Source organism: Actinoplanes sp. NBRC 103695 (assembly GCF_030269485.1).
Taxonomy (GTDB): Bacteria; Actinomycetota; Actinomycetes; order Mycobacteriales; family Micromonosporaceae; genus Actinoplanes.
In genome coordinates this window covers 1-57144 of the sequence record NZ_BSTL01000041.1, presented here as the reverse complement: position 1 = coordinate 57144, position 57144 = coordinate 1, and the positions used below count along the sequence as shown (strand labels likewise).

51 protein-coding genes (1 of these 51 only partly in view) are annotated in these 57144 nt (G+C 71.2%); 28 read left to right on the top strand and 23 right to left on the bottom strand.

Annotation, left to right across the window (positions count from 1 at the left end; translation table 11 throughout):
• On the bottom strand, positions 1-175 hold the 5' end (the start) of the coding sequence (locus QSK31_RS43485) for an OsmC family protein (RefSeq protein WP_285690870.1). It extends 254 nt beyond the left edge of the window; only the first 175 of its 429 coding nucleotides appear in the window; it begins with the start codon at positions 173-175; the stop codon falls past the left edge of the window.
• 67 nt (positions 176-242) lie between these two features.
• Between QSK31_RS43485 and QSK31_RS43480 the strand changes: the two genes are divergently transcribed.
• The 4 genes from QSK31_RS43480 to QSK31_RS43465 all read left to right on the top strand — a co-directional run bounded on the left by QSK31_RS43480 (position 243) and on the right by QSK31_RS43465 (position 4010).
• The gene (locus tag QSK31_RS43480) at positions 243-995 is read left to right on the top strand and encodes a hypothetical protein (protein ID WP_285690868.1); all 753 of its coding nucleotides are present in this window, start codon (positions 243-245) and stop codon (positions 993-995) included.
• Between the two features lie 34 nt (positions 996-1029).
• On the top strand, positions 1030-2289 hold the full coding sequence (serS, locus tag QSK31_RS43475; protein WP_285690867.1) for a serine--tRNA ligase: 1260 nt from the start codon (positions 1030-1032) through the stop codon (positions 2287-2289).
• A 108-nt stretch (positions 2290-2397) separates the two neighbouring features.
• Positions 2398-3210 (top strand): HAD family hydrolase, encoded by an 813-nt coding sequence (locus QSK31_RS43470; RefSeq protein WP_285690865.1) that lies wholly within the window; start codon positions 2398-2400, stop codon positions 3208-3210.
• Positions 3210-4010, top strand: a complete 801-nt coding sequence (locus QSK31_RS43465; RefSeq protein ID WP_285690864.1) for an HAD family hydrolase — start codon at positions 3210-3212, stop codon at positions 4008-4010. Before QSK31_RS43470 ends, QSK31_RS43465 begins: the two co-directional genes overlap by 1 nt.
• On the opposite strand, the gene QSK31_RS43460 is transcribed toward QSK31_RS43465, so the two are convergent.
• Together QSK31_RS43460 and ddaH are read right to left on the bottom strand one after the other, a co-directional pair.
• On the bottom strand, positions 4007-4558 hold the full coding sequence (locus tag QSK31_RS43460; protein WP_285690863.1) for a bacterial proteasome activator family protein: 552 nt from the start codon (positions 4556-4558) through the stop codon (positions 4007-4009). The genes QSK31_RS43465 and QSK31_RS43460 overlap by 4 nt on opposite strands.
• 23 nt (positions 4559-4581) lie before the next feature.
• A complete protein-coding gene (gene ddaH / locus QSK31_RS43455) occupies positions 4582-5409 on the bottom strand; it encodes a dimethylargininase (protein WP_285690862.1) in 828 nt (275 codons plus the stop codon).
• 67 nt (positions 5410-5476) lie between these two features.
• On the opposite strand from ddaH, the gene QSK31_RS43450 reads away from it, so the two are divergent.
• The 3 genes from QSK31_RS43450 to QSK31_RS43440 all read left to right on the top strand — a co-directional run bounded on the left by QSK31_RS43450 (position 5477) and on the right by QSK31_RS43440 (position 9482).
• Entirely contained in the window at positions 5477-5935 is a 459-nt protein-coding gene (locus QSK31_RS43450; RefSeq protein WP_285690861.1) for an Lrp/AsnC family transcriptional regulator, read from the top strand.
• A gap of 134 nt (positions 5936-6069) precedes the next feature.
• Positions 6070-7791 carry a beta-propeller domain-containing protein gene (locus tag QSK31_RS43445; protein WP_285690859.1) on the top strand — a complete coding sequence of 574 codons (1722 nt, stop codon included), beginning with the start codon at positions 6070-6072 and terminating at the stop codon, positions 7789-7791.
• 8 nt (positions 7792-7799) lie between these two features.
• Complete coding sequence (locus QSK31_RS43440) at positions 7800-9482, top strand: beta-propeller domain-containing protein (RefSeq protein WP_285690856.1); 1683 nt, start codon at positions 7800-7802, stop codon at positions 9480-9482.
• On the opposite strand, the gene QSK31_RS43435 is transcribed toward QSK31_RS43440, so the two are convergent.
• The 3 genes from QSK31_RS43435 to mobA all read right to left on the bottom strand — a co-directional run bounded on the left by QSK31_RS43435 (position 9479) and on the right by mobA (position 11490).
• Positions 9479-10549 carry a T3SS (YopN, CesT) and YbjN peptide-binding chaperone 1 gene (locus QSK31_RS43435; protein ID WP_285690854.1) on the bottom strand — a complete coding sequence of 357 codons (1071 nt, stop codon included), beginning with the start codon at positions 10547-10549 and terminating at the stop codon, positions 9479-9481. The genes QSK31_RS43440 and QSK31_RS43435 overlap by 4 nt on opposite strands.
• A gap of 9 nt (positions 10550-10558) precedes the next feature.
• On the bottom strand, positions 10559-10819 hold the full coding sequence (locus QSK31_RS43430; protein WP_285690852.1) for a DUF6457 domain-containing protein: 261 nt from the start codon (positions 10817-10819) through the stop codon (positions 10559-10561).
• 71 nt (positions 10820-10890) lie between these two features.
• On the bottom strand, positions 10891-11490 hold the full coding sequence (gene mobA / locus QSK31_RS43425; RefSeq protein ID WP_285690851.1) for a molybdenum cofactor guanylyltransferase: 600 nt from the start codon (positions 11488-11490) through the stop codon (positions 10891-10893).
• Positions 11491-11584: 94 nt separating this feature from the next.
• On the opposite strand from mobA, the gene fdhD reads away from it, so the two are divergent.
• On the top strand, positions 11585-12412 hold the full coding sequence (fdhD, locus tag QSK31_RS43420) for a formate dehydrogenase accessory sulfurtransferase FdhD (RefSeq protein ID WP_285690850.1): 828 nt from the start codon (positions 11585-11587) through the stop codon (positions 12410-12412).
• Between the two features lie 40 nt (positions 12413-12452).
• Positions 12453-14072: an alkaline phosphatase D family protein gene (locus QSK31_RS43415; RefSeq protein WP_285690849.1), complete on the top strand. Its 1620-nt coding sequence runs from the start codon at positions 12453-12455 to the stop codon at positions 14070-14072.
• A gap of 5 nt (positions 14073-14077) precedes the next feature.
• On the opposite strand, the gene QSK31_RS43410 is transcribed toward QSK31_RS43415, so the two are convergent.
• Positions 14078-15001, bottom strand: a complete 924-nt coding sequence (locus QSK31_RS43410; RefSeq protein WP_285690848.1) for a DUF4192 domain-containing protein — start codon at positions 14999-15001, stop codon at positions 14078-14080.
• Positions 15002-15070: 69 nt separating this feature from the next.
• Positions 15071-15574, bottom strand: coding sequence for a GNAT family N-acetyltransferase (locus QSK31_RS43405; protein ID WP_285690847.1), 504 nt, complete (start codon positions 15572-15574; stop codon positions 15071-15073).
• A gap of 56 nt (positions 15575-15630) precedes the next feature.
• On the opposite strand from QSK31_RS43405, the gene QSK31_RS43400 reads away from it, so the two are divergent.
• Positions 15631-16512 carry a fructosamine kinase family protein gene (locus tag QSK31_RS43400; protein WP_285690846.1) on the top strand — a complete coding sequence of 294 codons (882 nt, stop codon included), beginning with the start codon at positions 15631-15633 and terminating at the stop codon, positions 16510-16512.
• A gap of 281 nt (positions 16513-16793) precedes the next feature.
• Positions 16794-17822, top strand: coding sequence for a GTP 3',8-cyclase MoaA (moaA, locus tag QSK31_RS43395; protein WP_285690875.1), 1029 nt, complete (start codon positions 16794-16796; stop codon positions 17820-17822).
• Here moaA and QSK31_RS43390 read toward each other — a convergent pair.
• Complete coding sequence (locus tag QSK31_RS43390) at positions 17786-17965, bottom strand: hypothetical protein (RefSeq protein ID WP_285690845.1); 180 nt, start codon at positions 17963-17965, stop codon at positions 17786-17788. The genes moaA and QSK31_RS43390 overlap by 37 nt on opposite strands.
• Positions 17966-18084: 119 nt before the next feature.
• Between QSK31_RS43390 and QSK31_RS43385 the strand changes: the two genes are divergently transcribed.
• The 3 genes from QSK31_RS43385 to QSK31_RS43375 all read left to right on the top strand — a co-directional run bounded on the left by QSK31_RS43385 (position 18085) and on the right by QSK31_RS43375 (position 23190).
• Positions 18085-18327, top strand: coding sequence for a MoaD/ThiS family protein (locus tag QSK31_RS43385; RefSeq protein ID WP_285690844.1), 243 nt, complete (start codon positions 18085-18087; stop codon positions 18325-18327).
• Positions 18328-18602: 275 nt separating this feature from the next.
• A complete protein-coding gene (locus QSK31_RS43380) occupies positions 18603-19967 on the top strand; it encodes a metallophosphoesterase (RefSeq protein WP_502873106.1) in 1365 nt (454 codons plus the stop codon).
• 70 nt (positions 19968-20037) lie between these two features.
• On the top strand, positions 20038-23190 hold the full coding sequence (locus QSK31_RS43375) for a UvrD-helicase domain-containing protein (RefSeq protein ID WP_285690842.1): 3153 nt from the start codon (positions 20038-20040) through the stop codon (positions 23188-23190).
• On the opposite strand, the gene QSK31_RS43370 is transcribed toward QSK31_RS43375, so the two are convergent.
• Positions 23183-23605 (bottom strand): prepilin peptidase, encoded by a 423-nt coding sequence (locus tag QSK31_RS43370; protein WP_285690841.1) that lies wholly within the window; start codon positions 23603-23605, stop codon positions 23183-23185. The genes QSK31_RS43375 and QSK31_RS43370 overlap by 8 nt on opposite strands.
• Positions 23606-23800: 195 nt before the next feature.
• Between QSK31_RS43370 and QSK31_RS43365 the strand changes: the two genes are divergently transcribed.
• The 4 genes from QSK31_RS43365 (at position 23801) to QSK31_RS43350 (ending at position 27793) form a co-directional block, all read left to right on the top strand.
• Positions 23801-24487 (top strand): LppU/SCO3897 family protein, encoded by a 687-nt coding sequence (locus tag QSK31_RS43365; protein ID WP_285690840.1) that lies wholly within the window; start codon positions 23801-23803, stop codon positions 24485-24487.
• 124 nt (positions 24488-24611) lie between these two features.
• Positions 24612-25814 carry an ATP-binding protein gene (locus QSK31_RS43360; protein WP_285690839.1) on the top strand — a complete coding sequence of 401 codons (1203 nt, stop codon included), beginning with the start codon at positions 24612-24614 and terminating at the stop codon, positions 25812-25814.
• Positions 25815-25835: 21 nt separating this feature from the next.
• Positions 25836-26375 carry a DoxX family protein gene (locus QSK31_RS43355; RefSeq protein WP_285690838.1) on the top strand — a complete coding sequence of 180 codons (540 nt, stop codon included), beginning with the start codon at positions 25836-25838 and terminating at the stop codon, positions 26373-26375.
• Between the two features lie 98 nt (positions 26376-26473).
• Complete coding sequence (locus tag QSK31_RS43350) at positions 26474-27793, top strand: glycosyltransferase 87 family protein (RefSeq protein WP_285690837.1); 1320 nt, start codon at positions 26474-26476, stop codon at positions 27791-27793.
• 282 nt (positions 27794-28075) lie between these two features.
• Here the strand turns inward: QSK31_RS43350 and QSK31_RS43345 are convergent, their stop codons facing one another.
• From QSK31_RS43345 to moaC, 4 genes are all read right to left on the bottom strand, one after another.
• Positions 28076-28507, bottom strand: coding sequence for a molybdenum cofactor biosynthesis protein MoaE (locus tag QSK31_RS43345; protein ID WP_285690835.1), 432 nt, complete (start codon positions 28505-28507; stop codon positions 28076-28078).
• Positions 28504-29718 carry a molybdopterin molybdotransferase MoeA gene (locus QSK31_RS43340; protein ID WP_285690834.1) on the bottom strand — a complete coding sequence of 405 codons (1215 nt, stop codon included), beginning with the start codon at positions 29716-29718 and terminating at the stop codon, positions 28504-28506. Before QSK31_RS43340 ends, QSK31_RS43345 begins: the two co-directional genes overlap by 4 nt.
• A 68-nt stretch (positions 29719-29786) precedes the next feature.
• Complete coding sequence (locus tag QSK31_RS43335) at positions 29787-30281, bottom strand: MogA/MoaB family molybdenum cofactor biosynthesis protein (protein WP_285690833.1); 495 nt, start codon at positions 30279-30281, stop codon at positions 29787-29789.
• The gene (gene moaC, locus QSK31_RS43330) at positions 30254-30745 is read right to left on the bottom strand and encodes a cyclic pyranopterin monophosphate synthase MoaC (protein ID WP_285690832.1); all 492 of its coding nucleotides are present in this window, start codon (positions 30743-30745) and stop codon (positions 30254-30256) included. The genes QSK31_RS43335 and moaC overlap by 28 nt, the downstream gene beginning before the upstream one ends.
• A 525-nt stretch (positions 30746-31270) precedes the next feature.
• Here moaC and QSK31_RS43325 point away from each other — a divergent pair.
• From QSK31_RS43325 to QSK31_RS43315, 3 genes are read left to right on the top strand one after another with little or no spacing between them, the layout of a single operon-like run.
• On the top strand, positions 31271-33805 hold the full coding sequence (locus tag QSK31_RS43325; RefSeq protein ID WP_285690830.1) for a putative bifunctional diguanylate cyclase/phosphodiesterase: 2535 nt from the start codon (positions 31271-31273) through the stop codon (positions 33803-33805).
• Positions 33806-33857: 52 nt separating this feature from the next.
• Positions 33858-35072: a glycosyltransferase 87 family protein gene (locus tag QSK31_RS43320; RefSeq protein ID WP_285690874.1), complete on the top strand. Its 1215-nt coding sequence runs from the start codon at positions 33858-33860 to the stop codon at positions 35070-35072.
• Positions 35073-35519 carry a TFIIB-type zinc ribbon-containing protein gene (locus tag QSK31_RS43315; RefSeq protein WP_285690829.1) on the top strand — a complete coding sequence of 149 codons (447 nt, stop codon included), beginning with the start codon at positions 35073-35075 and terminating at the stop codon, positions 35517-35519.
• A gap of 9 nt (positions 35520-35528) precedes the next feature.
• Here QSK31_RS43315 and QSK31_RS43310 read toward each other — a convergent pair whose 3' ends face one another.
• Positions 35529-36749 carry an SUKH-3 domain-containing protein gene (locus tag QSK31_RS43310; RefSeq protein WP_285690828.1) on the bottom strand — a complete coding sequence of 407 codons (1221 nt, stop codon included), beginning with the start codon at positions 36747-36749 and terminating at the stop codon, positions 35529-35531.
• Positions 36750-36857: 108 nt separating this feature from the next.
• On the opposite strand from QSK31_RS43310, the gene QSK31_RS43305 reads away from it, so the two are divergent.
• Genes QSK31_RS43305 through QSK31_RS43290 form a run of 4 tightly spaced genes read left to right on the top strand, consistent with a single transcriptional unit; the run spans position 36858 to position 41760 of the window.
• On the top strand, positions 36858-37229 hold the full coding sequence (locus QSK31_RS43305; protein WP_285690826.1) for a YbaB/EbfC family nucleoid-associated protein: 372 nt from the start codon (positions 36858-36860) through the stop codon (positions 37227-37229).
• Positions 37222-37554, top strand: coding sequence for a hypothetical protein (locus QSK31_RS43300; protein ID WP_285690825.1), 333 nt, complete (start codon positions 37222-37224; stop codon positions 37552-37554). Before QSK31_RS43305 ends, QSK31_RS43300 begins: the two co-directional genes overlap by 8 nt.
• On the top strand, positions 37551-41366 hold the full coding sequence (locus QSK31_RS43295; RefSeq protein WP_285690824.1) for a toxin glutamine deamidase domain-containing protein: 3816 nt from the start codon (positions 37551-37553) through the stop codon (positions 41364-41366). Before QSK31_RS43300 ends, QSK31_RS43295 begins: the two co-directional genes overlap by 4 nt.
• Positions 41359-41760: a hypothetical protein gene (locus QSK31_RS43290; protein WP_285690823.1), complete on the top strand. Its 402-nt coding sequence runs from the start codon at positions 41359-41361 to the stop codon at positions 41758-41760. The genes QSK31_RS43295 and QSK31_RS43290 overlap by 8 nt, the downstream gene beginning before the upstream one ends.
• A gap of 6 nt (positions 41761-41766) precedes the next feature.
• Here the strand turns inward: QSK31_RS43290 and dnaB are convergent, their stop codons facing one another.
• Positions 41767-43167, bottom strand: coding sequence for a replicative DNA helicase (gene dnaB / locus QSK31_RS43285; RefSeq protein ID WP_285690873.1), 1401 nt, complete (start codon positions 43165-43167; stop codon positions 41767-41769).
• Positions 43168-43688: 521 nt separating this feature from the next.
• On the opposite strand from dnaB, the gene QSK31_RS43280 reads away from it, so the two are divergent.
• A complete protein-coding gene (locus tag QSK31_RS43280) occupies positions 43689-48203 on the top strand; it encodes a hypothetical protein (RefSeq protein WP_285690821.1) in 4515 nt (1504 codons plus the stop codon).
• A 102-nt stretch (positions 48204-48305) separates the two neighbouring features.
• Here QSK31_RS43280 and rplI read toward each other — a convergent pair whose 3' ends face one another.
• From rplI to QSK31_RS43255, 5 genes are all read right to left on the bottom strand, one after another.
• A complete protein-coding gene (gene rplI, locus QSK31_RS43275; RefSeq protein ID WP_285690820.1) occupies positions 48306-48755 on the bottom strand; it encodes a 50S ribosomal protein L9 in 450 nt (149 codons plus the stop codon).
• 14 nt (positions 48756-48769) lie between these two features.
• The gene (gene rpsR, locus QSK31_RS43270; RefSeq protein ID WP_285690819.1) at positions 48770-49009 is read right to left on the bottom strand and encodes a 30S ribosomal protein S18; all 240 of its coding nucleotides are present in this window, start codon (positions 49007-49009) and stop codon (positions 48770-48772) included.
• A gap of 26 nt (positions 49010-49035) precedes the next feature.
• Complete coding sequence (locus tag QSK31_RS43265) at positions 49036-49596, bottom strand: single-stranded DNA-binding protein (protein ID WP_285690818.1); 561 nt, start codon at positions 49594-49596, stop codon at positions 49036-49038.
• Between the two features lie 68 nt (positions 49597-49664).
• The gene (rpsF, locus tag QSK31_RS43260; RefSeq protein WP_285690817.1) at positions 49665-49958 is read right to left on the bottom strand and encodes a 30S ribosomal protein S6; all 294 of its coding nucleotides are present in this window, start codon (positions 49956-49958) and stop codon (positions 49665-49667) included.
• Positions 49959-50230: 272 nt separating this feature from the next.
• Complete coding sequence (locus tag QSK31_RS43255) at positions 50231-51232, bottom strand: hypothetical protein (protein WP_285690816.1); 1002 nt, start codon at positions 51230-51232, stop codon at positions 50231-50233.
• Between the two features lie 124 nt (positions 51233-51356).
• Between QSK31_RS43255 and QSK31_RS43250 the strand changes: the two genes are divergently transcribed.
• Entirely contained in the window at positions 51357-52133 is a 777-nt protein-coding gene (locus QSK31_RS43250; RefSeq protein WP_285690815.1) for a deoxyribonuclease IV, read from the top strand.
• A gap of 503 nt (positions 52134-52636) precedes the next feature.
• Positions 52637-54685, top strand: coding sequence for a hypothetical protein (locus tag QSK31_RS43245; RefSeq protein ID WP_285690814.1), 2049 nt, complete (start codon positions 52637-52639; stop codon positions 54683-54685).
• On the opposite strand, the gene QSK31_RS43240 is transcribed toward QSK31_RS43245, so the two are convergent.
• Both QSK31_RS43240 and QSK31_RS43235 read right to left on the bottom strand, forming a co-directional pair.
• On the bottom strand, positions 54672-56150 hold the full coding sequence (locus QSK31_RS43240; protein ID WP_285690813.1) for a glycosyltransferase family 87 protein: 1479 nt from the start codon (positions 56148-56150) through the stop codon (positions 54672-54674). The genes QSK31_RS43245 and QSK31_RS43240 overlap by 14 nt on opposite strands.
• Positions 56151-56224: 74 nt before the next feature.
• On the bottom strand, positions 56225-57144 hold a 920-nt coding region (locus tag QSK31_RS43235; protein ID WP_285690812.1), incomplete at its 5' end, for a penicillin-binding transpeptidase domain-containing protein.

Genomic DNA, 57144 nt, shown 5'->3' with positions numbered 1-57144 from the left:
AGAAGCAGCCGGAGTGTGCGGCGGCGATGAGTTCCTCGGGGTTCGTCCCCTCGCCCTCCTCGAAGCGCGACTTGAACGAGTAGTTCGCCTCGAAACCGCCCTTACCGGTCTTGATCGTGCCGGAACCCTCGGGGAGGTTCCCTTCCCAGCGTGCTGATGCAGAACGAATAGGCATGTGCTCGACGCTAGTCCATCCCGTCAGCGGTGGTCGCCGGACCGTTTCCCCGGCAACAATGAGTGCCATGCCTGCCGAGCAGCACCCTCCGACCGAGGCGATCGTGGAGTTCGGCGCGCCCGAGCCGGCGTCCGGCGCCCGCCGCCGGTGGAGCGTGTCGGAGTTCCTGGCCGGGATCGGCGCCGACCGGCGGACGGTGCCGCTGGCCGCCACCGTGGGCGCGGTCGCCCTGTTCGCCTCTCTGATCTCCGAGTGGCAGGTCACCGAGCTGGACAACTCCGAGCTGGAGCAGGGCGGGATCGGCAGCGACCGCCCGGTCCCGTCCGGCATCGCCGATCTGGGCGCGCTCGGTTCGGGCTATCTGGTGGGGTTGTTCGTGCTCGCGGTCGCCGTGGTGCTGATGTTGTTCGGGCCGCCGGCGGGTCGCCGCTACGCCCGGCTGACCGGCCTCACCGTCGCCGGCGTGCAGGCCGCCCTGCTGGCCGGCGCGGCGCATGCGATCGGCGAGGACACCCGGTCGCCGCTCGGGCTCTTCGCCGCCGGCATGCCCGAGGAGCAGGTTCATCTGACGTACGGGCGCGGCATCTGGTGCGGGCTGGTCGGCGTGGCGGCGGTGACGCTGGCGCTGTGGCTGGCCGGACGGCATCTCGACCACAAGGTTGAGGAGGCCTCGGAGCCGCCGGAGGTGTGGTCGTGGCGACGGCCACGGACGACGCCGGACGACGCGGCGCCGGATGCGCCCATCGATCTGACGGTCACCTCGTCGACCCCGTTCACCTCCCGCAGCGAGGACCGGGACGGACCCGGGATATCCAGATGATGGTCCACGCCGGTCGCCGGTAGGCTCGGCAATCGTGATTGACCTGCGTCTGCTTCGCGAAGATCCCGAACTGTTCCGTGCCGGCCAGCGGCTGCGCGGCGAGTCCACCGAGGTCGTGGACGATCTGCTGCGCGCCGACGAGGAGCGGCGGTCCGTGACCCAGCGGTTCGAGGCCGTCCGGGCCGAGCAGAAATCGTTGGGCAAGCAGGTCGCGAAGTCGTCCGGGGACGAGCGGGCGGCGCTGCTGGCGCGTACCAAAGAGCTCGCGGCCGAGGTGAAGACGGCCGAGACCGCCGCGACCGAGGCCGACCAGGCACTGCGCCGGGCGCATCTGGCCGTGCCCAACCTGGTGCAGGACGGCGTCCCGGCGGGCGGCGAGGACGACTTCGTGGTGCTGCGCGAGGTCGGCGACATCCCGTCGATCGAGAACCCGAAGGACCACCTGGAACTGGGCGAGGGCCTGCGGGCGATCGACACCGAGCGCGGGGCCAAGGTGTCGGGGTCGCGGTTCTACTTCCTCACCGGGGTGGGTGCGCTGCTTCAGCTGGGGCTGCTGCAGATGGCCGTCCAGCAGGCGGTGGAGCACGGGTTCACGCCGTCGATCACGCCGTCGCTGGTGCGTCCCGAGGCGATGGAGGGCACCGGGTTCCTCGGCTCGCACGCCAGTGAGGTGTACCGGCTCGAGGCGGACGACCTGTTCCTGGTCGGCACCTCGGAGGTGGCGCTGGCGGCGTATCACTCGAACGAGATCCTGGATCTGACGACGCCGGAGCGGTTCGCCGGCTGGTCGACGTGCTACCGCCGGGAGGCCGGCTCGCACGGCAAGGACGTGCGCGGCATCCTGCGGGTGCACCAGTTCGACAAGGTGGAGATGTTCTCGTTCTGCCGTCCGGAGGAGGCCACCGACGAGCATCTGCGGCTGCTCGCGATGGAGGAGGAGATGCTGGCGAAGGTCGAGGTGCCGTACCGCGTGATCGACGTGGCGGCCGGTGACCTGGGCTCGAGCGCCTCGCGCAAGCTGGACTGCGAGGCGTGGGTGCCGTCGCAGCAGCGCTACCGCGAGGTCACCTCGACGTCGAACTGCACGACGTTCCAGGCGCGGCGGCTGAACGTCCGCTACCGCGACGAGGACGGCCGTCCGCAGACCGCGGCGACGCTCAACGGCACGCTGGCGACCACCCGGTGGCTCATCCCGATCCTGGAGAACCACCAGCAGCCGGACGGTTCGGTCCGCGTGCCGAAGGCGCTGCAGCCGTTCCTCGGCGGGCGCGACGTCCTCGAACCCACTCGGTAACTTGATCGCCACCGGCCCGCTACCAGAAGTCATAGCCGCTGGTAGTCGGGCCGGTGTAACGTTTTCCTTCCGCCCTCCGCGGGGGTTCACCGACCCACGGAGGTTCAGATGCCTCGCCCCGGGCTTCCCAAGCTGATCGCGACCGATCTCGACGGCACCCTCGTCCGCAGCGACGACACGGTGTCCGCCTACACCCATGAGGTTCTTGATCGGGTACGCGCGGCAGGCATCCGCATCGTGGGCGCCACGGGTCGCGGGCCGCGGCTCTCCGAGCTCACGCGATCCGACATCAGGGCCGCCGACTTCCTCGTGCTCGCCCACGGCGGCTGGGTCTACGACGTGACGGATCCGCAGCCGCTGCGGTCCTCACGCCTCGCCGGTGGGGCGTTGTCGACCCTGCTGGATGATCTTGAAGACGCCGTGGGCCCGTTGACCGTCATGGTGGAGGCGCTGGAGCACCCGGGCGCGCCGCTGTGGGGCACACGGACACCGGACTGGCGCTACGAGGTCGTCGTCGAGGAACGGACCCGGTCCTCCTGCCTGGAAGGCGACGTCATCAAGGCCTACGCGTGCTCGTCCTCGCACGACGTCGATGATCTTCTGGCAGCGGCCCGGCTGGTGATCCCGTCGCACGTGGCATCGGTCACCCAGGCCGGGCTCAACGTGATCGAGATCTGCCCGCCGGACGTCGACAAGGGCACCGGCCTGGCGGTCGTCGCGGAGGCCGTCGGCGTCGACCCGGCGGACGTCCTGGTCTTCGGTGACATGCCCAATGACCTGCCGATGTTCGCCTGGGCTGGCTGGCACCGGGTGGCCGTGGCCAACGCGCACCCGACCGTGCTGGCGGCCGCCGACGAAGTGACGCACGCCAATGACGACGACGGGGTGGCCGTCTACCTGGACCGGCTACTGTCGAGGTGATGCCCGCACCCTTCCGCCTCGTCGCCTCCGACATCGACGGCACCCTGATCCGCGGCGACGGCACGCTCAGCCCCCGCACCATCGACGTCCTCGACCGGCTCCCGGTCCCGTTCGTGCTGGTCACCGGCCGCCCGGTCCGCTGGCTGCGGCAGCTCTACGACCAGATGGCCGACCCGCCGCCCGCGGTGTGCGCGAACGGCGCCGTGGTCTACGACCCGGACACCGACGAGGTGCTCCTGGCCAACCCGATGGCGACCGACCTGCTGCTCGACGTGACCAAGAAACTGCGCGACGCGGTGCCGGACATCTCGCTGGCCGTCGAGGTCGAGGACGGGCGGGCGTTCTGGTACGACGAGAACTGGCCGATGCGGTGGCCGGACGAGCACCGGCAGGTCCGCGTACTCGCGTCACCCGAGGAACTGACCTCGGCGCCGGCGGTGAAACTCCTGGCCCGCTCCGCGTCGTCCGCACCGGACGACTTCTACGCGCTGGTGTCGCGGACGCTGGGCGGGCTGGCCGAGGCCACCCACTCGTCGTCGTCCGCGCTGGTGGAGATCTCCGCGGCGGGCATCACCAAGGCGGCCGGCCTGGCCTGGGTGTGCGAGCGTGAGGGCCTCACCGCCGAGGACGTGGTGGCCTTCGGCGACATGCCCAACGACGTGCCGATGCTGACCTGGGCCGGGCACAGCGTGGCGATGGGCAACGCGCACCCGGCCGTCGTCGAGGTCGCCGACGAGCTGACGGCGACCAACGACGAGGACGGCGTGGCGGTCTATCTCTCGTCCGCGTTCGGCCTCTAGAGGTACTGGCCGGCGCTGCCGTTCTCCGGAACGCCACCGGGCATCGGACCCATCGGCAGGGCCGGGCGGCCGGCGTTTCCGCCGCGCATCTGCTCCAGCTGCAGCCGGGCCGCCATCTGCTGGGCGACCAGAGCCGCCTGGATGCCGTGGAACAGGCCCTCCAGCCAGCCGACCAGCTGGGCCTGGGCGATCCGAAGCTCACTCTCGCTCGGTGGGGTCTCCCCCTCGAACGGCAGCGACAGCCTCTCCAGCTCCTCGCGCAGTTCGGGGGCCAGGCCGTCCTCCAGCTCGGTGATCGAGCGCTGGTGGATCTCGCGCAGGCGGCCGCGGCTCGCCTCGTCCAGCGGCGCCGCCCGGACCTCCTCGAGCAGCTGCTTGATCATGCTGCCGATCCGCATCACCTTGGCCGGCTGCTCGATCAGGTTGCCGGGCTCCTCCGGCTTCATGCTGCCGTCCGACTCCACCGTGCCCATGGGGCGGCCGTCCGGGCCCACCACGATGACGGACCCGTCGTCCTGCTTGGCTGTGGTCTGGTTGTCGTCGGTCATCGGACCATCATGGCGCAAGCTTTCTAGAGCCGAAGTTCGGCCACCGCGCACTTCACACTGCCGCCGCCGAGCTTGAGCTCGCTCAACTCCACCGGAACCGGTACGTACCCGGCGGCTTGCACCTTGGCGGCCATGCCGGTGGCTTCAGCGTTGAGCACAACGTGGCGACCGTCACTGACCAGGTTGAGACCGAAGGCCTCGGCATCCGATCGGTCGGCCAGCACCGCGTCCGGGAAGAGCTGGGCGAGGATGCGCTGCGAGGCCGGGGAGAACGCCTCCGGGTAGTAGGTGATGTGCCGGTCGTCCAGCACGGCCAGGGCGGTGTCCAGGTGGTAGAAGGCGGGATCGACCAGGCGCAGGGAGATCACCGGCCGGCCGAGGGCCTCCTGGGCCTCGGCGTGCGCGGAGGACTCGGTGCGGAAGCCGTGCCCGGCGAGGATCAGCCCGCCGTACGCGCCGGGCAGGTAGGCGAAGTCGCCCTCACCCTCGTTGACCTGCGCCGGGTCGACGAAGGTCCACGGCCCGTTGCGGTAGAACAGCGCGTGATGGGTGGCCTCCGCGGCCCGCTGCGGGTGGCGGAAGAGGGCGCCGTAGACCATGCCGTCCACCGAGAACGCGCCGTTGGCGGCGTAGACCATGTCCGGCAGGCCCGGCTGCGGCTCCAGCACGTGCACCTGGTGCCCCAGGCCGGCGAGCGTCTCGCGGAGAATCTGCCACTGCTTGAGCGCCACGCCGGCGTCGACCGCGACCGTAATGTCCATCCACGGATTGATGGCGTACTCGACCGTGAAGTGGCGCGGCGGACACATGAGATATGTCCGGTTTCGCGGTAAGCGCTCGGTGTGGCTCATGATCTAAAGGGTAGGTACGCTCAGGCGAGCGAAACAGCTCATAATCTTGCTCGTTGGAGGCGAATCGTTGCAGATGGACGCCGTTGATCAGCGAATCATTGCGCATCTGGTCTCCGACGCGCGCGCATCGTTCGCGGAGATCGGCGGCCGGGTCTCGCTCTCCGCCCCGGCCGTCAAACGCCGGGTCGACCGACTTCGGGCGAGCGGGGTGATCAAGGGATTCACCACGATCATCGACCCGGCCGCGGTGGGCTGGACGACCGAGGCGTTCGTCGAGCTCTTCTGCACCGGGCGCACCACTCCGGCCCAGCTCACGGTGGCCACCCGGCGCCATCCCGAGGTGGTCGGGGCGTACACCGTTTCGGGTGAGGCGGACGCCCTGGTCCACCTGCGCGCCGCCGACATCGGGCATCTCGAGCAGGCACTGGAGCGGCTGCGCGCGGAGCCCTTCGTGACCTCGACGCGCAGCATGGTCGTGCTGTCCCGGCTGGTCGAGTCGCCGACCGCGATACCCGCACCCGACTGAATCGACGGGAACCATCTCCCGGGCGGCGCCGTCCCACCCGCATGTCGCGCCGCATTGTTCCCGGCCTCGCTCTGGCCGCCTTGCTTCCGATCACGGGGTGCACCTCCGCACCGCCGCCGCCGTCGCCGCCTCCGGTGCGGCCCGCTCTTCAGCTGGTCGCCTTCGACACCTGCGACCAGCTCAGCACCGACCTACGGAAGGCCGCCAAGGACTCGGTCGGTCCCTACGGCTTCGACTCATTCTCGTACGAATTCAGCCGGGCCGCGCCGCAGGGCGCCCGGTCGATGGCCGACTCGGCGTCGGCGTCGAAGGCCACCCCCGAGTTCTCCGGAACCAACGTGCACGAGGCCGGCGTCGACGAACCGGACATCGTGAAGACCGACGGACGCCGGATCGTCACCATCACCGACGGAACCCTGCGGGTGATCGACGCCGCCTCCAAGAAGGTCACCGGCAAACTCGCGATCGACAACGGGTACGACGCCGACCTGCTGCTGGCCGGCGACCGGGCACTGGTACTGAGCCGCGGGGGCGGCACCGAGGTCGTCTACGACTCCAAGATGCCGATGCCGTCCGACCCGGAGCTCATCCTGGTCGACCTGACCGGCACGCCCCGCGTGATCAGCCGCTACCAGGGCGAGGGCACCCTGGTCGACGCCCGGCAGACCGGCGACACCGCCCGGATCGTGCTCAAGCGCACGCCGCGCATCACCTTCCCGCAGCGCCCGTCGGCCCGCACCGCCGAGGACCGGACCGAGGCCAACCAGCGCGTGATCGACCGCGCCGGCGTGGACGCCTGGCTGCCCGGCTGGAAGGTGACCACCGGCGACACCGTCGAGACCGGCAAGGTGGCCTGCAACGACGTCCGCCGCCCGGCGACCTTCTCGGGCCGCTCGATGCTCACCGTGCTCACCTTCGCGATGTCCGCGCCGAAGCTGGACGGCGGCCGGCCGGTGTCGATCGTGGCCGACGGCGACACCGTCTACGGCACGCCGGGCAGCCTCTACGTGGCCTCCGACCAGCGGTGGCGACTGGACAGGTTCCCGGGGCGGGACAACCGGACCGTGCCGCAGCAGACCGACATCTACCGCTTCGAGGTGGCCGGCGCCGAGCCGCCCGTCTACCGCGCCGCCGGCAAGGTGCCCGGCTTCCTGATCAACCAGTACGCGATGTCCGAATGGGACGGTCACCTGCGCGTCGCCACCACCGACCGGTCGGCGTCGAGTTCCGCGGTCCGGGTGCTCAAGACCGACGACCTCACGCAGGTCGGCGAGGTGACCGGGCTCGGCAAGAACGAGCGGATCTACTCGGTGCGGTTCATCGGGCCCCGCGGGTACGTGGTCACCTTCAAGCAGACCGACCCGCTCTACAGCGTCGACCTCAGCAAACCCTCGGCGCCCGAGGTCACCGGCGAGCTGAAGATCACCGGGTACTCGGCGCATCTCCAGCCGGTCGGCCCGGACCGCCTGATCGGCATCGGGCAGGAGGCGTCCACCGAGGGCAGGCGTCTGGGCACGCAGGTGTCGCTCTTCGACGTGTCCGACCCGGCCGCGCCCCGCCGGTTGGCCCAGCACCACCTCGCGAACGCGTACTCCGAGGCCGAGTTCGACCCGCACGCGATCCTGTGGTGGCCGGCGACCGAGCTGCTCGTCGTGCCGATCTCCGGCGCCGGAGCGCTCGCACTCAAAGTGAGCGGCAGCGGTCTCGCGTCGGCGGGCGAGATCGCCAAGGGCGGGCAGCCGGACGCGATCCGGCGGTCGCTGGTCATCGGCGACGAGCTCTGGACCCTTTCGCACGGCGGACTTCAGGCCTCCCGTCTGTCCACGCTGGCGCCGATCGCCTTCGTCGCGAACTGAGGAGCATCATGTCGGCCCGCACGTTGCTCGTTCTCGCCCTCGTGCTTCCGCTGGCCGGTTGCACCCCATCTCACAGCGAGGCCGCCGCCCCGCCGCCGACGCCCGGCCTCATACCGTTCGCCTCCTGCGCCGAGCTGACCACGGAGCTGCGGGCCGCGGCCAAGGCGTCGGTCGACGCACAGGGCCTGCATCGTGCACACCCCATGATCGGAGTGCCGCCGCTCTTCACCTCGGCCAGTCCCGACGGGCCCGACATCGTCAAGTCCGACGGGCGCCGCATCGTCACGCTCTTCGGGGGAGACCTGCGGGTGGTCGACGCGTCCACCAAGCGGGTCACCGGCACGATGGGCCTCGGGCCGGGCGGGGAGTCCGACCTGCTGATCGCCGGCGACCGAGCTCTCGTGCTGCGCCAAGGACCCTTCCCGTCCGCCGGGAACGGCTCCTCGTACACCGCCACCGAGCTCGTCCTGGTCGACATCTCCGGCGCACCGCGGATCCTGAGCAGATACCGGACCTCCGCGACGCTGCTCGACGCGCGACAGGTCGGCGACACCACGCGGATCGCGCTGAACAGCCTGGCCCGCATCAAACTCCCGATGCTGATCGGCGAGCGGGACGACACCGTGATGCTGGCCGAGAACCGCAAGGCGATCGATGCCGTGGGGGCGGACGCGTGGCTGCCGGAATGGACGACGATCACCAGTGAGCCCGGCCGCGAGGTGATCGAGAAGGGCAAGGTGCCGTGCGAGGCGGTCAGCCGGCCGTCGTCGTACTCGGGACGCTCGGTCCTCTCCACGCTGACCATCCCGCTGGCGTCGGCGTCGCGCCTGGACGGCGGCTCACCGGTCGCCGTCGTGGCCGAGGGCGGATCGACCATCACACCGACCGGTCTGTACCTGACGAACGGGTCGGACTCCGAAACCCAGATCTTCCGGTTAGACGGGCCGGACGGGAAGCCGCCGGTCGCTCGCGCCAGCGCCACGGTGCCCGGCCCCGTGGTCGACCTCGACGCGTTGTCCGAGTGGCAGGGGCACGTGCGGTTCGCCACCGCCGATCAGACGACGCGCCGGCTGGTGGTGCGGGTGCTCCGCGCCGACAACCTGCGGCGGGCCGGGCAGGTCGACGAGATCGGGGTGGTCCGGGACGGCGTCCAGATGCGGTTCATCGGTCAGCGCGGGTATGTGCGAGCCGCCCGGGAGAGCGAGGCGGTCCACATCCTCGACCTGGCCGACCCGTCGAAGCCTCGCCTCGCGGGCACTCTGCCGATGCCCGGCTCGGGGATCACCGTTCAGGAGGTCGGGCCGGGCAGGCTGGCCGGTGTCGGCCACCGGGTCCTCCCCGGAGGCGGCATGTCCGACGCGCTGGTGTCGCTCTTCGACCCGGCTGCGCCGCGACAGGTGGCCCGCCACGAGGTGCCCGGCGGCACGTCCAAGGCTGTCGGGGACTCGCGCGCGATGCTGTGGTGGCCGTCGTCGCAGCTGCTCGCGGTGCCGATCGATCGGCAGTCCGAGTCGACGCTCGTGCTCCGGGTCACCGGCGACACGCTGACCGTGGTCCGCGAACTCGACACGCCGCGCGTCGTGCGAACCCTGGTCGTCGGCGACGAGCTGTGGACCGTCTCCGACCGTGACGTGCGGGCCTTCCGGCTGTCCACCTTGGACCCGGTGGCCACGGTGACGTACCAGGCCTAGATGTACATGCCCGGGCGGTGGTCGGAGTCGCCGCGGCCGCTGCCCGCCGGCTTGTCGCCCTCGCCGAAGAAGCGCTTGCCACCGAACTCGCCGTGCAGCCGGTCGTCGAGCTCGTCGGCGAGGCCGGTCATCACCTGTACCGCCAGCATCAGGTGGGAGGCCTGGAAGTTGCGGCCGAACACCGGGATGGACGCCCACACCGTGTCCTGCGCGACGTAGAGCCGCCCGATCGGCATGCGGTTGGTCAGCTCGGACAGCTTCATGTAGAGCTGCTCGGTGGGCTCGACCTCGGTGAGGATCGGCGAGAAGACGTCGACCAGCGGCGGGTTGTCGCGGACCCGGACGAACACCATCGCCGAGCCGGCCCGGATGCCGATGTCCCCGTCGGCGTCTTCCTGGAGCTGGTCGACGGTCGTCTTGGACATGGTGGCGACCACGGTGCGGACCCGCTCCTCCAGCGGGATGCCCTCCTCGGCGGCGTGCGCGAGGGCGACGGCGCCCTGCAGGTCGTCGAGGTTGAGGCCCTCCTCCAGCGTCGGCTCGTGCCGGGCGGTGCCCAGCGGCGCGGTGTCGACCGGCTCGTCGTCGATGTCGTGCACCAGGTACATCAGGAAGGCCGGGTGCGGCGCACCGTACACGTCGCGGAGGGTGCGGGTGACGATGGTGGCGATCCGCACGGCCTGGTCGGCGGTGGAGCGCAGCCCGAACGAGTCGCCCGAGTCGGCCTGCACGCCGGGCGGCGACCAGCCGAGCGCGATCAGGTCGGCGACCGCGGCCCGGTCCATCCGGAAGCCCTCGGGCAGCTCGGCGTTGCCCACGGCGAGCGCCTCGACCACGCCGTCGTCGAGCACCCGCATGCTGACCGAGTAGATCGCGGTGCCGGTGCCGGACGCGGTCGGGTCGAGCGTGACGTCGACGTGCCCGCCGGCGGTCAGCTCGGGGATCAGCTTGGCGAGCGCGCCCGCGAACTCCTGCCACGCCTCGGTCACCTTCGCGCGCAGGTCGGAGGTGGTGGGCTCGTCGAGCAGGATGCCCTCGGGCTGTGCGCCCGTCGTGTCCGCGGTCATACCGCCACCCTATCGAGTGGTTGTTTCGCCCCGCTCGGTGCTTGGGCCCCAAGATCCCGCCAGCTCAGCGACCCGTCGCGCGACGTCCGCGGGATCCGCTCCGCGTCCCACGGCAACCCCCATGAGGTACGCCGTGACGGGTGCCCCCGGCCGCAACACCTGGTGCGCGACGTCCCGCGCGACGTCGAGGACACGCGTCGTCTGGTTGTCCTCGGGCACCAGTCCCAGCTCGCCGACCACTGCCGCCACCCACGAGTCCAGCTCGTTCATCTCAGCTCCGGTTCGCTCGGCGGGCGGGACAGGGCGTCAGCTCGTCATTCCACGGCGGGCTCGACAGGGCATCAGCTCGCCCATTCCTCGGCGGTGCGCAGGTCGTCGTCGGTGTCGCAGTCGAACCACGGCGGCGGTCCCGGGCGGCGCCAGGACACCTCGGCCACCCGCAGGTACTCCATCAGCTCCCGCACCGAAGCCCCGTGCAGCCCGCCACGCTCGTCGGCCAGCCGGTCGACGGCATCACGCAGCGCCTGGGTGCGCCAGACCCCGCAGAGCATCTGCCGGCGTCCCTCGGAATCCCGGTAGACCGCGCCCTGCATCGGCGCCGACTCCATGGTCAGCCGCAGCACGTCGATCGCCTCGCCGGTCAGGAACGGCAGGTCCGCGGCGAGCAGCGCGGTGAGCGCCACACCCTCGGGCACCAGCTTGAGCCCCGCCGAGGTGGCCGCGACCGGCCCGCCGCCGGGCGGCTGCTCGCTCGTCCCGTGCACCTCGACCGGCAGGTCGGGAGGCACCCGGCCGACCACCACGCGGGGCTCGGCGTCGTGCACCGCGGCCAGCACGCGGGTCAGCATCGACTGGCCCGCGACGGGCAGAGTCGGCTTGTCCGCCCCGCCCATCCGACGCGCCGCACCGCCGGCCAGCACCACCGCCGCAAATCCCCCCACGTACGTACCGTATCCCGGCGACGACTCCCCCGTGACCGCGAGACTGCGCTCCCGACCGCTGTGCGGACGCTCAACACCGGCCTACGCTCGACAGATGGCCCGGACGATGAACCGCCGCCCCGTGACGAAGATCAATCTCGACGGATCCGCGGAGCCTCGCCGCCGCCCCGACGACCTGGCCGCCGAGGAGCCGCTGGAGATCCGCATCCGGAAGGCGCCACTCGCGGTCACCATGCGTACCCCTGGTCAGGACATTGATCTGGCCGTTGGTTTCCTGCTCACCGAGGGCGTGATCAGCCACGCCGACGACGTGCTGACCGCCCAGCTGTGCGCCGGCACGGACACCCCGAACACCTACAACGTCGTCGACGTCGTGCTCGGTCCGGACGTCCCGCCGCCGGTCACCGACCCGACCCGGAACTTCTACACCACCTCCTCCTGCGGGGTCTGCGGAAAGGCGAGCATCGATGCCGTCCGCACCCGGTCACAGTTCGACATCACCACCGACGGCGTTTCCGTGACAGCTCAGACACTTGCCTCCCTTCCGGACAAATTGCGCGCCGCTCAGCGGACCTTCGACCGCACCGGCGGACTGCACGCCGCCGGCTTGTTCACCGCCGACGGTGAGCTGCTCGTGCTCCGCGAGGACGTCGGCCGGCACAACGCCGTGGACAAGGTGATCGGCTGGGCCGTCCGCGAGGGCCGGCTGCCGCTGACCGGCCACGTGCTGCTGGTCTCCGGCCGGGCCAGCTTCGAGCTCACCCAGAAGGCGTGGATGGCCGGGATCCCGCTGCTCGCGGCCGTCTCCGCGCCCAGCACCCTGGCCGCGGAACTCGCCGACGAGGCGGGCATGACCCTGGTCGGCTTCCTCCGCGGCCCGTCCATGAACGTGTACGCCGGAGCACACCGGGTCACCGTCTGACCTTCCATCGGCGTTCATCCATGCTCGCGACGCTGCGGGTATGCCTCTCTCGCGACGAACCCTTCTGGTCAGCGCCGCCGCCGCGACCATTCCGCTGTCCGTATCCGCCGCGCCATTGAGCGGGCCGCTGCGCTCGGATCCGTTCACGCTCGGCGTGGCCTCGGGCGACCCGGAGCCGGACGGCGTCGTGCTGTGGACCCGCCTCGCCGTCGCCCCGCTCGCCGAGGACGGTCTCGGCGGCATGCCCGCCCGCCCGATCAAGGTCGAATGGGAACTCGCCGCCGACGAACGGTTCCGCCGGATCGTGCAGCGCGGCGAGGCGACCGCCACCCCGGCCAAGGCGCACAGCGTGCACGTGGTGCTCAACGGCCTGGCGCCCGGACGCGAGTTCTTCTACCGCTTCAAGGCCGACGGCTACGTCTCGCCGGTCGGGCGTACCCGCACCGCCCCGCCGCTCTACGCCCTGCCCGCCGCGCTGCGCATGTCGTTCGCCTCCTGCTCGCAGTACGAGCACGGCTACTTCACCGCGTACCGCCACCTGGCCGCCGACGAGCCCCAGCTGATCCTGCACCTGGGCGACTACCAGTACGAGTACGAGGCCGGCGTCTACACGATCCCGGGCGGCAACCCCCGCGACCACCAGGGCCCGGAGACCGTGACGCTGGCCAACTACCGCCAGCGTCACGCGCAGTACAAGACCGATCCCGACCTGCAGGCGGCGCACGCGGTCGCGCCCTGGGCAGTGGTCTTCGACGACCACGAGATCGAGAACAACTGGGCCGACGAGGTGCCCGAGCAGCCGGACCCGAACTTCCCGGCCCGCCGCGCCGCCGCGTTCCAGGCCTACTACGAGAACATGCCGCTGCGCCGCCGTTCCCTGCCGCAGGGCATCGACATGCAGCTCTACCGCCGGATCAGGTGGGGCCGGCTGGCGACGTTCCACATGCTCGACACCCGGCAGTACCGCGACGACCAGGGCTGCGGGGACGGATACAAGGACTGCCCCGCCGCGATCGACCCGGCCCGCACGATCACCGGCGCCGAACAGGAGCAGTGGCTGGTCGACGGGTTCCGCCGCTCGGACGCCCGCTGGGACGTGCTCGGCCAGCAGGTGTTCTTCGGTCAGCGGGACAACAACTCCGGCCCCGCCGAGGTGGTCAGCATGGACTCCTGGGACGGGTACGCGGCGTCCCGCGACCGGATCACCCGCGGCTGGGTGGACGGCGGGGTACGCAACCCGGTCGTGCTCACCGGCGACGTGCACGCGCACTGGGCCGACGAGCTCAAGCTGGACTGGAACGACCCGACGTCGCGCACGGTCGGCACCGAACTGGTCTGTTCCTCGATCACGTCCACCGGCGACGGCGCGGACGTGGTCAGCGGCCGGCACCCGTGGACGCCCTGGAACCCGCACCTGCGCTTCTACAACAACCAGCGCGGGTACGTCCGCACCACGATCACCCGGGAGTCGATGACCGCCGACTTCCAGGTCGTGCCGTACGTGACCCGGCCGGGCGCCCCGGTGCACACCCGGGCCACCTTCGTGATCGAGGACCGGGTGGCCGGCCTGCACCAGACGGCCGACGACCCGACCCCGCCGGTGACGACGACCGCTTTCCTGGTCGAGGACACCGTGCGTCAGGAGACCGTCCGTCCCTGAGCCGCTCATGCCGCCCGCTGCTTGTCCGTGGCGGGCGGCTCGGCCCGATACATCACCTCGCTGAGCAGCCTTGCCATCTCGTGGTCCGGGTCGGCGGCCAAGGCCCGGTCCAGCGCCATCCGGGCGAGCGCACCCTGGCCACCGCGCCACGTCAGGAAGCCGAGCAGACAGGCCGGTGCGCAGACGTACGCCTGGTCGGCGCGGCGGACCAGGTCGGTCCAGAGGCTCTGCTGGTCGTCGGTGAGGCGTGTCCAGGCGTACGCGAAAACCGCCGGACTGACCAGCAGAACCGTGAGCCACGCCGCGGTGTCGTCGGGCATGCGGCCGCCGGCGCGATGGCGGCGCTCCGCCTCGCGTACCGCAGCCGCCCCTGCCCTGCGCACCAACCGGGCGAACCTGTCCTCACCTGGCTCGCGCTCGCCCAGCTCCGCCATCCTCGCCTCGGCCCGTCGCGTCGCGTCGGTCATCGCCGCCCGCTCCGCACCGGTCACCGCGGCCAGCTCAGCGACCATCGCCGCGCGTGACGGCAGCGCACGCAGGCCGTGGAAGGTGGCGGTCGCGGCCGCCACCGAGGAGGCCGGCAGGGCGTAGCGGCGCAGCGGCTCACTCACCCGCCAGTAGTGGCCCTCGTGCACCCGGATCTCGGCGAGGACCCGCACTCCGGCCAGGCGCAACTCGTCGGCGACGGTGGCCGCGTTGGCGGCCGCGTCTGGGACGTCGGCGCCGTACCCGATCACGAACGCCGCATTCGCACCGTGCCCGCGGCAGAGCGTCGCGGTGACGGCCGGGTCGCCGGCGCAGAGCGCCAGATGGACGAGGCCGTCACGCATGCCGATCAGGACGACGCCGTCGTCCGGGTGGTAGCCGATCAGGTACGGGACGGCGGTGAGGAGGTCGGCGGCGTGGCGGATCTGGAGGGTGGCGGGCATGCCGGCAACCTTGACGCGCTCCGGCGCCGGTTGCTCAGGCCCTGTGGATAACCCGGTTGTCCACAGGCTTCAGGAACGGAATTGCAGCTCGTGAAGTTCGAGACCATCCTGCTGCCAGGCGTGCTTCTGCCGGTCCAGATCCATCGTCAGCTCGATCGACGACACGACGTCGTAACCTGCGGCGTGCAGGCTCCGGATGGCGTCCACGTTCCGCGACGACGGCGAGATCGTCAGCGAGATCATGGTGCGTTTCTTGGCCTCGCCGGCGACATGCCGCAGCAGGAGCCGGCCCACGCCCTTGTGCCGGTGCGAGGCGGTCACCACCACCGGCTCCACCTCGCCGCCACGGCCTCGCATGACCAGACCGACCATCCCGATCACACCGTCGTCCGCGTGGTCTGCCACCCACAGGCCGCCCAGGTCCAGACGGGTCAGGTACTCCTCGAACCCGGCGCCGGCGTCGTTCGTCGCCTCGCCGTACATCTCGTGGTGCTCGTTGGTCAGCTCCGACCAGAGACGGCGACCAGCGCTGTGGTCGCTCGGCCGGTATGAACGCACCGTGACAGGGCTCATGCGGACAGTTTGACTCCGATTCGGGACGACCGTAACCCGAAGTGGAAGATAGGGAGGTGGATCTGGCGTACCTCCGCGCGCACCCCCAGCACCTCCCGACATTTCTGGAGCACCAGCGCATCCGCGAGACTCCGGTGGCGGGCGGCGATGTCGCCCGCGCGTCCCGCCTCACCCTGGATGACGGCACGTCGCTCTTCACCAAGACCTGGCCCGGGGGTACGCCGCCGGCCGGCTTCTTCGAGGCCGAGGCGGCCGGTCTGTCCTGGCTGGCGGCGCCCGGCGTGATTCCGGTGCCGGAGGTGCTGACCGCGCTGCCGACGATGATCGCGCTGGAGTGGATCGAGCCCGGCGCGGCGACCCGGCCGGCCGCCGTCTCCTTCGGGCGGTCACTGGCCCGGCTGCACCGCACCGGAGCGCCCGGCTTCGGGGCGTCGTGCAGCGGGTTCATCGGGCCGTTGCCGCTGGACAACACCGTGTCGGCCGGGCCCTGGGGTGTCTGGTTCGGCGAGCGGCGGCTGCGGCCGTACCTCCGGCTCTCGGCCGATCGGGGGGCACTGTCGCCGGCGGACGTCCAGGCCGTCGAGCAGACGATCAAGACCCTCGAGGGGTACGAGGACAGCGAGCCCGCCGCGCGTATCCACGGCGACCTGTGGCCCGGAAACATCCTGTGGTCGGCCGAAGGGCCCGGCTGGCTCATTGATCCGGCGGCCCATGGTGGCCACCGCGAGACCGATCTGGCGTCGCTGGCGCTCTTCGGTGGCGCACCTCACCTGGACGCGATCCTCGGCGCCTACCAGGACGAGCATCCACTCGCCGACGGATGGCAGGCCCGGGTGCCTCTGCACCAGCTCCACCTGCTGCTGGTTCACACGGCCGCCTTCGGCCCGTCCTACGCTCCGGCCGTCCGATCCGCCGCGGCCTCCGCCCGACGTCTCTGACCTTTCTTCACCGCGACCTCACTCGCCACGCTTCGTGCGTTTGCCAGCCTTCAGATCGCCAGGCACGGGCAAGTGCAAGGTGTATTACCGGCGAGCGGCATCAGATGCGGCCCCGTGCTGGTCGATAGGCGCGCACTATCCGCACGGCAGAGTTATCCACAGGATGGATCGGGCTTCGCGCCGATCGTCGAGCGCGGGCTAGCTTTGATCCCGTGAGCGAGCTTCGCGAACGTCTGGACGGGCCCGAGGTCATCGTGCGCGGTGGCGGCCGGGGCGTCGGTGTGCGCGACGGCGGCATTCAGCCCGGGAAACTCGCCGACCGCTTCGGGCGGGTGGCCACCGATCTGCGGGTGTCGCTCACCGACCGGTGCAACCTGCGCTGCACCTACTGCATGCCCGAGGAGGGGCTGGCCTGGCTGCCGAAAGAGCAGCAGCTCAGCGACGACGAGGTCAGCCGCCTGGTCCGGATCGCGGTGGAGCGGCTCGGGGTGACCGAGGTGCGCTTCACCGGTGGGGAGCCGCTGATCCGCCGCGGCCTGGTCGAGATCGTGCGTGCGGCGGCGGCGCTCGAGCCGCGCCCGCGGCTGTCGGTCACCACGAACGGGATCGGCCTCGAGCGCACGGCCGAGGCCCTGCGCGACGCCGGCCTCGACCGGGTCAACGTCTCGCTCGACACCCTGGACCCGGTCCGCTTCGAGGCCCTGACCAGGCGCAATCGGCACGCGGACGTGCTCGCCGGGTTGTCCGCGGCGGCGCGCGCGGGGCTCACTCCCGTGAAGATCAATACGGTGCTGATGCAGGACGTGAACGATGACGAGGCGCCCGCACTCCTGCGCTTCGCGCTTGATCACGGGTACGAACTCCGCTTCATCGAGCAGATGCCGCTGGACGCCCAGCACCAGTGGGACCGGCACACCATGGTCACCGCCGAGCACATCCTGGCGGCGCTGGCCGAGTTCGATCTGAGGCCCGACGAGGTTTCACGTGGAACGGCGCCGGCCGAGACCTGGATCGTCCCTGGATACAAGGCCCTCGATGGCGGACCCGCTCGCGTCGGCGTCATCGCCAGCGTGACCAGGCCCTTCTGTGGCGACTGCGACCGCACCCGCCTGACCGCCGACGGCCAGATCCGCAACTGCCTCTTCGCCACCGACGAGTCCGACCTGCGCGCCCTGCTCCGCTCCGGTGCCCCGGACGAGGCCATCGCCACCTCCTGGCAGAACGCCATGCTCCCCAAACGTCCCGGCCATGGCATCGACAACCCGGCCTTCCTTCAGCCGTCGCGGCCGATGTCCGCCATCGGCGGCTGACCCGGTGCGGGCAGCCGGCGCAGGGCGCGGACGGCGTGGCGCAGCCGGCGCAGGGCGGGAACGGCGTGGCGCAGCCGGCGCAGAGCGGGGACAGCGTGGCGCGGCCGGCGCACGGCCGGGACGGCGTGGCGCAGCCGGCGCACGTTCCAACCTGGGCACGCGCTCTATGAGGTCCCGCGCCGGCGCTCACCGGGGTTGCACGGCGGTGTGATGAGGTTGGTGCGATGGTGACGGGACACGATCTTCCTGGGAGGGCGCGACGATGCTGACGGTCCGCTACTTCGCCGGCGCCCGCGCGGCCGCGGGCGGCCTGTCCGCCGAAGAGGCGCCCGCCACGACCCTCAACGACCTGATCAGCGTCCTGACCGCCCGCCACGGCGAACGCCTGGCGCTGGTCCTGAAGGCCGCAAGCTTCCTGGTCGACGGCCTGACCTGCCACAACCCGGAAGCCGCCCTCCCCGACCGGGCCACGGTCGACGTCCTCCCGCCGTTCGCCGGCGGCTGACCCGGACGCCCACGCTCCGGCCCCGGGCACACGCAGATCACCGGCACGCCGCACGCTCGGACCCGAGCACCGCGCACTTGGCGGCGTCCTTGGCCGCGGCGGCGTCGATGTCCGGGTTCCGCTCGCGCTATTACGTGACGGGCCCGGCTCGAAAGGCTGTGAAGATCCTGAGGTCCGGGATCGATTTCGCCGGTCCTGCTGGAAGATGGACAGACTGCCGCCTCGGGTGCGGCTTGGCTGGGAGTTGACGGGTGATCGGGTTCGTCGGGGTTGTCCTGCTCGTGGTGGTGGGGATCCACCTCTACCTGTGGAAGCGCCTCGTCCGCGATCCGCTGCGGCCGGGCGCCGGGCGGAAGGCCGCCGGCTTCGTCATGCTCGCGCTGGGCCTCCTGGTCCCGGCGACGCTGATCCTGGTGCGGGCCGGATACGTCAAGTGGCTCGCCTGGCCGGGGTATCTGTGGCTGGCGCTGATGTTCTACCTGCTGGTCACCCTGGTCGTGCTGGAGATTCCGCGGCTCGTCATCAACGTGGTCTGGCGGGTGCTCGGGCGCCGCGATCGTGAGCCCGCGACAGTGCACGCCGCGCACTCCACCGGCCTGGGCTCAGGCCCCGCCCCTTCCGAGCGGACACAGACCGACCAGACAAAGGCCGAGCCAGCGCAGACCGACCAGACAAAGGCCGAGCCGGCACAGACCGACCAGGCAAAGGCCGAGCCGGCACGCACCGACCAGGACAGCACGGCAGCCTCGGAAGCGACCGACGAGGAAACGCCGACCGAGCAGCCGAACGACATGAAGGAACGGCCGGGAATCGAGCGGCGGCTGCTGCTGGCTCGCGGCGCCGCGATCTTCGCCGGTCTCACCGCCGCGTCCGTGACCGGCTACGGGGTCCGGACCGCTCTGGGCGGCCCGCAGCTCGACCGGGTCCAGATTCCGCTCGCCCGCCTCCCCCGAACCATGGACGGCACCCGGCTGGCCGTGGTCTCCGACATCCACCTCGGCCCGCTGACCGGCGCCCGGCACATGGGTCGCATCGTCGAGATGATCAACTCGGTGGACGCCGACGTGGTGTGCATCGTCGGCGACATGGTGGACGGGACGGTGGCCGAGCTCGGCCGCTACGCCGCGCCTTTGGCGGACATCCGGTCGCGGCAGGGCGCCTACTTCGTCACCGGCAATCACGAGTACTACTCGGGCTTCCAGCAGTGGGTCGACGAGGTCGACCGGCTGGGGGTGCGGCCGCTGCGCAACGAGCGGCTGGAGATCGTCACCCGTGGGGGTGCCTTCGACCTGGCTGGTGTGAACGATCTCGGCGGGACCGCGTTCGGGGACGGGCCGAACTTCGAGACGGCACTGGGCGACCGCGACCCGGCGAAGCCGGTCGTGCTGATGGCCCACCAGCCCGTCGTCGCGAGGGACGCGGCGCCGTACGGCGTCGACCTTCAGGTGTCCGGCCATACTCACGGCGGTCAGATGGTTCCGTTCAACTACCTGGTCAAACTCCAGCAGCCGGTGGTTTCGGGCTACGGCGAGGTGGACGGCGTCCCGGTCTATGTGACCAACGGCGCAGGGTTCTGGGGGCCGCCGGTCCGGGTCGGCGCGCCGCCGCAGGTCACCCTGGTCGAGCTCAAAGCGGTCTGACGCGGCACATCAAGATCCGTAATTGGCTTTGAGCGTGGCGGCGCGCCGGGCCGAAAGCCGACGTGACAGGATGCAGCGCGTGCCCTCGGACAGCGAAGGGTCCTCGCCCGCCGAGGTGGCCCACGCATATGTCGCGGACCTGCACATTCATTCGCGGTTCTCACGCGCGTGCAGCCGCGACCTGACGCTGCCCAACCTTGCCTTCTGGGCTCGCCGCAAGGGCATCGCGCTGCTGGGCACCGGCGATTTCACGCACCCGGCCTGGTTCGACCATCTCAAGGAGAGCCTTGAGCCGGCCGAGTACGGGCTTTACCGGCTGGGTGACGAGTCCGAGGTCGTCAAGAGGCTGCCGGGCGCCCTGCAAGGCTCGGCCCAGGCCCGCTTCATGCTCAGCGTCGAGATCTCCACGATCTACAAGCGCGACGACCGTACGCGCAAGGTCCACCACCTGGTCTACCTGCCCGACTTCGAGGCCGCCGCCCGCTTCAACGCCGCGCTCGGCCGGATCGGCAACCTGACCGCGGACGGCCGCCCGATCCTCGGCCTCGACTCCCGCAACCTGCTGGAGATCGTGCTGGAGTCCAGCCCGGACGGCTATCTGGTCCCCGCGCACATCTGGACGCCGTGGTTCTCCGCCCTCGGCTCCAAGTCGGGCTTCGACGCGATCGCCGACTGCTACGCCGACCTGGCCGATCACATCACCGCGGTGGAGACGGGCCTCTCCTCGGACCCGGAGATGAACTGGCGGGTCTCCAGCCTGGACCGCTACCGGCTGGTGTCCAACTCGGACGCCCACTCGCCGGCCGCGCTGGCGCGCGAGGCAACCCTTTTCACGGGTACGCCCGACTACCTCGCCGTCAAGAACGGCCACGGCCTCGCCGGCACGATCGAGTTCTTCCCCGAGGAGGGCAAGTACCACGCCGACGGCCACCGGGCCTGCGGCGTGACCTGGGAGCCTGCTCGCACCAGGGCGAACGCCGGCCGCTGCCCCGAGTGCGGCAAGCCGCTGACCGTCGGGGTGCTCAGCCGGGTCGAGGATCTCGCCGACCGGCCCGAGCCCCAGGCGCGCCCGTACCGAACCGAGCATCTGATCCAGCTGCACGAGATCCTCGGCGAGATCAACGGCGTCGGCCCCAAGTCGAAGACGGTGGAGTCCCAGCTCAACCATCTGGTCGCCACGCTCGGCTCGGAGCTGGACATCCTGCGCAGGGTCCCGGTGGACGCGATCGGCCAGGCCGGCGGCGAGAACCTGCGCGAGGCGATCACCCGGTTGCGCGCCGGGCAGGTCCGCCGGGTCGCCGGGTACGACGGCGAGTACGGCGTGATCACCCTGTTCGAGCCGGGCGAGTTGCGTGGCAGCGCGCCGCAGGTGGAGACGCTGTTCGACATGCCGGCGGTGCCGCAGCAGCGGAAGGCCGAGCCGCCGAAGGTGAAGGCGACCGCCCCCAAGGTCAAGGAGCCGAAGAAGAAGGCACCACCGATCGCGCCGCCGCCGTCACCGCACGAGCCGTTCGAGCCGATGCTCGCCGGCATGGAGGAGGTCGGCACCGGCCTGCTGGATCGACTGGACGCGATGCAGCGGGTGGCGGCCTCCGCGCCGGGCGGCCCGCTGCTGATCGTGGCCGGCCCGGGCACCGGCAAGACCCGTACGCTCACGCACCGGATCGCCTATCTCTGCGCCGAGCTGGGCGTCTTCCCGGAGCGCTGCCTGGCGATCACGTTCACCCGGCGGGCCGCCGAGGAGCTGCGCGAACGCCTGGACGCCCTGCTCGGTGACGCCGGCGAGGACATCACTGTGGGCACGTTCCACTCGCTGGGCCTGACCATTCTGAAGGAGAACGCGAAGCTCGCCGGCCTGCCCACGAAGTGGCGGATCGCCGACGACGCCGAGCGCACCGAGGCCCGTGAGCAGGCCGGCGACGACGACATGGCGTACCGGAAACTGCTCCGCCAGCAGGACCTGGTCGACCTGGACGACCTGATCACGCTGCCGGTGAAGCTGCTCGGCGACGAGCCGGCGCTGGTCGAGAAGTACCGCCGGCGCTGGCAGTGGATCTTCGTGGACGAGTACCAGGACGTCGACGAGCACCAGTACGAGCTGCTCCGGCTGCTCAGCCCGGCGGACGGCAACCTGTGCGCGATCGGCGACCCGGACCAGGCGATCTACAGCTTCCGTGGCGCCGACGTGAAGTACTTCCTGCGCTTCAACGAGGACTTCACCGACGCGCGGCTGGTCCGGCTGACCCGCAACTACCGGTCGGCGGCGCCGATCCTGGCCGCGGCGGTGCAGGCGATCGCCCCGTCGACGCTGGTCAGCGGCCGGCGGCTGGACCCGGCCCGGCTGGACCCTGAGTCCCCGCTGGTTGGGCGATACTTCGCGGGCAGCGTCGCGGACGAGGCGGATTTCGTCGTGCGTACCGTCGATGAACTGGTCGGGGGGTTGTCGCACCGATCGCTGGACAGTGGGCGGGTGGATTCCCGGGCGATCGCCCCGGGCACGCTGTCCTTTTCGGACATCGCGGTGCTGTACCGGGCCGATTCCCAGTCGTCGCCGATCGTCGAGGCGTTGTCACGCGCGGGCGTCCCGGTGCAGAAACGGTCACACAACCGTCTGCGGGACCGGCCGGGCGTGCAGGTGATCGCCCGGGAGCTGCGACACGCGGACGCGCCGGCCGGGTCGCTGCCGACGCGGGTGAAGCTGTCCGCCCAGGTGCTGGCCCAGCGGTACGCGGCGCCGACGCTGGACGCCGAGCAGCTGGCGCCGGACGACATCTGGGCGGCCGCCGAGCTGCTCATGCCGCTGGCCCACCGGATCGGCGACGACCTGTCCCGGTTCCTGCAGGAGATCGCGACCGGCGCCGAGGTGGACGCGCTGGACCCGCGGGCCGAGGCGGTGAACCTGCTGACCCTGCACGCGGCGAAGGGCCTGGAGTTCCCGGTGGTCTTCCTGGTCGGCTGCGAGGACGGGCTGCTGCCGATGCGCTGGCCGGGCTCGACGCCGGACGACGAGGAGGTGGCCGAGGAGCGGCGGCTGTTCTTCGTCGGGCTGACCCGTGCGCAGGACAGGCTCTACCTCAGTCACGCCGCCCGCCGGTTCCGTCACGGCAGCGAGCGCGATCAGTCGCCGACGCCGTTCCTGGACGCGATCGACACCGGCCTCTTCGAGCGTTTGGGTGACGCGGTCCCCGCCCGGCCGAAGGACCGCCAGCTGAGGCTCATATAAGGGCGGCGATCGCACCTCCGACCAGCGCCGGACCGAACGGCAGCGGGTCGCGACGTCCGAGTCGCCGCGTGGCCACCAGCGCCACTGCCGTCGGCCCGATGATCAACGGCGGCAGAGCGAGGCCCAGGAGTACGGTGTCCCAGCCCTGGACACCGAGCCCGAAGGCAAGCACCGCCGCCAGCTTCACATCCCCGAACCCGAGCCCGTCGCCGGGCAGCAGGGCCAGCACGAAGTACAGGGAAAACACCAGAATGGAAGCCGCGAGACCGCGCCGAAGCTCCGCCGCCGGCCGTCCGAGAGCAGGCACGACCAGCGTCACGGCCAGCAGGGACACCAGCCGGTCGGGCAGCCGGCCGGTTCGCAGGTCGGCGCGGGCCAGCAGCAGGCCGACCACCAGGGCGGGGAGAAGGGGCACGGCCGAGACCGTAGCGAGCCGCGGCGGTACTCCGGTGGGCCCTGTGGACAACGACGGTCAATTAGCCGACAGACGAGGCGATTTGGGGCGCTTGTCGCTCAAGTGTTGCCTGGTCGGCGCGATTCCGGGATCTGCCGAGCGGTATGCCCACGCTACGGTGGCGTACAGCGAAAACGCGCCCTGGAGGAAACGCTGATGACGCAGAACGGTCCGTTCCCCGGCCCGCCGTCGCAGCCGTGGTCCAACCGGGGCTCGTCCGACGAGCCGTACACCGAACCGGCCGACCCGTGGGGTGACCACCCGACGGCGAACGCGCCCAACGGCGGCTGGGGTCACCACCCGACGTCGGTTCCTCCGGCGGCCGATACCGGCTTCTCGACCGTGGGCCCGCAGCCCAACTTCGCCGCGCCGCCTCCTCAGCCGGCGTGGGGCCACCAGCCGACCCAGCAGCCGCGCAAGCGGAACACCCCGATCGTGGCGCTGGTCATCGTGCTCGGCCTGCTGATCTGCGGCGGCCTGGGCACGACGGCGTGGCTGCTCTCCGGCCGCGGTGATGACGACGCGCGCGGCGTGACTCCGGCGCCGAGCGCGACCTCCACGGCCGACGAGATCACCGACCCGCAGCCGCGCAGCAGCGAGGACGCCCGGTTCGTGAGCAAGGGGCAGTGCGTCCGCAACGAGGGGACAGCGGCCAAGCCGGAGATGAAGATCGTCGCCTGCGCTAGCGGCACGTTCGAGGTGCTCAAACGGGTGGACGGCCGCACGTCGGGCGAGTCCGACGCGGAGTCCAAGTGCAATCGCGTTCCGGAGTACACGAAGTGGTACTTCTACGACAGCGAGCTGGACAGCCTTGACTTCGTGCTGTGTCTCAAGGAGCGCTAGGCCTCAGGAGCGCTAGGCCGTTCTAGCCTTGTCTAGGGAAAAGGCTAGAGAGAGCAATACGGCTGCATAAGCCGCTCTACCTACATCTAGCGTTGAAGCTAGACGGCCCGATACTGTGCTACGCGTGGATCCCGTCCGGAACCCGTACGCTCCCGGCGCAGGTCAGCGGCCTCCCGAGCTGGCGGGCCGCGACCGCGAGTTGGACGCCTTCGACGTGGTGCTCGAGCGAGTGGCCCGCGGTCGCCCCGAGCGCAGCCTCGTCCTGACCGGCCTCCGCGGCGTCGGAAAGACCGTTCTGCTCAACACCCTGCGCTCGTCGGCGATCGGCCGGCTCTGGGGCACCGGCAAGATCGAGGCCCGGCCGGACCAGTCACTGCGCCGCCCGGTCTCCGCCGCCCTGCACATGGCGATCCGCGAACTCGCCCCGCACCACCGCAACCCGGACCGGGTGGACGAGGTGCTGGGCGTGCTCAAGGCATTCGCGCTGCGGGCCAATCAGGCCGACGCCAAGCTGCGGGACCGCTGGTCACCGGGCATCGACGTGCCGCCGGCGCGGGGGCGGGCCGACTCCGGCGACATCGAGATCGACCTGGTCGAGCTGTTCACCGACGCCGCCTCGCTGGCCACCGACGTCGGTACCGGCATCGGCCTGTTCATCGACGAGATGCAGGACCTCGGCCCGGCCGACGTCTCCGCGCTCTGCGCCGCCTGCCACGAGCTGTCCCAGCTGGGCGCGCCGCTGATCGTGGTCGGTGCCGGGCTGCCTCATCTGCCCGCCGTGCTCTCCGCCGCCAAGTCGTACTCCGAGCGGCTCTTCCGCTACCAGCGCATCGACCGGCTCGACCGGATCGCCGCCGACCTGGCCCTGTGCGCGCCCGCCGCCCGCGAGGACGTCGACTACGAGGCCAAGGCCCTCGACCTGCTGTACGAGAAGTCCGGCGGCTACCCGTACTTCGTGCAGGCGTACGGGAAGGCGACCTGGGATCACGCCCCGCAGTCGCCGGTGACCGACGCCGACGTCCGGGTGGCCGCGCCGGAGGCGGAGGCCGAGCTGGCGGTGGGCTTCTTCGGCTCCCGGTTCGAGCGGGCCACCCCCGCGGAACGGGAGTACATGCGGGCGATGGCCCAGCTCGGCGGCGAGAAGGCCGACGACATGGACCACGCGGTCCCGACCTCGGACATCGCGGCCCAGCTCGGCCGCAAACCGGCCAGTCTGTCTCCCGCCCGGGACGCCCTGATCAAGAAGGGGCTGATCTACTCGGGCGAGCGCGGGACGGTCGCCTTCACCGTTCCACATTTCGGTCGCTACCTGCGCACGCAACCGTGATACGCGGGTATACAGAGGTATATGAAGCCCGTACGCACCGCAGCTCGCGTCATGCTCTCGGCGATCTTCGTGTCCAGCGGCATCCGGTTGCTGCTCGATCCGGACAGCCGCGCGGAGGCAGCCGGCCCGGTGACCAACCGGGTCGGGCCCTGGATCGAGAAGGTCGACCCGCGACTGCCCAGTGACACCCGCACCCTGCTCCGGATCAAGGCGGGCGCGGACGTGGTCGCCGGGGTCCTGCTCGCCACCGGCAACCTGACCCGCCCGGCCGCCGGGGTGCTCGCCGCCGGCCTGGTGCCGACCACGCTCACCGGCCACCAGTTCTGGGCCGTGCCCAAGGAGGAGCGGGCGGGCCAGCGCGCCCAGTTCCTGAAAAACCTCGGCCTGCTCGGCGGTCTGCTGCTGGCCGCGGCGGACACCGAGGGGCGCCCCGGCCTGAAATATCGCACCACCCACGCGGTCGACCGCTCGCAGCGCAGCATGAAGCGCGCCGTGCGCACCGCGCGTCGTGAGGCGAAGATCGCCGCCATGTCCGCAGGTGTCGGCCGCAAGCTGGGGTGACCTTCCCGCACCCCCGGCGTTGAATCCTTCGGGGCCGTGAAACCGGTCGAAGCGTTCTAAGGTGGGCCCCGGCGGAAACCGGGGGTGCCATGCGGGCGGTGGCGGGGCGAGCGCGCGGGTTGCGGCCCACGCGACGATCCATCGTGGTCGGTCTGGGCGCGGCGGTTGCGCTCGTCGCGGTCACGATCCTGATGCAGCGGTACGCCCTGAGCGGGCTGACCGTGGATCGAGCGGCGATCCGGGGCTGGCTGATCGGCGACGGGCTGTACTCCTACCGCGATCCGGTCAGCCTGCTCGGCACCGCGATCTCCCCGGCGGGCGCCGTGGCGATGATCCCGCTCGCCCTGCTGCCGGTCGGCCTGGGTGGCTGGGTGCTCGCCCTCGCCGGGCTGGCGGCGCTCACCCTCGCCCTGCTCGCGATCACGGGCCCGCTGGCGCGACGGTACGCGCGCCCCGCGTACCCGATCGTGCTTGTCGCTCTGCTGCTCGCGCTCGCCGCCGAACCGGTCCGGGCCGCCCTCGGCCGCGGCACCTGGGACCTGGTGATCTTCGGCCTGATCGTGGCCGACCTGGTCGCGCTGCGGCGCAGCGCCTGGGCACGCAGCCGGCGGATCTGGTGGCCCGGCCGCGCCTCGGGGACACCGCGCGGGCCGCTGGGCACCTTCTGGGCGAGCGGCGGCTGGGCGGGCGTCGGCATCGGGCTGGCGACCGCGCTGACCGTCGGACCGGCCCTGTTCATCCTCTACCTGGCCGTCACCCGGCAGTGGCGGGCCGCCGTGACCGCGCTGGTCACGGCCGCGACCGTGGCGGCCGGCACTCTCCTGGCCGCACCCCGCGAGACGGCGGCGTGGTTCGGCGAGGTCCTGTGGCGCCTCGACCGCACCGGCGGCGTCGGCCAGACCGGCAACCAGTCGCTGGCCGGCGTGCTGGCCCGCCTGTACGACTCGGCCACCACGCCGATCCTGCTGTGGCTGTCGTTCGCTCTGCTGCTGGTGGCGGTGGGCTTCATCCGGGCCCGGTCGGCACACCTGGACGGCGACGAGATCACCGCGTTCACGCTGATCGGCCTGACCGGGGCGATCGTCGGGCCGGTGACCCTCACGCACGAGCTGATCTGGGTGCTGCCGGCGGTGCTGCTGCTCGCGGCCGCGGGTGCCGGCTGCCGCTGGGAGTCGGTGCGGCCGCGGCCCGGGCTGGGCGGCCGGTTCCCCGGGCTGGGCTGGTTCACCGCCGCCACGTGCGCCTACCTGCTGTTCCTGGCAGCTCCGATCTGGACGGTGGACGACGCGTTCGTGCGCAACGCGTACGCCATCGCCCTGATCCTGATCTTGAATGTCCTGCCCTGGAGCCCGGGCGTGGCGCCGGCCTTCCCGATCGACCGCTGGCTGGAGAAACGCCGCCGGACGATCCAGACCTGAACCCCGGCCGGCCGGGGTGACCGCTCACCGTGGTTGCCGCTACTCACGACTCTGGCCGGACGCACAGTGGTAGAACCCGTCGCGAGTGGTAGGACCGGGACGTCAGTGGTAGGTCCGGGACGTCAGTGGTAGGTCCGGGACGTCAGTGGTAGGTCCGGGACGTCAGTGGTAGGTCCGGGACGTCAGTGGTAGGTCCGGGCGGCATACAAGGCCGATATGCCGCCCTGGGCTACCACTCGCCTGTCCAGCTACCACCGTGAGCGGCGGTTGGCCTCGACTCGGCTACGGGCAGTTGACCCACTCGTCGGAGCCGTCGGTGAAGACCTGGCGTTTCCAGATCGGCAGGCGGGCCTTGGCCTCGTCGACCAGGCGGGCGCAAGCGGCGAACGCGGCCGCGCGGTGGGCCGTGCTGACCGCCGCGACCAGGGCCACGTCGCCGATCTTGAGGGTGCCGACGCGGTGCGAGACGGCCACCGCGAAGACGTCCGGGTCGGCGGCGATCTCGGTGGCGACCTCGCGCAGGATGGCCTCGGCGGTGGGGTGACCCTCGTACTCCAGAAGGGTGACACCGCGGCCGTGATCGTGGTCGCGCACGACACCCTGGAACGAGACGACCGCCCCGGCCCGCACGTCGGCCACCGCGGCCTCGTGCTCGGCGAGATCAAGCGGCACATCAACGACCCGCACAATCGTGACGACTGCCGGCGCGGTCATCGGCGTTCTCCGGCCAGCAGGGGCAACGGCAGGAAGGGGAGCAGGTCGCCGGCCGCGGCCTCGGTGCCGGGGCGGACCACCAGGAAGCCGTGCGCGTTGGCCAGCCCGCGCAGCATCGCCGAGCCGACGTGGCCGACCGGGGTCGCCGACCGACCGGTCCGGTCCAGCCGGGCCAGCGCGAGGTGGGTGTCCGTGCCGCGGCCCTTCACCGGGCCGGTGGTGATCACCGACGGCAGCTCGGCCGGCGGGCGACCGGCCAGCCCGGCGAGCAGCGGCTGCACCAGTGAGACCAGGGCGATCACCGCGGACTGCGGGTTGCCGGGCAGGCCGGCCAGGAAGCGGTGCCGGCCGTCGGGGCCGGGCACCCGGGCCAGCAGCATCGGGAAGCCGGGGCGGACGGCCACGGTGTTCACCACGTAGTCGGCGCCGAGCTCGGCCAGCGCGGGATGCAGGTGGTCGACCGGACCGTGCATGGTGCCGCCGGTGGTGCAGACCAGCTCGGCGGTCTCGAACGCGGCGCGGATCGCGGCGACGTGCGCCTCCAGCGTGTCCTCGACCGGGCCGGCCACCTCGGCCGTGGTGATCGCCGCGCCACAGCGGCGCAGCCAGCCGGGCATCTGCGGGCCGAGCGAGTCGCGGACCCGGCCATCGCCGGGCGGGCCGTTGACCAGCAGCTCGTCGCCGAAGACCCGGAGGGCCGCGCGCGGCAGCGGGCTGACCGTGAGCGACTCGTACCCGCAGGTGGCCGCGACGCCGATCACGGCCGGGTCGATCGAGGTGCCGACCGGCAGCAACTCCTCGCCCTTGGTCGCCTCCTCGCCGGGCAGCCGCCACTCGGGCGCCGGCCGCGGTGTCCCACCGACTAGTCCGTCCGGGTCGCGGGTGGACTCCTCGATGCGGATCAGCGCGTCCGCGCCGCCGGGGACCATGGCGCCGGTGGCGATCTCGACGCACGTGCCGGACTCGGACAGTGGCTCGGGGGTGCTCCCGGCCAGCACGCGGCCGATCGGCCGCCACGGCGCCGGGCCGCGCACGGCCCAGCCGTCGATGCTGGAGGTGGGGAAGGCCGGGAGGTCGGTGAGGGCGAGCAGGGGCTCCGCGAGGGTACGCCCGTCCGCCGCGTCCAGCGGGACGACCTCGGCCGGTCCTGCCGCCGCGCGACCCGCCTCGTAGGCCAGCCGCCGAGCGGTCTCCCAATCCACAGCGCTCACATTCCCGACCTTACTGCTTCGGCGCTTCGACACTGCCGCGACTGCTTCGGCGCTTCGACACCGTCGCGTCAGTGGTCGCCGCCGCGGATCTGGTCGACTGTATGCCGAAGGATCGGCCCCAGCACCGCGAGCCCGTCCTTGGCTCCGCCGGTCGAGCCGGGCAGGTTGACGATCAGCGTGCGGCCGGCCACCCCGGCGAGCCCCCGGGAGAGCGCTGCCGTGGGCACCTTGTCGCGGCTGTGCGCACGGATCGCCTCGGCGATGCCCGGGATCTCGAAGTCCAGCAGGCCGCGGGTCGCCTCGGGGGTGCGGTCGGTCGGCGTGACGCCGGTGCCGCCGCTGGTCAGCACCACGTCGACGCCGTCCGCGACGGCCGCTCGCAGGGCCTCGGCGACCGGGTCGCCGTCGGGCACCACGACCGGCTCGTCCGGCACCTCGCAGCCCAGGTCGCGCAGGCCGGCCACGAGCCGCGGGCCGCTGGTGTCGGCGTAGACGCCCGCCGCGGCACGGTTGGAGGCGACGATCACCCGGGCCCTCACGCGCGGTCCTCCGGGCGTACCCAATGTCCGGTCTTGCCGCCCTCCTTGCGCACCACCCGCACCGCCTCGATGCTGGCCGCGGGGTCGACGGCCTTGACCATGTCGATCAGGGTGAGGCCGGCGACGGCGACCGCGGTCAGCGCCTCCATCTCGACGCCGGTGCGGTCGGCCGTCTTCGCCGCCGCGGTGATCTCCACGCCGCTGTCGGTGAGTTCGAGGTCGACGGTCACGCCGGTGAGGGCGATCGGGTGGCAGAGCGGGACGAGGTCGGGGGTCCGCTTCGCGCCCATGATCCCGGCGATCCGGGCCACGGCCAGCGCGTCTCCCTTCGGCAATCCGTCACCGCGCAGCAGCGAGACGACTTCGGGAGTGGTGACGAGGCGGCCGGCGGCGACCGCGCGGCGGCTGCTCACGGACTTGGCCGACACGTCAACCATGCGGGCAGCGCCCGTCTCGTCGACGTGAGTCAGCAGGGATTCGTCGGGCATAACGGGAGTTTATCGCCCATCGGGCAGTATCCGGTTAGCAAATCCCGCGCGGAGGACGCACAATTCCTCTACGGCGAATTTCGACGCCTCTCCGCTGGTCAGCGGCGTGCCGCTCCGCTGATAACTACACATCAGTCGATATTGATTGTCAATCCTTTGGGTTATCAGAAAAATACTGTCCGCTATTCGGGTACTACGGCCAAAACGACCCTCTACATTGCCGTGGGTTCTTGATTCAAAACATTCTGTGACGCTCAAGCGAAGGATTCTCGCATTCTGCGCATAGCGACATGAATGCCTACCAAAGCCTCAGCTATTCCCATAACGTTCGGTGTGTCGCGACACGGTCACATACAAAGCGTTCCGGCAGAGCTCGCGAAGGCTCGCCGGGACCGCCAGGGGGTTAGGAGAAGCGCCATGCGCGGTTCTGAGTGGGGCTGAAGGTAGATGCGCAGAGGCCACCTACCGCAATACGCTGTTGACGGATCGGGTTCTCTCTTCCGATCCACAGCGCGGAGGGGGCCCGTGACCCGCGAAACAAGCTTCAACGACGACGTAGCTGACAAGCGGCTTTCGCTGCTGGTCAGCTTCGTCGTCGTTGCGGGCGGGGTCGCGTTACTGACGGCGCTCATCGCGGCCTGGGCCGCACCCGCCGGGCGACCTTCCGCACTCGTCTCCGCCGGGATCATCGGCGCGATCGCGGTCGGCAGCCGCACCCAGTGGCGGGCACGCATTCGATCGCACACCCGCGGCATCTCCTGGCCCGAGGTGGGCGTGCTGGTCGGGCTGGCCGTGCTGTCACCGGCCTGGGTCGTCTTGTGCACCTGCGCGGCGGTGTCGATCGCCAAGTTCACCACCCGGCTCGCGCCGCAGAAAGCGGCGTACGGCGTCGCCAAGGACGTGCTGGCGGCGACCGCGGCCGGCCTGGTCTACTCGCTCTTTCCCACGACGCCCGACACCGACCATCCGGCTCTCCAGTTCAGCGCGCTCGCGGCGGCCGCCCTCGCCATGTGGCTGGTGGACGAGTCGCTGATCGTCCCGGTGATCGCGCTGGCCACCCGGATCAGCCTGTGGGACTCGCTGCGCGCCGAGTGGGACATGCGCGTCCTCGGCACGGTCGCCCGCTACGTCGTGGCCACCCTGGTGGTCGGCATCCTCTCGCTGGGCGGCGACGCCCGCCTCCTGCTGCTGGTCCTTCCGATCGTGGTGTGCGTGCACCTGTGGCAGACCGCGCAGATCCGCAACCGCGAGGAACGGCAGTCCTGGCAGCGTCTCGCCGAGACCACCGACGAGCTCAACGTGGTCGAGCTCACCGCGGTGCTCGAGGCGGCGGTGACCCGGTCCGCCCAGCTGTTCTCGGTCGACGAGGTGGACATCGAGGTACTCGTCGACGAGTCCCGGCGGCTGGTCCGCGGCACCACGGCGGGCGTGGTCTACGACGGGCCGCCCGCCGAGGCAACACCCCGCGGTGGCTCCGAGATCGTCCGGCAACTGGCCGGCCACGACGAGAGCAACCCGGTCGGCGAGCTGCGGCTGCGGCTCAACCGCTCGGTCGACCTCACCGCCTCGGAGACGTACAAGCTGAAGACCTTCGCCTCGGCGCTCTACACGGCGATCCGCAACGCCACCGCGTACGCCGAGCTGGAGCGGATCTCGCGCGAGCACGCGTACGACGCGGCGCACGATCCGCTGACCGGCCTGGCCAATCGCCGCGAGCTGCTCGACCAGGCCGACCGGATGTTCCGGGACCGCCCCGAGGAGGGCATGCTCGCGCTGCTGCTGATCGACCTCAACCACTTCAAGGAGGTCAACGACACGCTCGGGCACTCGGCCGGTGACCAGGTGCTGCGCGAGGTGGCGATCCGGCTGGAGAGCGCGGCCCGGCCGGACGACCTGGTGGCCCGGCTCGGCGGTGACGAGTTCGCGGTGCTGCTCACCGGCCTGCCCTCGCCCGCGATCGCCAAGCACCGGGCCGAGACGCTGCTCGCCGCGCTGGAGCAGACCATCGAGGTGGACGGCATGCGGCTGACCGTCGAGGCGTGCGGCGGCATCGCGCTGGCACCCGGCTCGGGCGGCGTCACCGAGCTGCTCCGCCGCGCCGACGTGGCCATGTACCAGGCGAAACGCTCCGGCCGGCGCACGGTCGACTACGCGCACTCTCGCGACACCGCGGACGTCGGCCGGCTCATGCTCGGCGGCGAGGTCCGCCGGGCGCTGGAGTCACTGGAGTTCTTCGTCGACTTCCAGCCCATCGTCGACCTGGGCAGCGGCGAGGTGGTGGCAGCCGAGGCGCTCGCCCGCTGGCACCACCCCGAGCACGGCGACCTCACCCCGATGCAGTTCCTGGAGACCATCGAGCGTTCCGGCAAGCTGCCCGCCTTCGCCGACGCGGTCCTCAACCAGTCGCTGGCCGCGGCCGGGACGTGGCGGGAGGCCGGCTTCGACCTGCCGGTCGCGGTCAACGTCTCGCCGCGCAGCCTGCTCGACCCGGACTTCCCCGAGGCGGTGCGCGCCCAGCTCCGCGCCAACGGGGTGCCGTCCGACCGGCTGGTGCTCGAACTCGCCGAGACGCTGACCATCAGTCAGCTCGAGGTGGTCGCGCGGGCGCTCGCCGAGTTGCGCGATGCGGGCGTACGCCTGGTGCTGGACGACTTCGGCGCGGGCGTGTCACCGCTGTCCGTGCTGTCCCGGATTCCCGTGCACCAGTTGAAGATCGGGCGCGAGTTCGTCAGCGCGGTGGAGACCTCCGACGAGGCGGCGGCGGTGATCCGGTCCACCGTGGACCTGGCTCGTAGCCTGCACCTGACGGTGATCGCCGACGGCGTGGAGAGCGAACCGCAACGGGCCGCGCTCTGGGAGCTCGGCTGCATCGCCGGCCAGGGACACCTCTTCGCCCGCCCGATGCGGGCCGGCCGGATGCTCGCCGCGCTCCAGCGTGGCACCGGCGGCCGGCCGGGCGTGCTGGCCGGCGCCCTGCACGACGCCGGGTCGGTGATCCGGTTGCCGCGCCGCAGGCCTCCGGGCCCGCACCGGTCGTCTCTGCCACACTTGCCCGCGTGATCGCCCGACTGCGCCCGCCTTCGCTCATCAGCGCCGGCGAGGCGGCGGCGTGATCGCCCGACTGCTCACCCGTGCCGACGAGGCCGCGGGCGGGCGGGCCCTGGACGCGGCCCTCTACGGCCTGGCCGGGCTGTTCGCCCTGATCACGGCGTTGAGTTCGACCCTGTTGCCGCATCGGGCCTGGGGATCGGTGGCGGCCTGGGGTTACCTGGCCGCGCTGCTCGTCACGCCGTTCGTCAACCGCCTGCTGCTCACCTGGGCGACCTTCGCGGCGGTCTCCTTGCTGCCGTTGATCATCCAGGCGGTGCAGCGCGCGGGCGGGCGCCTCGACCGCGCGCAGGAAGAAGTCTCCGTCGTCGAGGAGATGGGCCGTGGCCTGGCGTCGACCGGCTCGCCGTACCTCGGCCGGGCCGGCATCGCGGCGCTCCCCGCTCAAGATCAGCTGGATGCCTATCACCCCTACCAGCCGGGGATGGCCGTCTTCGGGCTGCCCCGCGCCTGGCTCGGCGAGCACTGGTACACGGACTCCCGCGTGTGGTTCGCCGTGGTCACGGTCGCCGCCGTGGCGTGGGCCGCGTCGCTGGCCGCGCCCTCGGACCGCGTTGTGCGCGCCGTCCAGGCGGCGACGATCTTCCCGGTGTGCGCGCTGACGCTCGCCACCGGCGGCGACGACCTGCCGGTACTCGCCCTCTGCCTGCTCGCGATCGCCTTCTGCGCACGGGACCGGCCGGGCGCGGCGGGCCTCGCCGTCGGTGCGGCGGCGGCGCTCAAGCTGTTCGCGTTCCCGGTCGTGATCGTGCTGGCGGTACTGGCCGTCGTGACCGGACGGTGGCGTCGCTTCCTGCCCGGCGCGATCGGTCTGCCGGTGCTGGTCCTGATCCCGCCGCTGCTCACCGACGCGGACGCCTTCGTGGAGAACGTGATCCGCTTCCCGCTCGGCCACGGCCTGGTGGCCAGCCCCGCGCAGTCGCCGTTCCCCGGCTACCTGATCGCGTCCTCGGTTCCCGGCGGCCGATACGTCGCGTCGGCCCTGCTGGTTCTCGCCGGACTCGCGATCGCCGCGCTGCTCCTGCGGCGTCCGCCACGCACGGCCGCGTCGGCGGCGCTCTTCTGCGGGTACGGCCTGCTGGTCGCGATCCTCCTCATGCCCACCACGCGTTTCGGCTATCTGCTCTACCCGATCGCGTTCCTCGTCTGGGCGGCGGCACTCAGCAGACCCACAGGTGCAACCGCCCCGCGAGGTGACGCGGCCTTGTACCGTCAGTGAATGCAGATGACCTGCCCCAAGTGTCACGGTGATATGCGCAACTACGAGCGCAGCGGCGTCACCATCGACCAGTGCACGGAGTGCCGCGGCATCTTCCTGGACCGCGGCGAGCTGGAGAAACTCTTCGAGGCCGAGGCGAACTGGCAGCAGAAGAACGCCGGCCCGGCCGCCCCGCCCCGCCCGCAGCAGCCGGCCCCGGGCGGTGCGTACAGCCCGCCGCCCCCGCCGCCCGGTGGTGGATACGCGGCCCCGCCGCCCCCGCCGCCGCACGGCCAGCCCGCCTACGGTCAGCCCGGTTACGGCCAGCCCGGTTACGGTCAGCCGGCCTACGGCCAGCCCGCCTACGGCCACGCGGCACACGGCGGTCACCACGGGCACTACCGCCAGCGCGGTCACCACGGCCACTACAAGCGTCGCAAGGGTTTCCTCGGCGAGCTCTTCGACTGACCTTTCTGTTCACCACGTGCCGTCGTCCTGGACCCGGGCCGCGGGGCCGTCGCCCATCACGAGATCCGTCATCGCCTCGTCGATGGTTTCCCCGATCAGCCACTCGCCGCCCTGGTCCAGGGCGAAGACCCGGCCGCGCTCGTCCACGGCCACGATCGAGTCGCCGTCCTCCTCGGTCGCGAACGGGAACAGCGCCGCCCCGATCACCTCGGCGAAATCGGCCAGCACGGTCGCGGTGTGCACCGCGATCCGCATGTCGAACTGGAACAGCCGCACCCGATGCCGTACGCCGGGCATCCGCCGCTTGGCCACCATCACCGGGAAGTCCACGAGCAGCCGCCGCGCCTCCGGGAAGCCGCGATGCCCGTGCTGCTCGGCCAACGCGATCTTCTGATCGGCCAGCGCCTCCCGGCCGACCTGCCCGATCAGCGGCTTCCACCCGCATCCGGCCAGCCGGCGTGCCACCTCGTCCGGGAAGCGGTCCGGCTCGGCGGGTTCCGCGTCGTACCAGGGCGGGCCCCACACCGGCACGTCCTCCCACGAGGTGACGCCGAACCCGGCCAGCCCGGTCGCGCAGGTGTCACAGGGCACCGCCCGGGCGCCGGCCGACGGATCGCCCTGCTCGCGTACCCGGAACGCCTCGAAGAGCGACCCCCGCAGAACCTCGCGCGCGGTCTCCAGGGTGAGCTGCTCGTCGCTCGCGTCCTCCGCCGCGTGCAGCGCGTCGGACAGCACGATCAGCTCGGCGTGCCGCTCACAGCCGCGCACCAGCTCGCCGTGCGGCGCCGCGGCCCGGAACATGCCCTCGATCAGCGGATGGTGGCGGATCTCCTGGTCGCCCTTGGCGCCGCGGGCCCGGAACACGCGGCCGTCCACGGTCAGGTGCGCGGCCGTGGTCGGGCTGTGCAGGCGACGCACCCCGCGCAGCAGTTCCACCGACGGGTCGACCGTGCGGCGCCGGGCGGACAGCGCCGGATGCTGCTCGCGGTACAGCTCGGCCAGCGTCTCCACGGGCACCGCCGGCCAGGTCGTGACCAGCCCCGAGTCGCGGTCGATCACGGTACGTCCGCCGTCACCCGGCTCCGGCGTCACCGCGTCCGGGTGACGGGTCCACACCACGTACCCGAGATCGAATTCGGACACGACCGGCGCGCACTCGTACCCCCGCCTCTCGGTCTCGAGCCGCGCCCAGCCGGCGGCGATCTCCTCGGCCTCAGCCAACGTGATCATGGAGCTCCTCCCGGCGACGTTCGCGCAGTGAAATTACCGGACCACGCAAGGTTGCGCTGGGCGGTACTGTGCGAACCCTGACTTCGCAAGCGGCAGGGGAGGGCCGGGGTGGCGGACACCGCTGACCGCGACGTCAATCAAGCGTTGCGGGCGCGCTTCGACGAGGTCGCCGGGCAGGTGCAGCGACTGCGCTCCGGCCTCGGTGACCTGCAGAAACAGATGGCGGCGCTGCGCGTGACCGCCACCTCGCGGGACGGCACCGTGACGGCGACCGTCGATGCGCGCGGCCACCTCGTCGACCTGGCTCTGCGCAAGTCGCCATCGGCGTCGATCATTGTCTCGACCGTGCAGGCGGCGACGACGCGGGCGCAGGAACAGGTGCGCGACCTGATGGCCGGCTACCTGCCGTCCTCCTCCCGGGCGATGCGGTACATGAAGGACGGCGACCTCGAAACGCTGCTGCGGGACCCCGATGTCTGATCATGTTTCGCTCGACGGGCCGGCGGTCGCCGCGGGCGGGCAGGCACTGTTCGCCGCCGGTCAGGCCCTCGGCGACCTCCTCGCCGACACTCGGACGACGCTGGTGCCGGCCACGGCCGCGCGGCCCTGGGGCGGCGACGAGATCGGTCGCGCCTTCGACAACGGCTACCGCCCCGCCGAACAGCAGGTCCTGGCGGCCTTCGAGGCCATGGCCAGGCAGGTGCGAGCGCTGGGCGAGCAGGTCCAGGCCGTCGTCGCCGAGGCACAGACCACAGATCTCCAGGCTTCGGTACGGGTGACCCGGGCGTACGAGGACCCTGCGTGAGCGTGCTGCCGAGCCCGATCCCGCATCCGCTCGAGTTCAGCCCGTGGGACCTGCCCGGCTGGGCGTACGAGGCGCTCGAATGGGTGGTCGGCTTCGACTGGCCCGACGGCAACGAGGCCACCACCTGGGACGTCGCCGACCGCTGGTTCTTGTTGGCGGAATCGCTCGCCGCCCCCTCCGCGGACGCGGACGCCGCGGCCGGTCGGATCCTGGGCGGCTACTCCGGGGCGGGCGCCGACGCCTTCGAGGGGGCCTGGCAGGGCGTACCCCTGGAATCTCTGATCGAGGTGGCGGAAGAACTCGGCAAAATGGTCGAGGAGTGCGGCTGCGACATCGAGGGCGCCAAGATCGAGGCGTGGATCGAGCTCGGCCTCTTCGTCATCGAGCTGATCGGCATGGCGGTAGCGGTCGCCGCGACCCTCGGCGCGGCATCGCCGGCGGCGGGCGGCCTGATCGCGGCCACCCGGCTGATCATCCAGCAGATCTTCCGCCGCCTGGTCGAACAGCTCAGCCGGAAGGCGTTGCGCCAGGCCGGTTCCCGGGCCGTCAAGCAACTGTCGACCCGGGCCGGGCGGATGGCGCTGGCCCGCGGGGCGCTGCACGAAGGCTTGGACGAGGCTCGCGAGGAGTTCGCGACCAACGCGCTGATCCAGGGGTATCAGAACACCACCGGGCGCCGTGCCGGGGTTGACGTTGCTGACCTGGGGCTTTCGACCGCGGCCGGGTTCGGTGGCGGGTTCGCTTCCGGCGGCGCGCATGTCGGCGCCGGGCACGGCCGGCACGGCATCCTGCGGGGCGCGGCCGGTGAGGTTCTGGGCGAGTTCGGCGGTGCTGCCGTCACCGGTGACCTGCCTGATCTTGAGAGCGTGGCCAAGTCGGCGTCGTCGGGTGGGGTCGGGTCGGCCTTGTCGGGTGAGGTCGGGTCGGCCTTGTCGGGGCCGTCCACACCGGACATCTCGGGCCTGAAGATCCCGTCAGCGGGCGTGGACCCGTCGCCTCTCAGCGTGGCCGGTCTGAGCTCCCCGGTCTCCGCTGACTTCCCGGCCGCGCCAGACTCCTCAGGTTCATCGAGTCCCGGCCATACCGGACCGACTCCGCATTCCACTGGTTCGGATCCCGGAGGCTTGGGCGCTCTGGACCCCGACCCCTCCTCCGCGGCCTCTAAACCGACGTCCGATCTTGCAGCCAGTGGTCGCTCCGACATTCCGACTATTTCCGGTGCCGCTGAAGATCACGGTGCGGGGTCCTCTTTGGCCAGCAGCTCACCGGCAGGCAACCCCTCGGCGGACCCGGCCTCGAGGCCAGCTATTTCCGGCATACAGCCTTCGCCCTCACCGTCGGCGACGGCGCCGTCTGCTGCGATTCCATCGGCTCAGTCCCCGATCGCCCCTGCGGGCCTTCCCACCCCGGGACCGTCCACCGCCGAGCCGTCCGGCAGCCGACCCGGCCCGCACCCGATCCCCGATCCCGGCCAGGCGCCCCGCAACGACCAGCCGCAGCCTGGTGCCGCGCCCCCTCCTTCGCGCCCCGCCCCGCCGCCGTCAGCCTCTCTCGACGCGCCACCTGCGGATACGGCACCCCCGCGCGCCCGCCCGCACCCCGATACGACGCCTGCCGTCCGCCCCTCTCCGCCCTTTGACGCCACCTCGACTGTCCGGCCGCCACCGCCGTCGCCGCCGTCACCGCCGTCGCCGCCGTCACCTCCGCCGCCACCGCCGTCGCCCGACGCGCCGCCACGAAGCCGGACCTCGCCGCCTGTCAGTCCCCCGTCCCACGAGGGATCGTCGGATCTGGACCTGATCGCGGCAGCCTTGGGTCCGGGTGCGCCGGCCGCGCCGCCACGAGAGCGCACGTCCACGCGCCCACCCCAAGATCAACAGCAGATCGATGCGTACGTCGGATATCTGCGCGATTCCCGCAGGTCTTTCGAGGCCGACCGCCGCGAGCGTGACGCCCGCGCCCTCCACGACGAGTCGGAAGGCTGGGCCACGTCGGCGGGCCGGCTGACACGGGAGGCAGCCGACGCCCGGGTGCAGGGCTTCACCATGCGCGCCGACCAGCTCAGAGCTTCGGCGCGCACGGCGACTTCCCGCTCGGAGACCCTGTCGGCCCAGGCCACCTTGGTCGCATCGGGTGACGCCCGCCCGCCGAGGACCCGGGTGGAGTTCGAAGCCTGGACCCGCCTGAACGACGACGTCGGCGCTTTGACAACGGGTGGCGTGGACACCGACAGCAGGTCCCGGGTCACCGACGACGACATCCCGGCCCCGGTGGAGCGAAGCCGCCGCTACGACATGCCGGGCGGTTTGCGGCGCCCTCTGGCCGTACACCAGAAAGAGCTGGAACGAGCCGTCCCGAAGGACCACAACAATCGCCCGCTCCGCCGCCCCGACCCGCGCGAGGGCCGGTGGTTCGGCTTGGCCAACGACGGCGGCCCCGAGGCCGACGCGACCCGCGGCATCAACTGCGTGGACGGCGTCCTGTCCTTGTTCGACACTTACGTCCACGGCCGCCCCCGGGTGTCAGCCCCCAGAACCTTCGACTCTTACGCGGTGGGCGACCCCATGCGCCCGCTGGGCCCCGAAACGGCCGGCAGATCCCGCATAGAGGACACCATCCAGGGCGGTTTCGTCGACCTGACTCCGCCAGGCCCACCCACCGGGCAAACGGTCGACAGGGCTTTGAAAAACCTGTCCCACCAGCTCTTGTCCTTGGAACATGGCGCGTTCGCGTTCATCATCACCCAGTCCTCCGGAGGCGACGCCCACGCCTGGGCAGCCGTCAACCACGGCGGCACGGTCCTCTTCCTGGACCCCCAAACCAGAAGAATCTCAGAGGACATCCCCCTCTACACCCACACAGGTTTCCCGGGTCCATCCAATGTGGTGTCGGTGAGCGCCCTGCTGACCAACCCCGAGGGCGAGTACTCAACAATCCCGTCCCACCTCTCACCCCGCACTTCCAACGCCCCCGACCCCGAGGGTTGGCCCTTCTTCGACCGGGCACGTGCTGCCGAGCGTCGAGCCCTTCAATCCTTGCCCGAGACCGTTCGCGCAACGCTGCAGTCAGACAACGTGACTTGCCAGGGCGTCGCCGACCGGACCTTGTCGGAATTGCGAACGATCGTGAGCGATCTGAATCCGGATGGCAACTCAGAGGGACCTCGATTGTTCGGCACCGAACACCGCGTAAAGACTCCGGAGTCGATCGCTCGTACGATCGCACCCGATGTCAGAGCTGGATCGATAGACATTCCCCAAACGCTCGGAGGAATGAAGGATCGCGTGCGGTTCACTGTTCAGTTGAGCGAAGCAAACTATGTCGAGTCCTTGACGGATGTTCTCGATCTGCTCCACGAGCGAGGATACGAGGTCACCCGGAAAGTGAGCTTCTGGGGACCGGGAGGTCGCCATAACGGGCTCAATGTCTCTGTGACCGACCGGACCGGAATGAAGATCGAGATTCAGTTCCCGACGGAGTCGTCCAGGAAGATCAATGGCCGGACTCACAAGTATTACGAGACTATCCGTCAGAAGGACTTCGACATCGCCAAGAAGGTCCGTGCATTCCTGAAGATGGTGGCAATCAACAAGCGAGCCGGCATGAATGATCGCCAGCCGCCGGGAGTCGAGTCGATCCAGGTCGACAAGACCGTCGACAGCTCGTTTGCCGAGTGGCTGAAGGATATTCCCGACCAGTGGGAGTTGTATAACGCGAAGCTCGCGTCCAAGGGTAAGACCTTCGACTCCGTTCTTTCTCGATACGGTCTAGACTGGTCCGATCTTTCAGCGCAAGGTGGGCGAATTGATTGACCTGGGTTTCAGATATCTCGCACTTCGGGCAAACGGAGCGTCGTCCCCGCCGTCGAGCGTGATCGCCTATCTCAATGCCGAGGGACCGATGCAGGCAGTCATGTGGAACGCCCTTGATAAGGCATGGAGATTCGACCCGGACGCTGCTACGGCGTTCCTCTTCGACGAAAACCTCCTGGACCAGCGGGAAAGAATCGACCGCGCGCGCGCCGAGCAGGTCGCACGGGACGATCTGCATAACCAGCTGCCGACCGAAGAAGAGCTACGACGGATCTGTGCCGCGGGGCTGGGCGCCTGGATGGAAGAGGAAGACCTCAGCGCGGAGTTCGAAGACGACGACGAGGACTTCGCGGACGGGGTTTGGCAGCCCGAGGACGACGAACCGTCCTCGTAGGACGCGTCAGACGACGGCCATGTCGACGAAGCGGGAAAGGTGTAGCTGAGCGGCGACCGTCACCGTGTCGGTGGGGCCGTTTCGGTGCTTGGCGACGATGAAGTCGGCCTCGCCCGCTCGCGGGGACTCCTTGTCGTAGTAGTCGTCCCTGTGAAGGAGGATGACGACGTCGGCGTCCTGCTCGATGGAGCCTGACTCTCGGAGGTCGGAGAGCTGGGGGCGCTTGTCGGTGCGCTGCTCGGGGCCTCGGTTCAGCTGGCTCACCGCGATCACCGGGCACTCGACCTCTTTGGCCAGGAGTTTCAGGCCTCGGGACAGGTCGGCGACCTCCTGCTGGCGGCTCTCGGTGCGTTTCGGGCTGGTCATCAGCTGGAGGTAGTCGACGACGATCAGCTTGAGGTCGTGGCGCTGCTTGAGGCGTCTCGCCTTGGCCCGGATCTCCATCAGGTTCATGCTCGGGGTGTCGTCGACGAAGATCGGGGCCTCGCTGATCTCGCCCATGCGGCGGGCCAGTTTGGTCCAGTCGTCGTCGGAGAGCTGGCCGGAGCGGAGCACGTGCAAGGGCACGCGGGCCTCGGCGGACAGCAGACGCATGACGATCTCGATCTTGCTCATTTCCAGGCTGAAGATGGCGCTGGCGCAGTTGGCGCGGATCGCCGCGTTGCGGGCGAAGTCCATGCTCGCCGTCGACTTACCGAGACCGGGGCGGCCGGCCACGATGATCAGCTGGCCGGGGTGCAGGCCGCTGAGCAGGCGGTCGAGGTCGGAGAAGCCGGTCGGTACGCCGGTCATCATGCCGCCGGCGGCGCCGACCGCCTCGATCTCGTCGAGGGTGGGCTGCAACATGTCGGCGAGCACCACGAAGTCCTCGCTGACGCGTTTCTCCGTCACGTCGTAGACCGCCTGCTGGGCCAGATCGACGACGTCGTCCACGTCGCGCCCGCCCATGCCGCCGGTGCCGTAGCCCAGCTGCACGATCTTCGTGCCCGCCTCGACCAGCCGGCGCAGCACGGCGCGCTCGCTGACGATCCGCGCGTAGTAGGACGCGTTGGCCGCGGTCGGCACGCTCTCGATCAGCGTGTGCAGGTAGGGCACGCCACCGATGCGCTGCAGGTCGCCCGCGTCGGACAGGGCGGCGGCCACCGTCACGCCGTCGGCCGGCTCGCCCCGCCCGTACAGGTCGAGAATGATGTCGAAGACCGTGGCGTGCACAGGTCGGTAGAAGTCGTGGGTCTTGAGGATCTCGACGACGTCGGCGATGGCGTCCTTGGAGAGCAGCATGCCCCCCAGCACGCTCTGCTCGGCCGCGATGTCCTGTGGTGGCGACTTGTCGAAGCCGCCGCCACTCCCGCCGCCGTCAGACGGCCGAGGCGGGGACTGTGGTCGGGTGTCATCGGTGATCGACACGCGGTGTTCCCCCTCCGTCACGACCGCTGATGCGAGGTCGATCCGCATTCGGCCACCCTGATCAAACAACCCGGGTACGACACTTTCGGCTGATCCTGTGGCCAGAACCACCCGCCACGCCGGTGTGGTGCGTGCGACGGGGCCGGGGAAGCATACGAAGCGGCCGGTGACCTGCCCAACCTGGCCGGTGGACGAGCCTTGGGACAACCTGTGGACATCCCGCACAGACCTGTGCGCAGCCCTGTGCACAGCCTGGGGATAACTGCTGGGGATGAACTTTGATGTGCCTTCTTTAGCTGGCATTTCGCTGTCCTCACGGTGTGGACGAGCAAAAACTGCCCGGCGTGACGAAGCCGTCGCTTCTGGGCGTTGCGGTTCGCGTTTTCAGCGGTCACAGTTTTCAGGTGGACCAACGGGATTGGGACTACGGCGCCCGCCTGCCGCGTGAAGGCCGCGCGCCGGAGTCCCGCTCATCCAAAATCGGTCCGGAATCTACCGAAAATTCGAACACGTACAGCTCCGTGACGGACACGGGGAGCATGCAGCCCATTCCCGAGGCGGTCGCGTGGGCCGAACGGGCCGATGCGTGGGCCTCCCGCCCGGAGGAGAACGGCAGCTCCGGCGCGGAGCTGAGCCGCTGGTCAGACTCCGCATCGGCCGGTCGCCCGGCATTCCCGGCCGACGGTGTCGGGTGGCGCACCGAGACCGCGGAGTGGCGCGCGACCGAGCAGACGGCGCGCTGGCGGCAGACCACCGAGTGGCGTTCCACCTCGGGTACGCACGGCTACCGCACCACCACCGAGGCCTGGCAGACCGGCGCCGGGGCGGAGGGCTTCACGCCGCCGGTCGAGTCGGCCGCCCGGCAACCGCTCGCGATCACCGGCAGCGCGTACACCGCTCCACAGGGTGACGACGCGGGTGTGAACGGCACCGAGGCGACGCGTACGTGGCAGACCGACGACGGCGCCGGCAACACCTCGTGGCACCGGGTCGCGGGCGGCCCGCCGCCCCCCGCCGAGGAGCCGCGCCCGGCCTGGCAGCAGTTCACCGAGCCGCCGTCGTCGTCATCCTCGGCCGCGCCGTGGCAGCCCAGCGCACCAGCGGCGCCGTGGCAGCCCAGCGCACCCGCCGCACCGTGGCAGCAGAGCGCGCCGTCCTGGCAGTCCACCGACCGTCCCAGCGCGACCCCGTCGCCGTCCTGGCAGAGCCTGGTCGACCAGCCTGACCCGGCCCGCCCGACCTGGAACACCACCGGTCCCGTGCCGACCATCAACGGCACGACGGTTCCGTCCGATCAGGGCGCGCGCTCGGCTCCGTTCGACGAGGCCCGCCACCTGGTCCGGGAGGACGACCGCGATCGCTGGCGGCGGGAGTACGGCGCCGACGAGTCCCGCCCCGGCGGCCGCCGACGTGCCGCGGATCCAGGATCAAGGACCGGCTCCGGTACGGGGTGGAGCACCCGTTCCGACGCCGACAACTGGGCCGGCCACGCCGATACCGGCAGCATGCAGATGTTCGACGCGGCGGCTCTGGCCGCCCCCGGCGACGCACCCACCTGGCGGGGTTCCGACGAGCCCGCCACCGGCTGGCGCGACGACCCGGCCCGCCCGTCGTGGCGTGACGACCCGGACGCGGCCCGCAACTCGACGGCGACGCCGTCTTGGCGCACCGACCCGGGCGCGCCCCGGCATGTCTCGGCCGCCCCCGCCTGGAACACCGAACCCGACCCGCGCGCTCCCGGCCAGGACACGCGCAACCTCGGCCAGGACCCCCGCGGCCTGGGCCAGGACCCTCGCGGTCTCGCCCAAGACCCACGTGACCCCGGCCTGGACCCTCGCGGCCCGGGTCGAGACCCACGCGGCCTGAGTCAGGGTGGCCCGGCGCCTTGGAGCGCCGCACCCACGAGCCCGGACACCCGAGGTCCCGGGCCCCGAAGCCCTGAGCCTCCCGGCGGCCCGACCTCCTACGCCGCCGATCCGCGGACCGGAGCGCCGTCGTGGGGTACCGAACCGACCGGCCGCCGCCGTGCCTCCGAGGACGAGGGCCCGAGCTGGCGCCGCGACCCGGCCGATTCGCCTCGCGTCAACGGCGCGGCCGCCGGCGGCTGGCAACGCGACGACGATCGGCGCGGCACCCAGCCTCCGCCCGCCGGCGGTCCGGCCGGCGGCGGCCCGGCGGCCATCGGCTGGCGCCCCGAGGAACCGCCCACCGAAACGTGGCGCGACCCGCAACGCGCCAACCCCGCCGACACCGGCAGCTGGCGCGACCCCCAGCGAGCAAACCCGGCCGACACGGGCAGCTGGCGCGACCCGCAACAGGCCGGCCCCTCCGACACGGGCAGCTGGCGCGACCCGCAACGAGCCGATCCGGCCGACACGGGCAGTTGGCGTGATCCCCAGCGCGGCAATCCCGCGGACACGGGCAGCTGGCGCGAGAACGGTCAGCGGACCGGTCCCAGCGACTCGGGAAGCTGGCGCCGCGAGCAGCCGCCACCCGCCACCGGGCCTGCCGCCGTCGGCTGGCGTTCCGAAGAGCCGCCTACGGAGACGTGGCGCGACCCGCAACGCGCCAACCCGTCCGATACGGGCAGCTGGCGCACCAACGGCCAGCAGGCCGGCCCTGGCATTCCCGGTGGGCTGAGCGGTCCCGGTGTGCCCGGGGGTCCCGGCGGGCTTGGCAGTCCCGGCAACTACGTCGGTCCCGACGGGCCCGGTGGCTACGGCGGCCCCGGTGGCTACGGCGGCTCCGACGGGCCTGGTGGCTACGGCGGCCCTGGTGGGCCTGGCGGCGTCAACGGATCCCGCGGCCCAAACGACACAGGCAGCCGGCGACGTGCCGACGGCCCCCGACGTGGCGACGACAGCTGGCGCCAGGACCTGACGCCCAACGACCCGACCGCCGACGGCGCGGACGGCGGCGACCCCGTCACGGGTGGCTGGCGGCGCGACGCCGACACCGGGCAGTGGTACCGCAACGAAGGCGCAGCCGAGAGCATGCGCCGCACACCCCCCGGTGACACGGGCAGCTGGCGCGACGCCCAACGCGCCGGCCCAGGGGATACCGGCAGCTGGCGGGATGATGGACGGCGCCCCCGCCCCGGCGATACGGGGAGTTGGCGCGACGGCCCCCCTTCCGAGGGCGGCCGCCGCAGGGTCGAGCCGGAGGCCCGGCGTAGCGGCGAGCCGCCCCGCGCGATAGAGACCCGCGCCATCGAGAGCCGCCCTGCCATCGAGAGCCGCGCGGCGATCGAGAGCGGCCGCCCTGCCGAGGAGACCGGTCCGTCGTGGCCGGGCGCGCGGGATCCGAACGGACTCCAGCGCCCAGGCCCGCCAGGACAACCGGTCGGCCCGGCAGGCATGGGCGGCCCGGGGTGGCGCGAGGGCGAGGAGCGGCCCGACTGGCGTTCCGAACCGCGCCGCGGCTCCTGGGAGGACGACCAGCGCGACGGCCCGCAGGACTGGCGCGGAAACGGCCGCCCCCCGGACGGCACCGCCCGAACGGGCTGGAGCGAGAACGACAGCGCCCGCCAGACCCGACCGCCGATCGATGACGACCGCCCGGGCCGGCGTGGGAACGGCGACGGCCGGCGCCTGGACGGTGACGGCCCAGCAGGCTGGCGTCCGGACGACGATGTCACCCAGACGTGGCGCCGGGACGACAGCGACGCCCCGCGCCGCCGTGGCCGGGACGACGACGAGCCGCCCCGCCCGACCGGCGGCGCTCGGGCGATCGGCTGGCGCGGCGAGGAGCGGCCGGCGGTCGATCCGTGGTCACCGGCGCCCGGCGACACGTCGACGCGCGGTGGTCAGGGCGGCTCCCGTACCCCTGACGCTGTCGGCCGTGCCCGCCCGATGAACCCGAACCGTCGCCGCATGGACGACGACGGCCCGGACGCCACCGGCACCCGCATGAGCCTGGACGACGACGGCCCCGGCGGCACCAGCACCCGCATGACACGCGGCGACGGCCCAGGCACCACCGGCACCCGCATGACACGCGGCGACGGCCCAGGCACCACCGGCACCCGCATGACACGCGGCGACGGCCCAGGCGCAACGGGCACCCGCATGACACGCGGCGACGGCCCGGGCACCACTGGCACGCGGATGAGCCGCGGCGACCGGCCAGACAGCACCGGTACCCGGATGAGCCGGGGCGACGCGACGGTCGGCCCGGACCTGTGGAGCCGGGAGCAGGCTTCGCGGACGAACGGCAACTGGCCGGCCGACCCCCGCGACGCGGACTGGCGCGATGAGCTGCGCGGCGAGCTTCGTGCCGAGGCGGAGACGTCGGTCGGCGACGCGGTCACCGAGATCCGCCGGGTGGAACCGGACTGGCTGCAGGCCGAGCGGGAATCCACGACGCGCACGACGGCCATCTACCGGGAGAGCGCGACCAGCACGGACTGGCGCAAGGACCTGGCCGCGGAGAACGACCTCGCGGACGGCGAGTCGCGGCGCTTCAACACGCAGGACTTCGTGCCGTTCAAGGGCGGCGGCGACGCGTCGGTATCGGCCGCTCCGGTGTCGCCGAACGTCGAGGCGATGCCCCCTCCGGCGCTGCGGGGCGGTGGCGCCGGTGAGGACACCCAGTGGCCGCCGCGGCGGTCGGCGAGTTCGGCGAGCCCGTCCAGCACCGGCTCGTACGAGCGGCGGCCGGTCGGCGGCGGCCTGGCCACCGCGATGCGCCCGACCAGCCTGCTGGAGCCGGACGAGGACGAGATCGAGGAGGACACGGGTGGCCCGCTCGCCGCGGTCGGCTACACGGCCGTCTGGTACGGCGTACCCGTGGTCCTGTTCCTGCTCTACTACCTCGTCGTGCTGAACGGCGACGAGAAGGCGACCGCCCTGGACACCCTGGCCGGGGCGGCACCGCAGTTCGGCCTGTCGCTGGTGCTCAGCATGGGTATGGCGGTCGGCCTGCGTTGGGCGAGCGGCTCCTGGAAGGCGGTCAGTGTCGGCCTGGCGGCGGCCGTGATGGGCGGCGGCCTGGCCACCGTCCTGACCTCGGCCATCACGGGCAACAGCCTCAGCTAGCCGGCAAGCAGGACCTCGAGGCTCGGCCCGGAACACAGACACAGAGAAGAGCCCCTGTGTCCGCGCTTTCCGCAGACCCAGGGGCTCCTCGAACTCTCCGAACTACTTGGCTCCGAGAACCGTCACGGGGAACGTGGCGGTCACCTCGGGGTGCAGCCGGATCTTGACGTTGTGCTGGCCGGTCGTCTTGATCTGACCGGGCAGCTCGAGACGACGACGGTCCAGCGCCGGACCACCGGCGGCCTTGACCGCGTCCACGATCTCGGCCGGGGTGATCGAGCCGAACAGCCGGCCGCCGTTGCCGGACCGCGCCGACAGCGACACCTTGAGGCCGGCCAGCTGGTCCTTGACCTCGGTGGCGTGGCCCAGGTCCCGGATCTCGCGCGCCTCGCGGGCCCGCTTGATGACCGTGACCTGCTTCTCCGCACCCTTGGTCCAGCGCATCGCGAAGCTCTGCGGGAGCAGGTAGTTGCGGCCGTAACCGTCCTTGACCTCGACGATGTCGCCGGGGGATCCGAGGCCGGTGACCTCCTGCGTGAGGATGATCTTCATCTCCGGTCCTCCCCTCAGCGTGCCGTGGCCGTGTACGGCAGGAGCGCCATCTCGCGGGCGTTCTTGACCGCACGGGCGATCTGCCGCTGCTGCTGCGAGGTCACGCCGGTGACCCGCCGAGCGCGGATCTTGCCGCGGTCGGAGATGAACTTGCGCAGCAGCGCGGTGTCTTTGTAGTCGATGTAGGTGATCCCGTCCTTGTCGAGCGGGTTCACCTTCTTCTTCGGCTTGCGAAGTGCGGCAGCCTTAGGCATTGCTCTTACTCCTGAACGTTTCAGATCTAGAAAGGTGGCTCGTCATCGAAGGACGAGGAGCTGCGGCTCGCGCCGGCCGCCCCTCCACTCGTGGAGGCCGGTGCCGCCGTGGCCCACGGGTCGTCGAAGTTGTTGCCTCCGCCGCCACCGCCGTTGCCACTGCCGCCACCGGCTGGCCGGGCTCCACCACCGCCACCGAAGCCTCCGCCGCTCCCTCCGGAGCGACTCATCTTCTGCACCTTCGCCGTGGCGTAGCGGAGCGACGGGCCGATCTCGTCGACCTCGAGCTCGTAGACGGTGCGCTTCTCGCCCTCGCGGGTCTCGTAGGACCGCTGGCGCAGCCGACCTTGCACGATCACCCGTGAGCCGCGGGTCAGCGACTCGGCGACGTGCTCGGCGGCGTCACGCCAGATGTTGCACGCGAGGAAGAGTGGCTCGCCGTCCTTCCACTCCCCGGACTGCCTGTCCAAGGTCCGCGGCGTCGAAGCGATGCGGAACTTGGCGACCGCCGCACCCGAGGGGGTGAAGCGGAGCTCGGGATCGTCGGTCAAGTTCCCGACGACCGTGATGGTGGTTTCTCCTGCCATGATCTTCTCCTCGCCGCTTTCCGTCGTTCTCGCAGAAGGCTCTCAGAGCCCCCCGACAAAAACGAGCGTCAGCGGGTCTCGGGCCGGATGACCTTGGTACGCAGGATGGACTCGTTCAGCCGCAGCTGACGGTCCAGCTCGGCGACGGCCTCAGGCGTCGCCTGCAGGTCGACCACGGCATAAATGCCTTCGGCCTTCTTGTTGATCTCGTACGAGAGCCGGCGACGGCCCCAGACGTCGAGCTTCTCCACCGAGCCACCCGAGCTCCGAATCACGTTGTTCAGGTACGTGTCGAGAGACGGGGCGACGGTGCGCTCCTCGAGACTGGCATCGAGGATCACCATCAGTTCGTAATGACGCAAGACAATCTCACCTCCTGTGGGCTGAGCGGCCACGGTATTTCCGTGGCAGGAGGTCTTGTGTCGTCCACGCAGGCCTGATGCGGCCCAGGCGGACGGTCAAGTGTAGCCAGGTCGGCGCCCGGAAATGGAATCGGGCCCCGCCGCAGGTGCGACGAGGCCCGTCCGAGGAGCCGCGGGGCGTCCGGTCCGCATTCGTTGGGTGGGACCTGGGGAGGAACGACCACACCGATGAGGTTGGACACAGCCGCCCCGCGGAGCTTGCTGCGGGTAGCTTACGCGATGTTTGCCCGGGATGCACGTTGCGACACAAATGCCCGAATGGCGGCTACTGCCACGCCCAGCACGCACACCCCCGCCACCACCGCGAGCAGACCGACGGGTCGGTTCTCCGGCATCGGCCTCATCTCCGCGACCGGCTCCGCCGCCGCGACGTCGGTGGGTGGCACGCCGGGCGTCAGGGCTGCGGCTTCCGACATGGTCGGCAGACCGATCGTGGGTACGCCGGGCACAATCGCCCGCTGCTCGCCCGGTGGCATGCCGGCGAACGTCGGCGTGGTCACGTCCGTACCCCTCAGAGCCTTGGCCCTGACCTTGGTCGTCGCCGCTCCACCCTGAGGCATCGTCTGCACCGCCACCACCGTGGCCGGCGTCAGCGTGCGCTCGTCGGTCGGCCGCGGCGAGCCCGGACGCGTCGTCGTGGTCGCGGTGGAGGTGGCGGTCCGGGTCGGGCGGCCGGTCGGCGCGGAGGTGTCCGGCAGCGTGGAACCCGTGCTAGTCGGCGCGCCACCCGTGGTCGACGGCGTGGTCGGAGGCGTGTTGACGGCACCACCGGTCGGCTGCTCCGACGTCGGCTCCGGTTCATCCTCCGGCGGCGGACCCGTGGGCTCCGGCGTCGCGGTGACCAGCAGCGGCGTCGACTCGGTGCGGAACGGGCAGGACGGCGTCAGCTGCACGGCCGTCGTGCCGTGCCGGAAGACCAGCTCGGCCGAGCCGTCGTCGGGCAGCGTGCCCTTGAGCGAGTTGCCCAGCTTGAGCCGCGCGGGGTAACCGGTCCGGTTCACCACGCGCACCTTGGACTCGGCCGGAACCGTCATCGAGCTCACGTCCGGCGCCGAGCGACAGGAGAGCCCCAGCATCCCGTTGCCGTCGAAGACGACCTGCCGGTCCCCGGCCTCGATCTGCTCCGCGCTCGCCGTCCCGCTGGTCAACAGCGGCAAGCCGAGGAGAAGTCCCCCCAGCGTCAGCGCGGCCACCCGATATCGGACCTGCGACATGCGTATCTCCCAGCTACGGCCGACTCCGGCCCCGGTAGGCAAACGTGATCAATCCGTTAACGAGAGGTCACAAGCGGCGGTGACGCGGGCGCGTTCGGTCGTACCCGCGTCGTAGGCTCGACCCATGCGCATCGGAGCTCACGTCGACCCGGCCGATCCCCTCACCGGGGCCGCCGACCGCAAGGCGGACGCGGTCCAGTTCTTCCTGACCGATCCCCAGGGGTACAAGTCACCCCAGCCGCGGGCCGACGCCGAGGCGCTACGAGCGTCCGACGTGGACGTTTACATCCACGCGCCGTACATCGTGAACGTCGCGACGCAGAACAACCGGATCCGCATCCCGAGCCGCAAGCTGCTGATGTCGCACGCCAGGGCGGCCGCCGATCTCGGCGCGAAAGGCCTGATCGTGCACGGCGGGCATGTCAGCTCCGAGAGCGACCTGGCCGCCGGTTTCGACAATTGGCGCAAGGCTTTCGAGTACGCGGAGAAGGACGGTGGCCTGCCGCTGCCGGTGCTCATCGAGAACACCGCGGGCGGCGACAACGCGATCGCCCGCACCTTCGACAACCTGGCGCGACTGTGGGACGTGGTGGGTGGCTTCGGCGCCGGGTTCTGCCTCGACACCTGTCATGCGCACGCGGGCGGCGAGGATCTGCTCGGCATCGTCGACCGGGTCAAGGCGATCACCGGGCGGATCGACCTGATCCACGCCAACGACTCCAAGGACGCCTTCGACAGCGGGCGGGACCGCCACGACAACCTCGGCAGTGGCAAGATCGACCCGGAACTGGTGGTGGCCGTGGTTCGTGCCGCCGGCGCACCGGTCATCGTGGAGACTCCGGGCGGCGTCGAGGGGCAGTCGGCCGACATCGCACTCCTGCGCGAGCGCGCAGGCAGCTGAGCAGGCGGGCGTTCCGGGGGAGACGGATGACGACGGACCAGCCGGCAGCAGCGACCCCGAGCCCGCCGCCGCCGCGGGACGGGCGTGCCAAGGAGCCGGACCAGACAAAGGCCGCGCCGCCGCAGCAGGCAGAGACGGCACCGCCGCAGCAGGCAGAGGCCGCGCCGCCGTCGCCGGACCAGGAGGCGTCCGCAGAGGCCGCCCCCGCGCCTGCGCGCGATGAAGCCGATGATGTCGCGGCGGGCGCTCCGAAACCTTCACCGGCGGGCGATTCCTCCGGCAAGCCGGCCGCGCCGGACTCTGCCGGGAGCGAGGCGCCGGCTGGGCGCCGGGGTGGTCTCGGTGGCTTTGCGCGGCGGCTCATCCGTGGCGCCGGGCGTGCTCCTGTCGGGCCACAAGGGAGTAAAGGCCCGGACGCCTTCGCCGGCGAGATCAAGGGCGCGGGAGTCACACCGGCCGGTCCGGAGGGCTCTTCGCGCGTCGGCGCGCCCCCGGTCACCCGCGTGCTGAGCGAGGTCGAACGCGCCAAGGCGGGCCTCGACGACGAGGCCGGCCTCGACGACAAACCTGACGCGCCGGCCGGGGCCGGACAGACCGGTGCGGCCACGGCCACCGCCGTCGAGGAGAAGACGGACGAGGAGAAGACAGAGAAGACGGACGGGAGCGACCCGGAAAAACTCGGGGAGAAAGCCGGGGAGAAGACCGAGGAGAAGCCGGAGAAGGGCCGCAGGAAGCGCAAGAAGGCCCTGCGCGACGAACGCCCTCCCGGCGCGCCGCCCGACCCGTGGTCCGCGTTCGCCTCGACCACCGAGCGAGCCCCCGGACGCATCCGGCGCGGCCTCCGCCGGGTCGGCCGCGCGTTCCGCCACGAGTACGCGCTGGTCGTCTACGGCGGCCTGCTCCTGGCCGTGGTCCTGACCTGGCCCGCTCTGCAGTACCCGCTGCACACCGTCCCGCAGGAGCTCTACGACCCGGCCCGCCAGGCCTGGCAGGTCGCCTGGGCCGGGCACGTGCTGATCACCGACCCCGCGCAGCTCTGGCAGTCCAACGCCTTCTACCCCGAGCACAACAGCTTCGCGTACGGCGACAGCCTGCTCGGCTACGCGCCCGCCGGGATGCTCGGTGACGGCCCGGGCGCGGCGCTGCTGCGGTACAACATCCTCTTCGTCCTCGCCCACGCGCTGCTGTTCATCGGCGGTTACGCGCTGGTCCGGCAGCTCGGCGCCGGGCGCACGGGGGCGGTCGTCGCGGCGGTCGCGTTCGCGTACGCGCCGTGGCGGATGGCCCAGGAGGGACATCTGGACGTGGTTTCGGCCGGCGGGATCCCGCTGGCGCTGGCGATGCTGGCGCGAGGCCACGGGTGGTCGATCCGGTGGGGCTTCCGGCCGGCGCGACGCCGTTCCGGCTGGGTGGCGGCCGGCTGGCTGGTGGCGGCCTGGCAGGTCAGCCTCGGGTTCTCGCTGGGCGTGCCGTTCGCGTACGTCCTCGTCGGGGTTGTGCTCTTGATCCTGCTCGGCGTGCCGCTGCGATGGTGGCGCCGCCACCGCAAGCGGAAGCGGCCGGTGCTCGGCTGGCGGGTGTGGGTCGCCGACCTGCTCGGCGTGACGGTCGTGGCGTGCATCGGCGCGCTGGTCGCCATTCCTTATCTGCGCGTGCCGGGTGGTGGTCCGAGCGGCGCCGAGATCGACTTCTTCTCACCGACCTGGCGCAGCCTGCTGATCGCACCGGCCGAGTCGCGGGTCTGGGGCGGCTCGCACGAGGTGCCGCGGGCGTCGCTGAGCTGGCCGGCCGAGATGACGCTGCTGCCCGGCTTCGCCCTGTACGCGCTGGCGCTGGCCGGCCTGGTCTTCTCGGTGTGGCGCTGGTGGCAGCGGCTGCTGCTGGTCGCCGGGCTGGCGGTCGGGGTGATCCTCACGATGGGCACCGCGTTCTTCGACGGCAGGTGGACCTATCTGCCGTTGTTCGGGCACTTCCCGGCGTCGTTCGGGCTGCGGATCCCCGGGCGCCTCATGCTCTGGGTGACGCTGGTGCTGGCGATTCTCGCCGCGGGCGCGGTGGCGGAGTTCGTCCGGCGGGCGGAGCAGTGGGCGGAACAGCGGATCCCGCCGTTCCCCGGGCCGTGGCTGCGGCTGGCGACGTTCGTGCCGTTGCTTCTCGTCCTGGCGGAGACGGTCAACGCGACACCGCATCCGGTGCAGCCCGACCAGCCGTCCGCGATGCGCACCGAGGCCGGGCCGGTGCTGGTTCTGCCGGCGGCGGCGCTGGGCGACCAGATCGCGATGCTGTGGTCGACGTCCCGCTTCCAGCCGATCGCGAACGGGTCGGGTGGTTTCGCCGCGGCCGGGCAGACCGAGCTGCGGCAGTCGGTGGCCTCGTTCCCGGACGCGGCGAGCATCGACTATCTGCGCGCGGCCGGCATCCAGACGGTGATCCTGGTCCGCTCGCGGGTGGGCGGCACGGTCTGGGAGCAGGCCGGCGACGTCCCGGTCGACGCCCTCGGCATCCGGCGCGAGGACGTCGACGAGGACACGGTGGTGTTCAGGCTGAGCTAGTTCTTCTCAGTACCGTTCCGCGGAATCGGGACACCCACGGGGCGTCGGGGGCGGCGTCCAGGATGCCGCCGTCCGGGTCGTCGGCGTACGACTGCCGGACCACGTCCAGCTCCGGCCGCCAGATCTCCCGGATCACCAGCGCGCACAGGATCACGACGGTGGCCAGGCGCAGGCCCGACGCGAGCACGAACGTCCCCTCGGGGATCACCGGTTTACCGCCGGCGCCGAGCAGTTCCGCGTAGAACGCCGCGTAGTAGCCGATCTCCGCGACCGTCCAGGCCAGGATCGCGCCCCACCTCGGGCGGGCGAGGACGATCAGCGGCAGCAGCCAGAGCACGTACTGCTGGGACCAGACCTTGCTGAAGATCAGGAAGGCGGCGACCACCAGGAACGCGACCTGTGCCAGGCGGGGCCGGCGCGGGGCGAGCAGGATGAGCAGCGCGATCCCCCCGCAGGCGACGACGAGGAACAGGCCGTAGCTGATCCAGTTCAGCACCCCGATGTGGTCGCTCAGCCACTGGAACGGGCCCTGGTCGCCGGGCACGCCGGTGTTCCACTTGGTGTCCAGGAACCGGCCGATATACCAGAGGGTGCCCCAGTCGATCGGCCGGCTGGTGTTCAGGTTGAAGAACCGCGCCCAGCTGTCCGGCCACAACAGCAGCACGGGCAGATTCACCGCCACCCAGACGGCCAGGGCGGCGCCGAACGCGTACCCCCACTCGAGGACCCGCCGGGATCGCAGGCCCAGGAAGAGCAGCGGGCCGAGGATGAAGATCGGCCAGAGTTTGGCCGCGCCGCCCAGCCCGATCAGGACGCCGGCCAGCACCGGATGTCGCTTCGTCCAGGCGTAGAGGCCGAACGCGGCGAACCCGATGGCGAGGAAGTCCCAGTTGATCGTGGCGGTGAACAGCAGGATCGGGGAGAGCGCGAAGAGGGCGATGTCCCAGGGTCGTCGCCGGCGCAGGGCGAGCATCACCGCGGCGGTGGCCACGGCGAGGATGCTGAGCAGCAGGGCGTTGCCGTCGTAGAACCAGGTGCCCTGGTTGATGGACGGGTTGTTCTTGCCGATCTCGTGCACCGGCAAGCCGATCGCGCCCATGAAGTAGCCGGTGACCACCGGGTACTCGACGGCGTGGTCGCGGTAGGGCACCTTGCCCTCGTTGAGGCCCTCGGCGTAGTAGAGCGCCAGCACATCGGTGTAGCAGAAGTGCGTGTACTGGGTGTTGTCCTGCCAGTCGCCGTCCCGGCAGGGCGATTTCTGCACCCAGTGCAGCGCCAGCGTCAGGCAGCAGAGCGCGAGCACGATCCGCGCGGCGGTCCAGAACCTGCCGGGCCGGCCGTCGGGGTTGGCGGCGTGTTCGCCGAGCGGGCCACCGATCGCCTCGGACAGTCCGCGGACGAACGAGTCCGGCGCTGCTGACCTCACGGGATGATCACGCTCGAGGTGATCAGGCTCGGTGCTCATGACTTGGCATCATGCCTCATGAACCAGACGAAAACGGCGCTCGCCCCCGGTGTCCCGGGGGCGAGCGCCGTGAGCTAATCGTCCTCGTTGTTCTGGCCGCCGCCCTGATCGTTGGTATCACCTGGCTGTTGCTGGCCGCCGTCGCCATTGCCGTTGCCGTTTCCGCCGTTGCCGTTGCCGTTGTCCGGGTTCGGCGGCGGGAACGTGATGCCGCCCGGGTTCTGACCGCCCGGGTTCTGGCCACCGGGGTTCTGGCCACCGGGGTTCTGACCGCCGGGGTTGCCACCCTCACAGAACTGGCCGCCCAGGAGGTCACACGCCGGGTTTTCGGTCTTGGGCTTCTCGAGGCCGTTGCCCTTCTTGCTCGGGTCACCGACCTTGACGTCCGGCGGGAAGTCGTCCTTCTTCGCGTCGAGTGCCTTGTTGGCGAGGTCCATGAAGACCTTCCAGGTGTCACCCGGAACCGAGCCGCCGGTCATGCCCTTCTTGCCCTTCGGCGTCGAGTAGATCGGCAGAAGCTCCATCTTCTTCTTCTTGACCTGCTCCCGGCCGATCCAGACGGAGGCGGCGAGGTGCTTGGTCCCGCCGACCCACCAGGCGTCGCCGTTCTCGCTGGTGCTGCCGTCCTTGAACTCCCAGGTGCCGGACTTGCCGATCGCCTCGTAGCCGTTCTTGAGCGACTTGCCGTTCTTGCTGACGATCTGCTGCAGCACGTGGTCGATGGCCGCCACGACGTCCTCCGAGAACGCGGCCTTCGGCGCGAGCTTCTCGTTGTGGTACGCCTTGAACTTGCCGGTCGCGTTGTCGCGCTTCTGCACCGACTTGACGAAGTGCGCCTTGTTGTACTTGCCGTTGTTGGCCAGCGTGGCCACGCCGTTCGCGTGGTCGAGCGGTGTGATCGCGTACTGGCCGTACCCGATCTCGTTGCCGAGCTGCGCCTTCAGCTTCTCCTTGTCGGTGACCTTGTTCAGGTCGATGCGGCCTTCCTGGCCGG

What these genes read in the sequence shown, in the direction of transcription:
- QSK31_RS43265 (WP_285690818.1), bottom strand. Translation starts at nt 49,596, where the DNA reads ATGGCAGGAGAAACCACCATCACGGTCGTCGGGAACTTGACCGACGAT.
- QSK31_RS43310 (WP_285690828.1), bottom strand. Translation starts at nt 36,749, where the DNA reads ATGATCACGTTGGCTGAGGCCGAGGAGATCGCCGCCGGCTGGGCGCGG.
- QSK31_RS43345 (WP_285690835.1), bottom strand. Translation starts at nt 28,507, where the DNA reads ATGACCGCGCCGGCAGTCGTCACGATTGTGCGGGTCGTTGATGTGCCG.
- QSK31_RS43250 (WP_285690815.1), top strand. Translation starts at nt 51,357, where the DNA reads ATGCGCATCGGAGCTCACGTCGACCCGGCCGATCCCCTCACCGGGGCC.
- QSK31_RS43470 (WP_285690865.1), top strand. Translation starts at nt 2,398, where the DNA reads ATGCCTCGCCCCGGGCTTCCCAAGCTGATCGCGACCGATCTCGACGGC.
- rpsR (WP_285690819.1), bottom strand. Translation starts at nt 49,009, where the DNA reads ATGCCTAAGGCTGCCGCACTTCGCAAGCCGAAGAAGAAGGTGAACCCG.
- QSK31_RS43410 (WP_285690848.1), bottom strand. Translation starts at nt 15,001, where the DNA reads ATGCCCGCCACCCTCCAGATCCGCCACGCCGCCGACCTCCTCACCGCC.
- QSK31_RS43240 (WP_285690813.1), bottom strand. Translation starts at nt 56,150, where the DNA reads ATGAGCACCGAGCCTGATCACCTCGAGCGTGATCATCCCGTGAGGTCA.
- QSK31_RS43480 (WP_285690868.1), top strand. Translation starts at nt 243, where the DNA reads ATGCCTGCCGAGCAGCACCCTCCGACCGAGGCGATCGTGGAGTTCGGC.
- QSK31_RS43385 (WP_285690844.1), top strand. Translation starts at nt 18,085, where the DNA reads ATGCTGACGGTCCGCTACTTCGCCGGCGCCCGCGCGGCCGCGGGCGGC.
- QSK31_RS43465 (WP_285690864.1), top strand. Translation starts at nt 3,210, where the DNA reads ATGCCCGCACCCTTCCGCCTCGTCGCCTCCGACATCGACGGCACCCTG.
- fdhD (WP_285690850.1), top strand. Translation starts at nt 11,585, where the DNA reads ATGGCCCGGACGATGAACCGCCGCCCCGTGACGAAGATCAATCTCGAC.
- QSK31_RS43300 (WP_285690825.1), top strand. Translation starts at nt 37,222, where the DNA reads ATGTCTGATCATGTTTCGCTCGACGGGCCGGCGGTCGCCGCGGGCGGG.
- QSK31_RS43365 (WP_285690840.1), top strand. Translation starts at nt 23,801, where the DNA reads ATGACGCAGAACGGTCCGTTCCCCGGCCCGCCGTCGCAGCCGTGGTCC.
- QSK31_RS43355 (WP_285690838.1), top strand. Translation starts at nt 25,836, where the DNA reads ATGAAGCCCGTACGCACCGCAGCTCGCGTCATGCTCTCGGCGATCTTC.
- QSK31_RS43375 (WP_285690842.1), top strand. Translation starts at nt 20,038, where the DNA reads ATGCAGCGCGTGCCCTCGGACAGCGAAGGGTCCTCGCCCGCCGAGGTG.
- QSK31_RS43405 (WP_285690847.1), bottom strand. Translation starts at nt 15,574, where the DNA reads ATGAGCCCTGTCACGGTGCGTTCATACCGGCCGAGCGACCACAGCGCT.
- QSK31_RS43415 (WP_285690849.1), top strand. Translation starts at nt 12,453, where the DNA reads ATGCCTCTCTCGCGACGAACCCTTCTGGTCAGCGCCGCCGCCGCGACC.
- QSK31_RS43315 (WP_285690829.1), top strand. Translation starts at nt 35,073, where the DNA reads ATGCAGATGACCTGCCCCAAGTGTCACGGTGATATGCGCAACTACGAG.
- rplI (WP_285690820.1), bottom strand. Translation starts at nt 48,755, where the DNA reads ATGAAGATCATCCTCACGCAGGAGGTCACCGGCCTCGGATCCCCCGGC.
- QSK31_RS43430 (WP_285690852.1), bottom strand. Translation starts at nt 10,819, where the DNA reads ATGAACGAGCTGGACTCGTGGGTGGCGGCAGTGGTCGGCGAGCTGGGA.
- QSK31_RS43440 (WP_285690856.1), top strand. Translation starts at nt 7,800, where the DNA reads ATGTCGGCCCGCACGTTGCTCGTTCTCGCCCTCGTGCTTCCGCTGGCC.
- moaC (WP_285690832.1), bottom strand. Translation starts at nt 30,745, where the DNA reads ATGCCCGACGAATCCCTGCTGACTCACGTCGACGAGACGGGCGCTGCC.
- QSK31_RS43460 (WP_285690863.1), bottom strand. Translation starts at nt 4,558, where the DNA reads ATGACCGACGACAACCAGACCACAGCCAAGCAGGACGACGGGTCCGTC.
- ddaH (WP_285690862.1), bottom strand. Translation starts at nt 5,409, where the DNA reads ATGAGCCACACCGAGCGCTTACCGCGAAACCGGACATATCTCATGTGT.
- QSK31_RS43435 (WP_285690854.1), bottom strand. Translation starts at nt 10,549, where the DNA reads ATGACCGCGGACACGACGGGCGCACAGCCCGAGGGCATCCTGCTCGAC.
- QSK31_RS43255 (WP_285690816.1), bottom strand. Translation starts at nt 51,232, where the DNA reads ATGTCGCAGGTCCGATATCGGGTGGCCGCGCTGACGCTGGGGGGACTT.